49 protein-coding genes (1 of these 49 cut by a window edge) are annotated in these 57,671 nt (G+C 56.6%); 37 read left to right on the forward strand and 12 right to left on the reverse strand.

Translation table 11 applies throughout. The annotated features are described in order from the left end of the window. Positions 1–11 precede the first annotated feature (11 nt). Positions 12–566, reverse strand: a complete 555-nt coding sequence (locus HOP44_RS13975; protein WP_343044698.1) for a GbsR/MarR family transcriptional regulator — start codon at positions 564–566, stop codon at positions 12–14. Positions 567–782: 216 nt separating this feature from the next. Here HOP44_RS13975 and HOP44_RS13980 point away from each other — a divergent pair, with 216 nt between their 5' ends. The 14 genes from HOP44_RS13980 (at position 783) to HOP44_RS14045 (ending at position 14,503) form a co-directional block, all read left to right on the forward strand. Continuing rightward, positions 783–1,649 carry a carbohydrate ABC transporter permease gene (locus HOP44_RS13980; protein WP_425501881.1) on the forward strand — a complete coding sequence of 289 codons (867 nt, stop codon included), beginning with the start codon at positions 783–785 and terminating at the stop codon, positions 1,647–1,649. Between the two features lie 116 nt (positions 1,650–1,765). Further along, entirely contained in the window at positions 1,766–2,569 is an 804-nt protein-coding gene (locus HOP44_RS13985; RefSeq protein ID WP_172196710.1) for a carbohydrate ABC transporter permease, read from the forward strand. Between the two features lie 53 nt (positions 2,570–2,622). After that, positions 2,623–3,978, forward strand: coding sequence for an ABC transporter substrate-binding protein (locus HOP44_RS13990; RefSeq protein WP_172254361.1), 1,356 nt, complete (start codon positions 2,623–2,625; stop codon positions 3,976–3,978). 181 nt (positions 3,979–4,159) lie between these two features. Beyond that, positions 4,160–4,978 carry an HAD family hydrolase gene (locus HOP44_RS13995; RefSeq protein ID WP_246369823.1) on the forward strand — a complete coding sequence of 273 codons (819 nt, stop codon included), beginning with the start codon at positions 4,160–4,162 and terminating at the stop codon, positions 4,976–4,978. Further along, entirely contained in the window at positions 4,975–5,310 is a 336-nt protein-coding gene (locus HOP44_RS14000) for a DMT family transporter (protein WP_172254363.1), read from the forward strand. Before HOP44_RS13995 ends, HOP44_RS14000 begins: the two co-directional genes overlap by 4 nt. Before the next feature lie 70 nt (positions 5,311–5,380). Next, positions 5,381–6,694, forward strand: coding sequence for a metallophosphoesterase family protein (locus HOP44_RS14005; protein WP_343059893.1), 1,314 nt, complete (start codon positions 5,381–5,383; stop codon positions 6,692–6,694). 140 nt (positions 6,695–6,834) lie between these two features. After that, positions 6,835–7,182 carry a hypothetical protein gene (locus HOP44_RS14010; RefSeq protein ID WP_172254365.1) on the forward strand — a complete coding sequence of 116 codons (348 nt, stop codon included), beginning with the start codon at positions 6,835–6,837 and terminating at the stop codon, positions 7,180–7,182. 161 nt (positions 7,183–7,343) lie between these two features. Then, on the forward strand, positions 7,344–7,826 hold the full coding sequence (locus tag HOP44_RS14015) for an NUDIX domain-containing protein (protein WP_172254367.1): 483 nt from the start codon (positions 7,344–7,346) through the stop codon (positions 7,824–7,826). 161 nt (positions 7,827–7,987) lie between these two features. Next, entirely contained in the window at positions 7,988–8,728 is a 741-nt protein-coding gene (locus tag HOP44_RS14020; protein WP_172254369.1) for a class I SAM-dependent methyltransferase, read from the forward strand. Positions 8,729–8,784: 56 nt separating this feature from the next. Continuing rightward, positions 8,785–10,029 (forward strand): ATP-binding response regulator, encoded by a 1,245-nt coding sequence (locus HOP44_RS14025; RefSeq protein ID WP_172254371.1) that lies wholly within the window; start codon positions 8,785–8,787, stop codon positions 10,027–10,029. Positions 10,030–10,049: 20 nt separating this feature from the next. Next, on the forward strand, positions 10,050–11,042 hold the full coding sequence (locus tag HOP44_RS14030; protein ID WP_172254373.1) for an MBL fold metallo-hydrolase: 993 nt from the start codon (positions 10,050–10,052) through the stop codon (positions 11,040–11,042). A gap of 378 nt (positions 11,043–11,420) precedes the next feature. Beyond that, a complete protein-coding gene (locus HOP44_RS14035) occupies positions 11,421–13,151 on the forward strand; it encodes a copper amine oxidase N-terminal domain-containing protein (protein ID WP_172254375.1) in 1,731 nt (576 codons plus the stop codon). A 229-nt stretch (positions 13,152–13,380) separates the two neighbouring features. Next, positions 13,381–13,533: a hypothetical protein gene (locus HOP44_RS14040; protein WP_172254377.1), complete on the forward strand. Its 153-nt coding sequence runs from the start codon at positions 13,381–13,383 to the stop codon at positions 13,531–13,533. A 199-nt stretch (positions 13,534–13,732) separates the two neighbouring features. Next, positions 13,733–14,503, forward strand: coding sequence for an enhanced serine sensitivity protein SseB C-terminal domain-containing protein (locus HOP44_RS14045; RefSeq protein ID WP_172254379.1), 771 nt, complete (start codon positions 13,733–13,735; stop codon positions 14,501–14,503). Between the two features lie 109 nt (positions 14,504–14,612). Here HOP44_RS14045 and HOP44_RS14050 read toward each other — a convergent pair whose 3' ends face one another. Next, complete coding sequence (locus HOP44_RS14050) at positions 14,613–15,170, reverse strand: phosphatidylglycerophosphatase A family protein (protein WP_172254770.1); 558 nt, start codon at positions 15,168–15,170, stop codon at positions 14,613–14,615. A gap of 252 nt (positions 15,171–15,422) precedes the next feature. On the opposite strand from HOP44_RS14050, the gene rph reads away from it, so the two are divergent. Beyond that, on the forward strand, positions 15,423–16,181 hold the full coding sequence (rph, locus tag HOP44_RS14055) for a ribonuclease PH (protein ID WP_172254381.1): 759 nt from the start codon (positions 15,423–15,425) through the stop codon (positions 16,179–16,181). Then, entirely contained in the window at positions 16,178–16,819 is a 642-nt protein-coding gene (locus HOP44_RS14060; RefSeq protein WP_172254383.1) for an XTP/dITP diphosphatase, read from the forward strand. The genes rph and HOP44_RS14060 overlap by 4 nt, the downstream gene beginning before the upstream one ends. A gap of 112 nt (positions 16,820–16,931) precedes the next feature. On the opposite strand, the gene HOP44_RS14065 is transcribed toward HOP44_RS14060, so the two are convergent. After that, positions 16,932–18,776, reverse strand: coding sequence for a flagellar assembly protein A (locus HOP44_RS14065; RefSeq protein ID WP_172254385.1), 1,845 nt, complete (start codon positions 18,774–18,776; stop codon positions 16,932–16,934). Positions 18,777–19,009: 233 nt separating this feature from the next. On the opposite strand from HOP44_RS14065, the gene HOP44_RS14070 reads away from it, so the two are divergent. Continuing rightward, entirely contained in the window at positions 19,010–20,155 is a 1,146-nt protein-coding gene (locus HOP44_RS14070) for a WD40 repeat domain-containing protein (RefSeq protein ID WP_172254387.1), read from the forward strand. Continuing rightward, complete coding sequence (locus HOP44_RS14075; RefSeq protein ID WP_172254389.1) at positions 20,152–21,258, forward strand: M23 family metallopeptidase; 1,107 nt, start codon at positions 20,152–20,154, stop codon at positions 21,256–21,258. Before HOP44_RS14070 ends, HOP44_RS14075 begins: the two co-directional genes overlap by 4 nt. Positions 21,259–21,452: 194 nt before the next feature. On the opposite strand, the gene HOP44_RS14080 is transcribed toward HOP44_RS14075, so the two are convergent. The 4 genes from HOP44_RS14080 to HOP44_RS14095 form a co-directional block, all read right to left on the reverse strand. Next, entirely contained in the window at positions 21,453–23,018 is a 1,566-nt protein-coding gene (locus HOP44_RS14080) for a methyl-accepting chemotaxis protein (RefSeq protein ID WP_172254391.1), read from the reverse strand. A 147-nt stretch (positions 23,019–23,165) separates the two neighbouring features. Next, positions 23,166–24,296, reverse strand: coding sequence for a YsnF/AvaK domain-containing protein (locus tag HOP44_RS14085; RefSeq protein ID WP_172254393.1), 1,131 nt, complete (start codon positions 24,294–24,296; stop codon positions 23,166–23,168). Between the two features lie 165 nt (positions 24,297–24,461). Next, positions 24,462–25,550, reverse strand: coding sequence for a YsnF/AvaK domain-containing protein (locus HOP44_RS14090; protein WP_172254395.1), 1,089 nt, complete (start codon positions 25,548–25,550; stop codon positions 24,462–24,464). A 314-nt stretch (positions 25,551–25,864) separates the two neighbouring features. Continuing rightward, positions 25,865–26,959 (reverse strand): AI-2E family transporter, encoded by a 1,095-nt coding sequence (locus HOP44_RS14095; protein ID WP_172254397.1) that lies wholly within the window; start codon positions 26,957–26,959, stop codon positions 25,865–25,867. Between the two features lie 275 nt (positions 26,960–27,234). Between HOP44_RS14095 and HOP44_RS14100 the strand changes: the two genes are divergently transcribed. From HOP44_RS14100 to HOP44_RS14150, 11 genes are all read left to right on the forward strand, one after another. Next, positions 27,235–28,071, forward strand: a complete 837-nt coding sequence (locus HOP44_RS14100; protein ID WP_172254399.1) for an amino acid ABC transporter substrate-binding protein — start codon at positions 27,235–27,237, stop codon at positions 28,069–28,071. Between the two features lie 222 nt (positions 28,072–28,293). Beyond that, positions 28,294–28,962, forward strand: a complete 669-nt coding sequence (locus HOP44_RS14105; protein WP_172254401.1) for an amino acid ABC transporter permease — start codon at positions 28,294–28,296, stop codon at positions 28,960–28,962. A 25-nt stretch (positions 28,963–28,987) separates the two neighbouring features. Beyond that, positions 28,988–29,740: an amino acid ABC transporter ATP-binding protein gene (locus HOP44_RS14110; RefSeq protein WP_172254403.1), complete on the forward strand. Its 753-nt coding sequence runs from the start codon at positions 28,988–28,990 to the stop codon at positions 29,738–29,740. A gap of 183 nt (positions 29,741–29,923) precedes the next feature. Then, positions 29,924–31,657 carry a methyl-accepting chemotaxis protein gene (locus HOP44_RS14115; RefSeq protein WP_172254405.1) on the forward strand — a complete coding sequence of 578 codons (1,734 nt, stop codon included), beginning with the start codon at positions 29,924–29,926 and terminating at the stop codon, positions 31,655–31,657. 181 nt (positions 31,658–31,838) lie between these two features. Next, positions 31,839–33,614, forward strand: a complete 1,776-nt coding sequence (locus HOP44_RS14120; protein WP_172254407.1) for a sensor histidine kinase — start codon at positions 31,839–31,841, stop codon at positions 33,612–33,614. A 28-nt stretch (positions 33,615–33,642) separates the two neighbouring features. Further along, positions 33,643–35,301, forward strand: a complete 1,659-nt coding sequence (locus tag HOP44_RS14125; protein WP_172254409.1) for a response regulator transcription factor — start codon at positions 33,643–33,645, stop codon at positions 35,299–35,301. Positions 35,302–35,565: 264 nt separating this feature from the next. Further along, positions 35,566–37,254, forward strand: a complete 1,689-nt coding sequence (locus tag HOP44_RS14130) for a type 2 periplasmic-binding domain-containing protein (protein ID WP_172254418.1) — start codon at positions 35,566–35,568, stop codon at positions 37,252–37,254. A gap of 187 nt (positions 37,255–37,441) precedes the next feature. After that, complete coding sequence (locus HOP44_RS14135; RefSeq protein ID WP_172254420.1) at positions 37,442–38,332, forward strand: ABC transporter permease; 891 nt, start codon at positions 37,442–37,444, stop codon at positions 38,330–38,332. Positions 38,333–38,383: 51 nt separating this feature from the next. Continuing rightward, positions 38,384–39,262, forward strand: coding sequence for a carbohydrate ABC transporter permease (locus HOP44_RS14140; RefSeq protein WP_172254422.1), 879 nt, complete (start codon positions 38,384–38,386; stop codon positions 39,260–39,262). Between the two features lie 628 nt (positions 39,263–39,890). Next, positions 39,891–41,918: a beta-galactosidase gene (locus HOP44_RS14145; protein WP_172254772.1), complete on the forward strand. Its 2,028-nt coding sequence runs from the start codon at positions 39,891–39,893 to the stop codon at positions 41,916–41,918. A 239-nt stretch (positions 41,919–42,157) separates the two neighbouring features. Beyond that, the gene (locus HOP44_RS14150; protein ID WP_172254424.1) at positions 42,158–43,084 is read left to right on the forward strand and encodes an NADP-dependent oxidoreductase; all 927 of its coding nucleotides are present in this window, start codon (positions 42,158–42,160) and stop codon (positions 43,082–43,084) included. A gap of 155 nt (positions 43,085–43,239) precedes the next feature. Here the strand turns inward: HOP44_RS14150 and HOP44_RS14155 are convergent, their stop codons facing one another. Next, entirely contained in the window at positions 43,240–44,331 is a 1,092-nt protein-coding gene (locus HOP44_RS14155; RefSeq protein WP_172254426.1) for a VanZ family protein, read from the reverse strand. 140 nt (positions 44,332–44,471) lie between these two features. On the opposite strand from HOP44_RS14155, the gene HOP44_RS14160 reads away from it, so the two are divergent. After that, complete coding sequence (locus HOP44_RS14160) at positions 44,472–45,353, forward strand: CHAD domain-containing protein (RefSeq protein WP_172254428.1); 882 nt, start codon at positions 44,472–44,474, stop codon at positions 45,351–45,353. 160 nt (positions 45,354–45,513) lie between these two features. Here HOP44_RS14160 and HOP44_RS14165 read toward each other — a convergent pair whose 3' ends face one another. The 4 genes from HOP44_RS14165 to HOP44_RS14180 all read right to left on the reverse strand — a co-directional run bounded on the left by HOP44_RS14165 (position 45,514) and on the right by HOP44_RS14180 (position 50,709). Continuing rightward, a complete protein-coding gene (locus HOP44_RS14165; protein ID WP_172254430.1) occupies positions 45,514–46,224 on the reverse strand; it encodes an S-layer homology domain-containing protein in 711 nt (236 codons plus the stop codon). Positions 46,225–46,481: 257 nt separating this feature from the next. Beyond that, positions 46,482–47,900, reverse strand: a complete 1,419-nt coding sequence (locus HOP44_RS14170; protein WP_172254432.1) for an aldehyde dehydrogenase — start codon at positions 47,898–47,900, stop codon at positions 46,482–46,484. A gap of 339 nt (positions 47,901–48,239) precedes the next feature. Beyond that, on the reverse strand, positions 48,240–49,304 hold the full coding sequence (locus HOP44_RS14175) for a hemolysin family protein (RefSeq protein WP_172254434.1): 1,065 nt from the start codon (positions 49,302–49,304) through the stop codon (positions 48,240–48,242). Positions 49,305–49,404: 100 nt separating this feature from the next. Further along, complete coding sequence (locus tag HOP44_RS14180; protein WP_172254436.1) at positions 49,405–50,709, reverse strand: hemolysin family protein; 1,305 nt, start codon at positions 50,707–50,709, stop codon at positions 49,405–49,407. 336 nt (positions 50,710–51,045) lie between these two features. On the opposite strand from HOP44_RS14180, the gene HOP44_RS14185 reads away from it, so the two are divergent. From HOP44_RS14185 to HOP44_RS14215, 7 genes are all read left to right on the forward strand, one after another. Then, positions 51,046–51,996, forward strand: coding sequence for a sulfurtransferase (locus tag HOP44_RS14185; RefSeq protein ID WP_172254438.1), 951 nt, complete (start codon positions 51,046–51,048; stop codon positions 51,994–51,996). A 240-nt stretch (positions 51,997–52,236) separates the two neighbouring features. Continuing rightward, entirely contained in the window at positions 52,237–53,106 is an 870-nt protein-coding gene (locus HOP44_RS14190) for a GNAT family N-acetyltransferase (RefSeq protein ID WP_172254440.1), read from the forward strand. Positions 53,107–53,246: 140 nt separating this feature from the next. After that, a complete protein-coding gene (locus HOP44_RS14195; RefSeq protein WP_172254442.1) occupies positions 53,247–53,966 on the forward strand; it encodes an SDR family NAD(P)-dependent oxidoreductase in 720 nt (239 codons plus the stop codon). 370 nt (positions 53,967–54,336) lie between these two features. Next, positions 54,337–55,338 carry a LacI family DNA-binding transcriptional regulator gene (locus tag HOP44_RS14200; RefSeq protein ID WP_172254444.1) on the forward strand — a complete coding sequence of 334 codons (1,002 nt, stop codon included), beginning with the start codon at positions 54,337–54,339 and terminating at the stop codon, positions 55,336–55,338. 90 nt (positions 55,339–55,428) lie between these two features. Continuing rightward, entirely contained in the window at positions 55,429–56,331 is a 903-nt protein-coding gene (gene rbsK / locus HOP44_RS14205) for a ribokinase (protein ID WP_172254446.1), read from the forward strand. Beyond that, positions 56,328–56,735 (forward strand): D-ribose pyranase, encoded by a 408-nt coding sequence (gene rbsD, locus HOP44_RS14210; protein WP_172254455.1) that lies wholly within the window; start codon positions 56,328–56,330, stop codon positions 56,733–56,735. Before rbsK ends, rbsD begins: the two co-directional genes overlap by 4 nt. An 11-nt stretch (positions 56,736–56,746) precedes the next feature. Then, positions 56,747–57,671: the 5' portion of a sugar ABC transporter ATP-binding protein gene (locus tag HOP44_RS14215; RefSeq protein WP_172254457.1), read on the forward strand. It continues 557 nt past the right edge of the window; 925 of the gene's 1,482 nt are visible here — the first part of the coding sequence; it begins with the start codon at positions 56,747–56,749; the stop codon falls past the right edge of the window.

Raw genomic sequence — 57,671 nt, forward strand, 5'->3', positions numbered from 1 at the left:
GCCTGCTGCGTTCACTCTTTTTCTTCGAAAAAATCTCCACCCTGCATCCGATCGACGAATCCCTGCAGCCAGATGTAATACTGCTCCGCATGCTGAAGCTTGTGCAGGTCGCGCAGCGCCTGCTCGCGTTCGTCCGCCTGCGTCTGCCGCGAGAGGACGATCTCCGACAGGTCGGGCGAGACTTCGCGGATGCTGGACAGCATCACGTCGATCTCCCGCTGGAGCTTGGCGCCGAAGAAATTCCGGAACGTGCGGAAAAAGTCGGTCTCGGCGACGTATTGGTCTTTGCGATCTTTTTTCTCGTCAAGTTTGTAAATCATCCGGGACTCCGTCAAGGCACGTACGGCGTAGCTCATATTGCTTTTGCTCATATTCATGAAGTCTTTCATTTCTTCCAGCGTCATCGGCCGGTCCTCGAAGTACATGATGCCGTAGAGCTGCCCGAATGAATGGTTCACCCCGTACAGATCCATTGTCGAAGCGATCGACTCGATGATCTTCTCCCGCAGTTCCCGCCGCTCGGGCGTTACGGAAGAGCCGGACGTTCCGGCGGATTCTTTTTCCACGATGTCACCCCTGAATCGAGATTCGGACGTTTTTTCTCACATACCCCACATATTTTACACGATTCCCTGCAGATTTAACACCGGGATAATCCCCGTTTTTCAAATCGAATGTACAATCATGTTTGTACGATAGAGAAAAACGTCATAAAAAAGGCTTGCGGAAAACGGTGATCAAAAAAAATTGAACATAGAGGAGTTGTGGATTTGCGTCTGAAAATGTTCAGGGAAGGCGAGGCGGTGCTGTTCACCCTGCCTGCACTCGTTCCGCTGCTGATCTTCTGGCTGGGACCGCTTGGCTACATTCTGTACTTAAGCTTCACGGAGTGGGACTTCATGAGTCCCGAGAAACTGTTTGTCGGCTTGGACAACTATTCGTATCTGCTGACGCACCCCGAATTCTACCAAGCTCTTCGGGTGACGCTGATGTTCGGACTCGGCACGGTCGTTCCGATCATCGTGGGCGGGCTTGCGCTTGCGCTGCTGATGAACAGCAAGCTCAGAGCGACCGGCCTTTTCCGGGCCATGATGTTCTCGCCGTGGGTCACGCCGACGGTCGCGGTCTCGATCGCCTGGTCGTGGATCTTCGAACCCGACGTGGGGCTCGCCAACCTGGTGCTGGGCTGGATCGGATTCTCGCCGGTCGGCTGGCTGCAGGATCCGAATTGGGCGCTCGCCGCCGTCATGATCGTCACGATCTGGAAGTCGATCGGCTGGTCGATGGTGTTCTACCTGGTCGCGCTGCGTAATCTGCCGTCCGATCTGCTGGAAGCCGCTTCGATCGACGGAGCCGGCACGTGGGACAAGTTCCGGGCGATCACGCTGCCGCTGATCTCCCCGACGACGCTGTTCCTGTCGATCATCCTGACGATCCAGTCGCTGCAGGCGTACGACCAGATCAATGTCATGACGCAGGGCGGACCGGCCGGATCGACGCGCACGCTGCTGTATATGTATTACCAGTCGGCTTTTGAGACGTTTAACGTCGGCGAAGCTTCCGCGATCGCCGTCATCATCATTCTGATCTGCGTCCTGCTGTCGGGGCTGTCGTTCCTGCTCAGCCGGCGCCTGGTGCACTATTCATGAACATGACCGAAGCAAGAAAAGCGAGCAAGAAAAGCGAACTTCGCCGGGGAGCGGGCCAAGAAGGCAGCCGCCGGTTCGTACCGGCCGGGGAACGCTTCGGCATCGTCGTACGCTACATGCTGCTGGCGGTCATCAGTCTGGCGATGGCCTTCCCTTTCTACTGGATGGTGACGAGCGGACTCAAGACGAACGACGAGATCTGGCGGTTCCCGCCGACCTTCTGGCCGGAGTCGATCAACTGGGGCAATTACATAGAAGCATGGAATTCGGCACCGTTCGCCCGCTACATGTTCAACAGTATTTTCGTGGCGATCTCGATCTGCGCCTTGCAGGTTATCAACGCCAGCATGATGGCTTACGCGCTGACCCATATGAAATTCCGGCTGAAAGGCACATTCACCGCAATCGTGCTCGTCGGCTATATGATTCCCAGCACGGCCGTCTATCTGCCAAGCTATCTGATTCTGAACGAACTGCATCTGCTGGACAGCTACGCGGGTCTGATCCTGTCCAACTGCGTGAGCGTGTTCGCGATCTTCCTGCTGCGGCAGGCGTTTCTCCAGGTCTCGCACGAGCTCGTCGAAGCGGGGCAGCTGGACGGAGCTTCGCACTTCCGGATTCTGTGGACGATCATGGCTCCGCTGATCCGTTCGTCGTTCGCCGTCATGATCCTGATTACGTTCATCGACCAGTACAACAATTATTTCTGGCCGATGCTGATTACGAAAGACCCGGATCTGAGACTGGTCTCCGCGGGTCTGCGCAGCTTCTTCGTCGAAGGCGGCGCTTATGGATTGGCCTGGCCGCAGATCATGGCCGCAAGCGCTTTTACCATCGCTCCGCTCTTGATCCTGTTCCTGTTTGCCCAGAAGACGATCATGCAGAGTGTCAATATGTCGGCAGGCGTCAACAAGAGCTGAATCCAAGCTTACCCCGAACAGGGACATCCCACATCCAATTGGAGGCAAAAAGAATGAAACAACGTCCGAACACAAGCAAATGGAACTGGAAAGGCGGCATGTCGATGCTGCTCGCGGCAAGCTTTACGCTGCTGTCCGCCTGCGGCTCGCAGGCCGGGGAGACGCCGAGTGCGGCCGCAAGCGGCACGCCTGCCGCAGCGGAATCGGGCAAGCCGGTCGAGATCGAATTCTGGTACGGACTGGGCGGTAATCTGGGCGACAACATGAAAGCGAAGATCGACGCGTTCAACGCTTCGCAGGATGAAGTCATCGTCAAAGGGATTGCCCAGGCGGACTATACGGAGACGGAGCAGAAGCTGCAGGCGGCCATCGCGTCGAACAACGTTCCGGCGGCGGTCCTCAGCGCAAACGCGGATTGGGCTCGCAAAGGCTATTACGCTTCGCTGGACGAACTGATCGCGGCCGAACCGGATTTCAACAGCGAAGATTTTGTTCAGACGTTCCTTGAAGGAGGAAAAGTGGACGGCAAGCAGTATTTCCTGCCGATGTACGGCTCGACGCAGATTATGTACTACCGTCAGGATATGTTCAAAGAGCACGGGATCGATCCGGCATCGCTCACGACGTGGGAAGCGCTCGGCGAAGCGGCGGCCAAGATGACGAAGAAAGAAGGCGGCAAGACGACTGTCTACGGTTGGGAGCCGATGTGGGGCGAAGCCAACATGACCGATGCCGTATTGAGCCGGGGCGGCAGCATCTTAAGCGAAGACGGCAAGACCGTGACGATCGACTCGCCGGAATGGATCGCGACCTGGGAACAGTTCCGCAAATGGATCCACGAAGACAAGATCATGCGTATCCACTCCGGCGGACAAGGCTGGGAATACTGGTACAAGACGATCGACGATGTGATGAAAGGCCAGGCGGCCGGTTACACAGGCTCAAGCGGCGATCAGGGCGACCTCGACTTCAAGGTTGTGGCCGCGATGGAGCAGCCGGGCTGGGAAGGCATGGGCGCCGGCAAGCCGGTCGCCGGTGCAAGCCAGGCCGGGATTCCGGCCAAAGCGACTCCGGAGCAGCAGCAGGCGGCTTTTAAATGGTTCATGTACTTCATGAAGGCGGAAAATACGGCCGATTGGTCGATGAAGACCGGATATATCGCCGTGCGTCAATCCGCGCTCGAAGATCCGAAATTCAAAGCGTTCAGTGCCGAGAACCCGCAGATCAGCGTTCCGCTGCAGCAGGCGTCGCATGCTTCGATGCCGTTCCAGGATCCGACGGGCGGCAAGATCGGCGATGCGCTCAAAGTCGCGGCGGATCAGGTGCAGATCAACAACGTGCCGGCCGAGCAGGCACTGAAGGAAGCGCAGGCCAAAGCGCAGAGCGAGCTGGATCGCGTCGCGAAATAGCAGTTGAAGCAATAAAGCAAGGTAAGGATGAAGCTTTAGGTCCAAAAAGATACGCCGAGCAAGCCAAGTCCAAACGATCGGCCGCAGGAAGCGCGCATTCTGCGCGGTTCCTGCGGTTTTCTTTTGGACGGACCGAACCGGCATTCGATCAAAGACGGCGGGAGAAATAGGGGGCAAGATGATGAGCGACACGAAGAACGGGGACGGCGTGCAGGGGAAACCGGATATGCACGACGCTTCACACACGCACGAGATCGATTTTGGGAACGCGGGCGCCATTTTGTTCGACAAGGACGGGACGCTGCTCGATTTTACGGCTATGTGGGGATTTTGGACGGATCGGGCGCTGGACGAATTTCGAACCCTGCTGGCCGAACGGGGATTGAGGATCGAGGCGCAGCAGCTTTCGCGGATCTGGGGAACGCAGCATGACGAAGAAGGCCGGACGACCGACTATGACCGGCGAGGGCCGCTTGCGATGGGTACGGTGGACGAGATGCACGCCGTACTGGCCTGGCACGGCTACCGGGCGGGATTGTCCTGGGCGGAAGCGAAGATCCTTGTGCGCCGCAGCGTGGAGCTGGCCGACGCCGCGATGGAAGCGGTCCGCCCCGCGAAGCTGCTGCCCGGCGTACGCGAATTTCTGGAGCGCTGCCGGGAGAGCGGCGTTCCGATGGGCGTCGTGACGGCCGACGAGACGGCCAGCGCGCTGCGCCATCTGGAATGGCTGGGGATTACGGATTATTTCCGCGTCGTGATCGGTACGGATCAGGCGCAGCGCGGCAAGCCTTTTCCCGACTTGTGTCTGCTGGCCTGCGAACGTCTCGGCGTGCCGCCCGAACGCGTCATCGTGATCGGCGACACGGACGGCGATATGGAGATGGCCCGCGCGGCAGGGGCGGCGCTGAAGATCGGGATCGGCGAAGCCGCAGCGCTGAAGCTGGCCGATCGGACGGTGCCTTCCTTCGAGCGTCTGCTCGAAAGCGCGGTGCCGCGATGAGCCCGAACGTCTCGCTCGGCTGGACGCTGCTGGCGTGCGCGATCGCGCTGGAGCTGAGCGGAACGCTGCTGATGAGAATATCGGACGGATTCACCCGGCTGTGGCCGTCGGTATTCATGTTCGTCTGCTACGGGGCCAGCTTTACGCTGCTCAATTTCTCGGTCAAACATATTCCGCTCGGCGTTGCGTACGCGATCTGGTCGGGCGTCGGGATTACCTTGATCGGTGTGGCGGGCCATTACTTTTTCGGCGAGCGCCTTAAAGCGACTTCGCTCGTCTGGATGGGCTGTATCCTTGTCGGCATCGTCGGCTTGAAATGCAGCGAATCCTAAATCGGAGGATCCGGAAGAAGACTTTGACAAGTTCGAATCCAACAAATATCGGAATATGGAGGGATGGACAGTGAAGCAGGAAACGGGAAGAACGGCGGAGAGCGCCGGGGGCGATATGCAAAATGGGGACGGCATGAAGATCGGGACGGGAATGCCGAAAGAGACGCAAGTCAAAGCGACTGGAAAAACGGAGACGGCGGCGAATACGGCTGAACAGCCGCTTGCCTCGTTTCAGGTCATTACGGATACGCATGTCCGGGACGATGCCGACCATATTCACAATCGCCACTTTGAAGCGGCGCTGGCGGATATCGCGTCTTACTGCGAAGGCAGCCTGGGCATTATGCATGCCGGCGATGTAACGGACCGCGGCCTTGCGCCGGAATACCGGGAGTTTGGCCGGATCTGGAACGGCCGTCCGGATGGACTGCCGCCGATGTATATCACGCTCGGCAACCATGATATCGGCGCGATACTGTGGGGGGAAGGCGACAAGCCGATCGATCTGAGCGCGCTCTCCGGAGCCGAGATCGAGGATGTGCTGGACGGGAATTTCCCGGCCGGCACGGTCGGGCCATCGGCCGAAGCGGAAGACGAGTTCCAAGCGGCGGCGGTAAGCGCGGACAAAATCGCCGAGCCGCCCGTCAATGCGATCGAAGCTTTGGCCGAAGCGGCAGCCGCCGCAGGCCTGGATCTGGGCGGCATGCAAGCAAGATTGGCGCTCTCGGACGAAGAAGAAGCGAACGGAGGACCCGCGGGCGGGGTATGGAAGCGTCGGATGCGCCGTTTTGCCGAAGGAACGGGAGCCGCAGCGCCGTATCACGATCATTGGATCGGCGGGTATCATTTTATTTTTCTGGGCAGCGAAGTGCCGCATCCCAAAGACTGCGATCTGTCTTCGGCGCAGCTCGCCTGGTTGACCGAGCGCCTGGCCGAAGAAGCATCGCCGGACCGGCCGGTGTTCGTCTTCCTGCATCAGCCGCTCAGGGATACCGTAGCCGGTTCCATGGAAAGTCAGGGCTGGTACGGGGTCAATCAGGACGCCGAATTGAAAAAGGTGCTGGCGGCATGCCCGCAGGCGATTCTGTTTACCGGACATACGCATTGGCAGCTCGAAGCGCAGCGTACGATGTACGACGGACAAGGCCGCATGCCAAGCATGTTCAATGCTTCGTCGGTCGCGTATCTCTGGACGGACGCAGACGAACACCTGAGCGGCAGCGAAGGCCTGCAGGTCGATATTTATCGAGGCCGGGTGGTGGTGCGCGGACGGGATTTCGTCAAGCGTGCCTGGATCGAGGCCGCCGAATATACGGTGCGGTATCCGCTGGACAGGGAGAAGGAAGCTGCGGCGGCGATCGGGCAGAATCCGATGCTTCATTAAAGAAGAAGAGCCAAGAGAGAAGAAAGGCCGCGCACCCATCGGAATTTATCCGCGGGGTGCTTTTTTTCTGTGGGACCCAACCTTCTATCGATAAACTCCGTTTGTTCTATTATAGAAGCGGAGAGGAGCGATTTGGACATATGCAAAAATTGATAACCCTGCTGATTGGAGGTTTCCTGCTGCTGGGCGGGACTCTGCTGTACGTCGGCATCCATCTTGCGGCGGCAGTGAGTCGGTCTGGAGTGACTTCATGGTCGGGCGGTTCATTCGGCCGGTATATGACGGCTGTAGAGTTGAGCGGCGGTCTCCCGGGATTCTGGCTGGCCGTGCTGCTGGGCGGGACAGGACTCTTGATGCTGGGCAAACAGGTCTTCGGACTGCTGGCCGGTTGGTTTAAAAGCGAGGATGAAGAACTTAGCCGATACAGGGCCGAAGTTGACGCGAAGCGTGAAGAAGAGGAATTTCCACAAGAACCTAGAAAAGAATAGAACCCGAATCTCGCGATTTGGTTCGGCGTCCGGAAGTCTGCGTAATCAGCGTCTCTACACCCAGGCCGGTTACGTCAAGGTCGGCGAGAACCGTCCGGATCCTTCGTCCGAATTCGCCTTGTTCGATTACGTCAAACTTCCGCTGCTGACGGAAATCCGGGATGCCGATCTTGCGGCAGGCCGCCCGGGCCGTACTGCTGGACGATTCCGGGCGTATGGCGCTGATGCATGTCGCGCGGGGCGGTTATCATAAACTGCCCGGAGGAGGAATCGAAGACGGCGAAGACGTATTTGCCGCACTTCGGCGCGAGATGCGGGAAGAAGCGGGGGCCGAGATCCGGATCACGGGCGAGATCGGCATGACGGCCGAATATCTCGGGGATTACCGCATGAAGCCGTTCTCTTATGCTTATTCGGCGCTTATTGTCGGGACTCTCGGCGTATCCGCGTTCACCGAGCAGGAACGCGCGGACGGCTTCGTACCGGAATGGGTACGGCCGGAAGAGGGGATCGATGCTGCGGCATTGGCTCTCGGAGCCTGGCGGGTCGCTTCCGGTCAATCGCCTGTCCGCTGCGTGACCGAAGGCGAGCGGCGCCAGTACGACTGCGGCGGGCGTCTGGAGATCAATATCGCTTATCCGTGAAAATCGGGCGGAAGCCCGACCCGATACAGGAAGGAGACGAATTTCCGGCGGACGGAAATCGTTTTCTTCTTTTTCGTGTAAGTAACAAGGGGAGGCGCGGCGGAGAACGGAATCCGTTGCCGCTTCGCGCCGAATCTATCCGATTCAGGGAGGACAACACGATGAGCGCATGGTACGAAGAAAGTTTCGGCGAAGATTATTTGCGGGTCTATCATTACCGGGACGAACAGGGGGCGGCTCATGAAGTGCACGAGATGATCTCGTGGCTGCGGCTCGATCCCGGAGCGAAAGTGCTGGATTTGTGCTGCGGGATGGGCCGGCATTCGCTGTCTCTGGCCGAGAAAGGATACGACGTCACCGGAATGGATCTGTCGGAAGTGCTGCTGGATGAAGCGAAAAAAGAGCCGGGGGCGAACCGGATTCGCTGGGTGCAGGGCGATATGCGCGAACTGCCTTTTGCAGACGGAGAGTTTGATGCGGTCGTCAACCTGTTTACGTCGTTCGGATACTTCGAGCAGGACGACGAGCATGTCCGCGTCCTGCAAGAGATCCGGCGCGTGCTTCGTCCGGAGGGGCGCTTCATCATCGACTTTATGAATCCGCCGTATGTGGAAAGCCATCTGAAGCCGTACACGGAGCGCGAAGACGGCGGTCTCAAGATCGAAGAACGGCGGAAGATCGAAGACGGATTCGTCAAAAAGCATATCACGATCCTGCCGGAACAGGCAGAAAACGGGCAGCGCCGCGAATACGACGAACGGGTCAAACTGTATACGCTGGATGACTTTACGACTCTGCTCGCCGAAGCGAAGCTGGAAGTGGACGAAGTCCGGGGAAGTTACGACGAGAAGCATTACGAAAAAGACTCGCCGCGAATGATTTTTGTCGGGAAAAGGTTCTAAGCAGGCAAGCGAAGGGTATATAGCACTATTATGCTTACCTGAAGAGGTGCTTAAGAATGTCAAGAGAAGAAGACCTTATACGCAAAATAGAAGAGTTGGAACAAGAGTGCAGCCGGAGTCGGACAGAGCTTCATCGGCTGCAGCTGCTGCTGCACGAAGAGAAAAAGTTACGGGAAGAAGCGCAGCAGGAATCGAAAAACAAAGCGAATTTCGTCGCCGTTCTCAGTCACGAGATCCGTAATCCGCTTAACGGGATCATTGCGATGAGTGATCTGCTGAAAGATACCGAGCTGAACGAAGAGCAGCGGAATTATATGGAAATCATCCAGAGCAGTAACGAATCGTTGTTGGAACTTGTCAACAGTATTCTGGATATAAGTCGTCTTGAAGCAGGAAAAATGACAGTATCCCATAATCCTTTCGATCTGATCAATACGGTTGAAGATTTGATTTATATGCTTGCCCCGCAAGCTTTTAGCAAAAATGTCGAAGTCATTCTGGGCGTCGAATCGGAAATTCCGCTGTTCGTGGTCGGGGATGTACTGAAAGTCAGACAGATCTTTCTGAATTTGATGCAAAATGCGATCAAGTTCACGCACACGGGAGAAGTCGTGTTCGAGCTCAAACGCGTTCCTTCAATGGAAGAGAACGAAGTCGCAGTCAGCTTTTCGATTCGGGATACCGGGATTGGGATGTCGGAGAAACAGTTGAAGCATATCTTTGATGTCTACACGCAAGTGCACGAGTCCGCGCATCACGTTTATGAAGGAGCCGGGCTTGGCATGACTATCACGAAGAACCTGATCGAACTGCTGGGCGGCAGAATCGAGGTATCCAGCGAGATCGGCAAAGGAACGGTCATCGAAATTCTGATGTCGTTTGAACGCTATACCGATCTGCCTTCGATTCCGTTCGAAGACGACGTGCTTGAAGGGATGCGCTTCCTGGTGGTCGATCGCCAGACGACCAGCCGGAATACGATCGTAGATATGCTGCAAGGTTGGGGGGCGCACGCGGAATCTTCGCCGGAGATGGATGGCAGTCTAGTGGAGCGCGTAGGTATGGGCGACTTCGACGTCGTATTCATAGATGGAAGTACGCTTAGACGGGGTGAAGTCTTCAGGGAACTCCATCAAATTCCGGATCTGAATTTGTTCCTGCTGGCCTGGCTGGGCGAGAAGATCGAAGACGGCGAACGCGACTACTTCCGCTCGATCGTGCCTAAGCCGATTCGCAAACTGCATATGCTGAATGCGATTTTGGCCATGGAGAAAAATGACCGGTCTTCGGGCCGCGAGTAGGAAAGGGAGCACCGATAAGGATGAGCCAATCACGAGTAACGAGTTACGACGAACTGATCCGAGTACGCATGGCGATGTCTTTTCCGCTGCGCTGGGTCAACAGCTATCTGCTGCAGGGCGAAGACGGCTGGACGATCGTCGACCCCGGTCCCCGCTCGGCCGAGAACGAGGCGGCCTGGGACGCGGCGCTCGGCGAATTGAATATCCGTCCGCAGGAGATCGCTTCGATCGTGGTGACCCACCATCATCCCGATCATTACGGCCAGGCCGGATGGCTGCAGCAGCGAAGCGGCGCCCAGGTGTGGATGTCGAAAGCGGCAGGTGAAGCGGCCTGGCGGAATTGGGGCAGTACGCCGGATGAAGACGAAGCTCCGGGATTCGTCGAGGCTTCGCTCGCCCTGTACCGTCTTCACGGGATGTCTGCCGACCGTCTGGCGCAGCTGCCGGAGCACTTGTCGGGGTTTCGGGCGCAGGTTGAGCCCCAGCCCGAAATTACCGTCATCGAAGCCGGGCTGCCGATCCGTTTCGGCGGCCGTCTCTGGCATCCGATTGAGACAGGCGGTCATGCCGACGGGCATTTGTCTTTTTATGAAGAAAAGACGGGGCTGATCCTGTGCGGGGATGCGGTGCTGCCGCGGATCTCCCCGAATATCTCGTATACCCCGGGAGGAGACGAACATCCGCTTCGTTCTTATCTGGACGGGCTTCGAAAGTTGGGAGAACTTCGGGTGGGCCAAGCTTTCCCCGGCCACCGCGATCCGTTCGGGAAGTTCGAAGAACGAACCCGGCAGCTGCTGGATCATCACGAAGGGCGGCTGGACCGGATGCTGGAGCTGCTGCACGGCGAACCGCAGACGGCCTACGGAATCTGCACGGCAGTCTTCGGCGGCTCGCTGGGCATTCATCAGCTGCGTTTTGCGCTGTCGGAGACGATTGCGCATCTGGTCGAGTTGGAAGACCGCGGACAAGCCAAACGCTTCGGCCAGGAAGAAGTTCGTTTCGGGCTGATTTGAACGGTTCGAGCCGGTCTGCTTCTTGGGAAGTTCCGGAAGATGAAGCTCCACTCCAAAAAAGCTTTCGTTCCCCTCGGGGGTCGAGAGCTTTTTTTGGTTGAAGCCTGACTTTCATAAGAAGGGGGCTTTTTCGCGTGCCGAAAGGCGTTGAAAATAATACTTAAAATATTGGATTTCGATTGGTTAGTTCTTTTGATCGGACCTGCCGATCATGGATAAGAAAGCAGGTTCGAAAAAACAATTTGGAAAATTTAAAATTTGTGTGATCCAAATTCATGAAGCCTGCGTTTCATGACATGTAAGCAGCACAAACACATAAGGAAACAACGGGAATCAGGAAATAACAAAAATTCAGATAAACAAATGGAGGAATGGACAATGTTTAAAATGTTCAATAACAAAAATCTTAATTCGAAGAAATTTGACGCTAAGAAATTGGTTATGCCGGTACTCGGATTGGCACTGATCGTACCAACGGTAGCGGGAGCGGCTCCGGCCCAAGCTTCCACAACGGCAACAACGAACATTGCGGCGGTAGCCGCGCAGATGACAGCCATGAAGGCTTCGACTACAACGCCTGCGGTTGAACTCAGATCGGCATTGGATCGTCTCCTTTCCGAACATTATCAACTGGCCGTGGATTCGATGATCAAAGCCTACGAAGGTTCGCCTGATGCAGCCGCTTCTTTCGCCGCACTGAACCAGAACGCAAGCGACATGCTGCCGGCGATCGAATCGCTGTACGGCAAAGAAGGTGCAGCCGAATTCGGACGCATCTTCAGCGCCCACAACAAAGCGACCGACGACCTGGTCAAAGCGCAAAAAGCCGGCAACATGGCTGGCGTACAGTCGGCCGAAGCCAACATCGAGAAATTCATCAAAGAATTCTCGGCCTTCCTCGGAACGGCAACCGGCGGCAAGCTGCCGCAGGCGACAGCGGAGAAAGTCCTTCGTCTCCATGAAGGTCAAGTTCAGGACGCCTTCGACAAATATGTAGCCGGTGACTTCTCGGGAGCCTACGCTTCTTACCGTACAGGCCTGAACACGATGTTTACGATCAGCGAAGCGCTGTCGACGGCAATCGTGACCCAGATGCCGGAGAAATTCCAGAATACGAAATCCGATACGCCTGCCGGCGATCTGAGATCCGCTCTGAACTATCTGTTCGCGGAACACTTCGCACTGGCTACCCTGCAAATGCAGGAGCAGTATGACGGCATGAGCGCCAGCAGCAGCGCGCTTGTAACGGCTGAAGCCGGCAACACCAAAGACTTCAAAGCGGCAATCGCTTCGGTCTACGGCAATGCGGGAGCGGACCAGTTCGAGAAACTGTGGACAACCGACCACATTAACGTACAGGCGCAGTACGTAGCGGCCGTGAAGAGCGGAGACCAAGCGGCCATTACGGCAGCCAAAGCCCAAATCACGAAATTCACCAAAGAAATGGCGGCGTTCTTGAGCGCGGCAACCGAAAACCGTATTCCGGAAGCCGGAGCTATGGCCGGACTGACTGCGCATGAAGACCAAGTGCAGCAGGTTCTGGATCAATACGCAGCCAAAGATTACACCGGTTCGTACAAAACGGAGCGCGAAGGTTATGCCCTGATGTTCGATGTGGGCAAACTGCTGAGCGGCGCGATCGTGGACCAATTCAACCCTAAATTCCAGGAACCGGCTATGACACCGGCACCTACGACTCCCGCGACTCCTGCACCGATGCCGGGCAAGATGATGACGGTCAAAATGCAGATCGGAAGCCCGAACCTGACGCTGAACGGCAAAACGACCAAGATGGATACAATGCCGCGCGTTTGGGATAACACCACTTATGTACCGCTGCGCTTCCTGAGCGAAGGAATCGGCGCCCAAGTAAAATGGAATAAAAAAGCGAACGAAGTGACGGTGATGGCCGGCAAAGACACGCTGAAATTCTGGTTGGGCAAAGACTTCATGGAAGTCAACGGCAAAAGACAGGCGATCGGCCACGAAGTCTTCGCGGACGAGAACGGCAGAACCGTTGTACCGCTTCGTTTCATCACGGGCCTGCTGGGCTGGGACTTCAACGTCAACAGCAGCAACTGGATGATTACGCTGACGAAATCGATGTAAGCTTCGCCGTTTCGTCTGGACAAGAAATTTTTCGCTAAACGCTCAAAACAGCCGCGGGGCTCGCTTAGTCGAGGAGCCCCGCGGCTTTATGCGCATTTAAAGTTTCAAAAAGCCGTTTTTTCTTTTTGACGACAATCGGATCCTCTTGTACGCTAACGGTAGAAAAACTTCATAAACGGCGAAGAAGCGGAAGTCTTCCGCGGATTCCCAAAACAGGAGGAGGATCCTTATGTTTGAGAGAAAATCCGACCTTTATGAAGAATGGTACGATTACGACGATTATTATGACGATATGCTGAGAGGGTATATCGATCCGGCGGACGACGATTTCGAAGAAGTCCGTATTCGTGAAGACGAAGAAGCGGAAATCAAGTCGATGTAAGTATGAAGACAGAAGATAAGGATAAATTTTCAAGAGGATTCCCGAAAAGGGATCCTCTTTTTTTGATTTTATCCCTAAACAGGTATACAATATCCATAGAAATGTTTTAAAACCTTTTTTTACCGAAATTGCGTGACTCGAGGTTTAGACGGCGATCCGGTTGCACGGCACTGACCGGATTAGGAAGAGGAGAGAAGCCATGAGATTCAAACCTCAGAACGAACTGGAAAAAGCCTTGTCCGCCGCTGTGGAAGATCCGTCGCGGAGAATAGAGTTCTATGAGGAGCTTCAGCATTCGGAGCTGTATACGCTGCATATGGACGGGGAAGTGAAAACGGAGAACGGGAGGCTTCCCGAGCATACGGCTATTCGACTGCCGAGTCTGGAAGTGGAGGGCAGCATGTATCTGCCCGTATTCAGTTCGCTGCCGATGCTGCAGCAGTTTATCGATTGCGAAATGCAGTATATATCGATGAATGCGATGGATCTGTTCAGACTGGTGCGAGGCTCCGATGTCTGGCTGAACCCGGGCGGAGAATTCGCCAAAGCGTTTTCTGCCGTCGAAATCGAATCGATTCTAGACGGAAGTCTGCTGGGTCCTCCTTCAAGCTATACCCTTGATCCGGAGACTGCGATCATGCTGGGAAGTCCGGACTCCGAGCCGAATGATCTGCTGAAAGAACTGACCGAAGTATTTCTCGGACTGCCCAATGTGAAGTTGGCGTACCATGCGCATCACTTCAATCCCAAGACCGGCGAGCCGCCGCATACGCTGATTGCCGTGCAAGCGGACGGGGACTGGAACGAAGTCGTCCGGGCCGCCGGCAGTCGGGCTTCCGCGTCCCGGGTGTCCGATCCGATTGTGGATTTTCTTCGTCTTGACGGCAAAAGCGGACTCGATGCCTATTTCGAAGCGGACGGCGAACCGTTTTACCGCAAACGCAGTCGCAGCAAGCTGTTCGTCCGCTGACACCGCCAGGCCGCTTGTTTTCAAGCGCGCCGAACGGGAGTGATCCTTCGTGGATCACTCCCGTTCGGCGCGCTTTTGCGTGAATCCGGTCTGGAGCTCGCGGACTTGTTCAATCGTCTCCCGGTTCTTTGGGCAGCTCGATCTCGACTTCGCGCTCGCTCTGTTTGTTGTGGGCGATCCGGCTGCTGGCGGCCGCAGCGATCGCACCGACGATATCGTCGAGAAACGTATGGACAGGGCCGAGGCTTTTGTCGTTCAGCCGCTCGAGCGCGCCCGGTTTCAGCTTGTCGACATAACCGAAATTGGTGAGGCCGATGCTGCCGTAGACATTGACGATCGACAGCGCCAGGATTTCATCCACGCCGTACAAACCTTCGTCGTTTTGGATCATTTCCTGCAGCGGAGACAGCAGCTTGCCCTCTTCGGCCAGCACATCCAGTTGGATGCCGGTCAGAACGGCATTTTGGACTTCGCGTTTTTCGAGTACTTTTTCCACGTTATGCACGCATTCTTCCATCGTCAGCTCGGGGTAATATTTTTTTTGCAAAAAAAGAACCAGTTCCGCGATTTCTTCGACGGTAACGCCGCGCTTCGTCAGCCAGCTGCGGGTCGCTTCGGCTACTTTGCGGCTGTTGAGCGAGTATTTCTGGCTTTCGGGCATCCCCATTTTTTCTTCTTTGGGTGTCGGCTTTTCGGGAGTTTGCATGACAGTCACCTCGGATTTCTCGGAGTAAAGTGAATTCCGGCGCGGATTCGCACTCGATCGACGAATCTGTGCCATCTATCTAACATGTGTACATATTCGCCGCCGCTGAAACAAAATCCCGCCGCAAGGCCGAAGACATGTGCGCGGAGCGGCCGAGTTTGTTAAAATGAAAACAACGAAGCGTCGAACAGACGGATACGGGAGGCCAACGAAGTGAGCAGGAACGACAGAAAGCCGGACGAGATTCGTCCGGTCACCTTGGAGATCGGCACGAACAAATACGCCGAAGGCTCGGTTACGATTCAGGTTGGGGATACGAAAGTGATCTGCAACGCCACGATTGAAGAGAAAGTCCCGCCATTTATGAAAGGGCAGGGACGGGGCTGGGTAACGGCCGAATATTCCATGCTGCCCCGGGCGACGCATACGCGCAATATCCGCGAAGCGGCCAAAGGCAAACTTGGCGGCCGCACGATGGAGATCCAGCGTCTGATTGCCCGGGCGCTGCGTTCGGTCGTCGATCTGCAGGCGCTCGGCGAACGGACGATCATCGTCGATTGCGACGTGATTCAAGCGGACGGCGGTACACGGACGACTTCGATCACCGGAGCTTTTGTGGCCATGTGCCTTGCGGTCAACAAATTGGAAGCCCAGGGTAAGCTCAAACGTTATCCGATTACGGATTTCCTGGCTTCCGTAAGCGTCGGGGTGGTTGGAGAAGAAGCGCTGCTTGATCTGCGTTACGAAGAAGATTCCGCTGCAAAAGTGGATATGAACGTAGTGATGACAGGTTCCGGAGAATTCGTCGAGCTGCAGGGAACCGGCGAAGAGCGGCCGTTCAGCCGCACCGAGTTGAACCGGATGCTGGAACTCGGCGAGACGGGCGTCCGGCAGATGATCGCGATACAGACCGAAATCTTGGGCGCAAACGCGCTGAAGATCGGCAATCACGAAATCGGAGGGTTGGCATGAACGGAGCAGCGGACGGTTTGAACGAAAAACGGGGAATTGTCGTCGTCGCGACCCGCAATATGGGCAAAGTACGCGAATTCAGACATGCACTGGAGCCGCTTGGCAAAGAAGTACGCAGCCTGCACGAGTATCCGGAAGCTCCGGAAGTCGAAGAAGACGGCAGCACCTTTGCGGAGAATGCTTTCAAAAAGGCCAAAGAAATCGGCGATTTCCTGAAGCTGCCCGTGTTGGCCGACGATTCCGGCTTGTGCGTCGAGCTGCTGAATGGGGAACCCGGTATTTATTCGGCACGCTACGCCGGCGAACACGGCAACGACGCGGCTAACAACGCGAAGCTGATGGACGAGCTGATGCGTCTGCGCCAGGGAGACGATACGGAGCAGCCGCTGCTGAGCCCGGCCCGGTTCGTCTGCGCGCTGGTGCTGTACGATCCGGCGACAGGCCGCAGCCTGGAAGCCGAAGGCGAAGTCGAAGGCTGGATCACTTCGGAAACGGCGGGTGCCGGAGGCTTCGGCTACGATCCGCTGTTCTTCGTGCCGCAGTACGAGCGGACGATGGCGGAGCTGAACGTCGAAGAGAAACAGCGGATCAGCCACCGCGGAGAAGCTCTGAAGCGGCTGCTGGACAAGCTGAACTGAAAAAGCGCGGAAACGAAAAGTCTTTTCGTTTCCGCGCTTTTTGGTTGGTAGGAGGCAGGCACGATCGAGATCCCGTGATTGTCGGCCTGTCCTATGCGAAGCAGGCAGACGCTCAGCCCGTAACGGCGGCCGCGTCCGGTTCGGGGACTCCGAACGTATAATCCTGGACCAGGTTCCAGATTTCGCGGTGCAGCGTGCCGATAGAGATTTTCCCTTCGAACATCCGGTGAACGCAGATACTTTTGCCGGCCCGAAGCATACACGGGGCGCCGCCCGCGCTGCCGACAATACGCGCATGGATGCGTTCTTCGGCTTCAAGCGAAGAGCCGCGGCAGACCGAGGCCGGATGCCCGAAAAGAATCGAACCCGTCGCATACAAATCGCTCTGCATTACGCCTTCGCGGTGAATCGTAATGTCTCCGTTCGACTTGACGGTACTGGTCTGGCAGCGCGACAATTCAACCCCCGATTCGCCCTGCTGCATATCGGTCATAAAGGAATGTTCCCGTTCAAGACCGGCCTGCAGGCGAAGCAGGGTGTCTTCGTCCAGCGATTCGATCATTTGGGCGGGAGAGAGCATCAGATTCAGGTCGTCGGCAAACGCATTGGAAGCTCCGCCGGTACTGCGCTGGACCGTAACAAGCACTTGAAGCAGTTCCCGGATATGCGGCTGGATGTCTTTGAATTTGGTCTTCATCAGCAGAAGGGCAATCTGGCCGAAACGGGCGGATTGTCCGCGTTTGCCGACCTCGGCGTACAAGGCGAGCGAAGCCGACAGCAGCATGCCCGTCTCGTCTCTCAACTGCCGGGACAGGTGGTACAGCCGGTTGAAAGACAGACCGAAACTTCCGGAATACAACCGGCTGCCGATCGTGCTGCCCTGCACGATAATCCGGCCGGCCGCAGTGATGGTCGAATGATAGACGCCGCCCGATACGTAAACGTTACCGAGCGATTCGACGATCATATTGTCTGTCACATTGCCATGGATGGCGACGTCGCCCGAAAATACGATATGTCCGGTCTTCAAGTTGACGTCTCCCGGAACGACGTAAGCGTCGGAGATATCCAGATAGCGGACCGCTCCTTCCGTAATGCAGGGACGGCCGGCCTTCAGCGCGGCGAACGTGCCGTCTTCCCGCGCTTCGACATGCTGCCGGGCTTGAACATCGATTTCACGCACGGGCGGAGGATCGATCTTTTCCCCGTACACATCGTAACCGGGCGTGCCCGGTTCGGAAGGGAAAAGCCGCGCAAGCAGATCGCCGCTTTGTACGGACGGGATACGCAGATGGCTTCGATAATCGAGCGCCCCCCCGGCTTCCTCGAAAGCATTTTCGATTTTCTCGTCGAAAAGAAGGTGCAGCCGGGCATCCAGGCCCGGCTGCGGTTCCTGACCTGTCGCAAAAACGAAAGGCTGTCCGTCCGCTTGTTGAAGCGCTTGCACAACAGCCGGGACATCGAGATTCTTGCGGATGCCAAGCGAGCCGACTTCGGCCATCGCTTCGGCAATCTCCAGCCTGCATACCGGCGTATTCCGGTCGGGCTGCGCTTTGGGCGACAGTACGCGGAGGGGACCCTCGTCTTCGAGTCTCCAGGCATAACGCACTTCGGCGAATATGCGAATAACCGCCTGCATCCGGTCGGGCGAGACCTGAATTCGGTACAGGGGTTCGTCCGGCATTTCCCATTCGATCCGGTCGCTGGAACGGACGGCCGAAGCGGAGAGCAGCTCGCTGCCATTCAGCCAGAACCGGAGCGGGGCAGCCGGGACCAGCACGGGAGGATCTCCTTCTCCGACCGGATCGGCCACATGGAGACGGCCTTCCCGGATTTCAATACTTCCGTCTACCGCGGCGGGCAGCGAAGCCGGAATGGCGGGTTCGCCGACGGTGACGGCAGGGTCGTGGGTGCCGAATGCAGATGCGGCTTCGGGCGCGGGGTGAGCTTCCGACATGCGAGCAGGCCTCCTTTTGGAAGATAATGTATAGCGGCGGAAAGCGGTTTCAACCGGGATTTCCTGTTATTCGGGCAGCATGGGGATAAGTCTTTGTTACCACTAGGATAATACCTTCGGACCTATTTTTCAACAACGATTTCCATATTGTCCGTTTTATTGCACAGGGTGTTTTTTTCGGGTACATTAGGGCGCATCGGAGGATAAACCGAGACAAGGATGGAGGATGAAACATGGGAAAAAGACGGAAAGCCGCCGCGGCGGGCCTGTTGATACTGGCGGCGGTGTCGGGGAGTGCGCTGGCCGAATCGGATGTCTGGTCGCAGGCGGCCAAAGAACCGGGGCGCCTTGCGGCGCTGCAGGAAACCAAGCTTCAGCTGCCGGGAAATGCGGATAAGCGCAAAGCGGCGGCTTCGATCGATCCGGCGTCGGGACGTTCCGCGGTTCGTGCCGGTGTCCGGGCTGCGGAAGGATCGACCGGAACATTTACGGCAAAACTGAATGCGGACGGGCTGAACGAGGCGCTGACTTTCCGGTATACACAATCGGCCGGCCGCCGGGTTCCGCTGCCTTCCCCGGATCTGGGCTATGAGCTGCACCGGCTGCCGGACGGACAGGCGCTGGTGGAATATGCCTCTTCCCTTTACAAGCTCAATCCCGATACAAAGACGCTGGCGCCTTTTCTCAAAGCGCAAACGGGAGGCTACCGCCAAGGAGCCGGCATTTCGTCGAAGATGATCGTGTGGGGAAAACGTGCTTCGATCAGTCCCGACGGGAACCTTCTGCTGTACTGGACGACCCGCAGCGCGGCGGTGTCCGGGCGTGAAGATGGAGAGAATTGGGTGAAAGATCTGCGCACCGGCGAGGAAAAAAAGGTCTATGGAGCCGGATACACGCTGCTCGGCTGGGATAAGAAAAATCGCTTCTATCTTGATTTGGGCGACGAAGGCGTCGTGCAGGTTGACAGTGCAGGCGGTTCTTCGGCCAGACTGGTCAAGGGCAGCTCCGTCTCCGCCGTCTCCGGAACCCATCTGCTGTCGCAAACGGCGGACGGCTCGCTGAACCTGCGCGACCTGTCGACCGGGCGGGTGAGAACATTCCGCGGAAGCGGATTGAGCCATCTTCGCGCCGCTTCGGCTTCTTATGAAGGCCGCTACTTCGCCGTGATCAATGCGCCCGATCGTTCGAGCCGCGTATCGACCTTGATGCTGATCGATGCCAAGACGCTGGGCAGCCGGACGATTGCGGAGCCGGCCGGCAGCTCCATTCTCGGCATCTCCTGGGCGGACAGCGGACACCTGCTTGTTCAGGTACGGAACCGAACGACCCGGGCGGAATCGACGTATACTCTCGAAGCGGAAAGGGAGGCGAAGCAATGAATCGGGAACGTTTGGATAAAAAGGCAGCCGATGCCGGTCAGACTATGGAGAAAAGGAAACGGGTCCTCCGCGGCCGCCGGGCAATGCTCGCGGTCTGTGCGCTGCTTGCCTGCGGTGCGGTATCCACGGTCTCGGCGGCCGATTACGGAGCGAGGTTTCTTCAGCAGTACGGGGTCAAAGTCTCGACGGCATCCGCAATGACGCCCGCGCGCAGCGATGCCAACGGCCTGATGGAGAGCTATGCTCCGGTCGAGAGCAAGACCAATCAGCCGCGTCATGTGGTGAGCGGCACCAATCCGCATAACGGAGCGGACCTGGCGATGGCGTCCGGGGAACGCGTCTATGCGGTTCTGCCGGGCAAAGTGACGGAGATCAAGTCCGACCTGTCGGCCCAGCTCGGCAGCGTGATCGTCGATCACGATACCGACGGAGACGGAATACCCGACGGGGTCTATATTCAATATGTGCATATCGATCCGGCCGGTGCCGGAAGCACGGGTCTGCGCGTTGGCGATTACGTGACCGAGACAACCGTCATCGGCACGGTCGACCGGGCGAAACGCTATAACCCGCATCTGCATATCCAGCAGGTCAGCCAAAGCCGGAGCGGTGCATCAAGCAGCCGGACGCTGCCGCTGTACACGCTGTACCGGCATACTTCGTCCGAGACATGGAATGCCGGTTCCGATCTCGATTATCTGTCCGCCGATTGGCAGAGCGGCAATCTGCTGTATCTGACCGCCTATGCCGCAACCGACAATCCGCGTACCCAGCGTTACGACCGGAATGCTCCCGCCGAGATCCAGCTTCATTACAAGATCGGTCCGGGCGGGAAATGGAAGATGTCGCCTGTCCGTTTCAGTCTGTACGAGGCACAAACGATGCGCTACCGGATCGACCTCCGCCAAGCGACAGGTGCCCGAAAAGGGCAGGACGTCTACGTGTATGCCGCCGCAATCCGGGCTTCGGACCCGACGTTTCCCCCGTCGGCTGCCTACCGTCACGGACTGTGGCCGCAGTTCTACAAGCAGCCGGACCGGGTGCTGTATGCCGTTTCTTCCGCTAGGGCGGATCAAGTCGCACGCAGGTTTACGATCCGCTAGAAGTTAAGCCGTCGGAATGGGGCGGTTTGGCCCGCACACAAAAGCCTTTCCGGCAGAATCCGCCGGAAAGGCTTTTGTGTGCGTTTGGAATAAGCGGACGCTGCGGACGAAATCCGAAAGCAAGTCCGGAAAGCACGGCGGACAGCCTCCGGTTGGCCCGGCCGGAAAGTCTGCTTACCCGCCGCTTGTCCGGATCAACCGGCGATCTGTGATTCGTCTCGTGCCGCGGAGTCCGGCGAAGAACGGCGTTTTTTCTGCCGCGGTTTCGGCGCCGTCTCGGAAAGGCCGGATGCTTCTTCGCTTCTGGCCTCAGTTAACTTCTGCAGGTCGCCGATCAGTTTCTCCAAGTGGGAGAAACTTCCGCTCATTTGGTTCGTGATGTATTTTTGCTCGCCCATACCGGCCAGGATTTCTTCCATGACGGCGTTCGTTTGATGGGTGACGGTAGAGATCACAGCTGCTTGTCCGGATACTTCCGACGAAGAGGCTCTCATCTTGCCGGAGCGCAGTTCCACTTCTCCGGCCTGATCCAGCAGTTTATGGGTATTCTCGTTGATCTCCGTTAACGCTTCTTCGGAACGCCGCGCGGCAGAGAGGCCGTTCTCCGCCGCTTCGCGGCCGCGGTTGACCTGTCTCATCAGACGCTCGGTTCCGCTTTGCAGTTCGCCGAGGATGCCGCCGATCTGTTCGGCCGATTCGCGCGAATTCTCGGCCAGCTTGCGGACTTCGTCGGAGACGACGGCAAATCCCCGGCCGGCTTCTCCCGCACGCGCCGCTTCGATCGCGGCGTTAAGCGCAAGCAGATTGGTCTGGCTGGCGATTTCGGAGATGGTGGTCAGAATCTGGGCGATCTGGCGATTCTGTTCGCGGAACAGTTCCATATCGTGGGCGGTATCGCTCATGACGGAATAGACCTGGTCGATCTGCGCACGCAGTTCGGCCATCCGGCCGGCACCGTCCTGGGTGACGTTGGCGGTATGTTCGGACAGCGTGCGCATGACAGTGGAATTCTGCACCACGCCTTCGATCTCCAGATCGCTGGCGGACATTTTGTCGGAAATCTCCGAGACGCTGCCGGCCTGGCTCTCCGCTCCCTGCGCCACCTGCGAGAAAGCGTTCGTGATCTCGCCGGTAATCAGTTCGTTCAGGGTCAGATTCTCTTTCGACTTGCGGGCAAACCGGCTCAGTTCGTCGACTGCGTCCCGGATCTGGAGGAAAGCGGCATCCAGTTTCCCGGTATCGGCCCGGCTTTGCTCCCGCTGCTTGGCCAGATCGGCGAAGAGCTTCTCGTTCAGCATGCCGATCGCTACGGCCATGCCTGCAATAATGACAAACAGCACGACCGTGAAGATCAGCGAGACCATCCGTCCTTCGGGAACGAAGACCTCCGCTCCGCGTATCCAAGAAACAAGCAGGGTGACTGCGGTCAGAGCCGAATAGAGCAGCACATAGCGATAACGCGGGTAGAGCAGCAGCAAAACGGCCGGCACCAGAGCCGCAAGTACGTTAATGGTATCCATCAGGACGACGGTATAACAGACGAAAAAGAACAGAGCCGCCGCATACGGCAGGGCTCGCTGCGCTTTTCTGGCCAGCGTCAACCAGGTGAACAAGGCCGCAAATGCGCCCATGGCAACAGCCGCAAGCTGGGTAGGCAGAGAGAGGTTCAAGCTGACGGCGCCCAAAATCAAAGAAACGGACCACAATACCCACATGACCATTTTGTTTCGCTGATACATGACAGAATCGAGATGACTCAAAAGCTCACTTCCCCCGTTGATATGATGGATGATGCAGGGCATAAGACCCATCTTTTATATCGGCAAAAAACCCCTAACGATGTAGGGGCTCAAGCGGAAAAATAAGTCGTTTTTGCGATAAATGGGACTTTTGGTTCGCCGATTCGCTTAAGGACGATTGCGTTCGCTCCGCGGAGGAAGAGGCGGCGGATCCTGCGGCAGGGAAGAGAGGGGATCGGACGAACGCAAGTCTTCCGCTTCCTCCGCCGGGCTTGCTTTGACCGAAGGGTGTCCGGTGTGTTCGACCCGCGCTTCTTCATGCTGGACGGTTTCTTCGATATGGAGATTTTCCTGTGTGTTCTGTTTGTAGACGTCGACTTCTTCCGTAATAACGTTATGCTTGTTCACTTCGATCCGCTCTTCGCTGACCGGAATACGGATCGTTTCATTCCGTCCAATCGGACCTTCCGCCGTTTCGCCTTCAACAGCCCGGCGTTCGATCACCACTTCTTCATGGGTAACCGGAACACGAATCAATTTTTCTTCATGGACGATCTCTTTGCGGACTTCGACTTCACCCGTGCGAACCTGCTTTTTGTCGAGCTCGAGCTGCTCCGCCCGAAGCTGCAGGGTGGACTCTGCGGCCGACACGCCGCCTCGCGAACCGCGGCGCAGATCTTCTTCCGCTTCGTCGTTTGTCCGGTAAACGGCAGAAGGATCTTGCGGAACCGGCGTTTCCCTGCGTGGTTCCGTTTCGTGCGGGGCTGTGACCGTCAGATTGTCGGTATCGCCCGCCGCGCCCAGTTGGGTATGGTTAAGCGCGTAATGATTGCGGAAGATCTGCTCGACTTCCGTTTTGCGCTCGCTGTCCGTGTCGACAAGAACCAGCATGCGGCCTCCGCCGATATGTTCATGGTAGGCTTTGGCGTCTTCCTCGGGGATACCGAGTCCGATCAGGCCTCCGACCAGGCCGCCTCCCGTCGCTCCGACCGCGATTCCGGCCAACGCGGTTGCGATCGGTCCGGCTGCCAGCAGCGGGCCGATCCCGGGAATGGCCAATGCGCCGAGTCCGGCGAGAAGCCCGCCGACTCCGCCCAGGATTCCTCCTGCCGTAGCGCCTCCCGCGGCGCCTTCCGGAGCTTTGGTGCCGGTCTGTTTGCCGATTGCGGCAGCGTCCTGATGGTCTTTGGAAATGACGGAGATATCGTCTGTATCGTAACCGGACCGTTTCAGGGCTTCGATTGCTTCGGATGCTTCATGCTGCGTAAGAAATATGCCTGCTACTTTTTGAGTCGCCATCGAGGGGACCCTCCTGTTCTGAATGGAATATCGAACGAACTCTTCCGGCTGTCCAAATACGCGAATAAGCCCAAGCTGTTTGTTCAGCCGGGCTTATTCGCGTTCGGATGGAGGAAGGGGATCGGCCGCCCGGCCGTTTCCTCCGTGGATCTTCCGAGATCTTGTTTACGGTCTGCGCGTCGTGGCGTTTTCTCTGCGTGCATCCATGCCTTCACGGACTTCGACCTGTCCGTTCTTGTCGACGCGGGCTTCTTCACGGCGCAGCGTATCGCGTACCTGCTCCGTTTCCTGCACATCGCGTTTATGAACTTCGACTTCTCCGGTCACCACATTGCGCTTGTTGACTTCGACCTGCTCTTCGGTGAGGGGAACCCGGATCGTTTCGTCTCTGCCGATCGGCTCATCGGTCGGAATATCGTTGACCGAGCGGCGCTCGATGATGACTTCTTCGTGGCTCACCGGCACGTCGATCGCTTTGTGCTCTTCGATGATTTCTTTGTGCACTTCGACTTCGCCGCTGCGCACCGTGTTTTTCGTGACATCAAGCTGCTCTTCGTGCAGACGAAGTTTGCGGGCTTCATCGCGATCGTCCAGATCGGCCGACTCCGCGTATCCGCGTTCGCCGATTGGCGTTCCGTCCATCCGGTTGGCATCGAGGTTCGTTGCCCCCATAGCCGGAGTATCGCGATAGAGCGTATCGTTGGACGACGTATCGTTCATCCGGTTGGCGTCGATAGAGCGGGTATCTTCCATCTGCTCATCATAACGCCGGTTGGTGGAGTTGTTGTCCCGGAAGATACGGGTAACTTCGCTGCGATTGGCTTCTTCCGTATCGACGATTACGAGCAGGCCGCCCTGATCCACGGCTGTATCGTATTCTTTGGCTTCGTTCTCGGGAATGCCGAGTCCGATCAAACCGCCGACCAGACCGCCGCCTGCCGCGCCGACAGCTGCACCGGCAAGAGCCGTTGCCAGAGGACCGGCTGCCAGAAGCGGGCCGATGCCCGGAATGGCCAATGCGCCGAGACCTGCGAGCAGGCCGCCGATGCCGCCCAGCACGCCGCCTGTAGCCGCTCCGCCTGCCGCGCCTTCCGGAGCCATCGTGCCGGTTTCGTCTTCAAGCTTGCGCATGTCTTTTTTGTCGCGTGTTACGACAGAGATGTCGTTCGTGCTGAATCCCGCTCTTTTCAGGTCTTCGATTGCATGGGAAGCTTCTCTTTCCGAATGGAACACGCCTACGATTTTGTTAGTCATGGTGGTACCTCCTCGTTGTTGTGGAACTTTGATTTAGGGTGTGTTTTTTATTCGTCGATACTGCTGTTCCAAGGCTTCGATGTTTCCTGCCACGTTCCATATTTAAACCCCCCGAAGAAATCTAAACCGCTTCGTTCAGAAATTTTTTATAAAGTCAATCGTTTTTTTAATTATGTTTCAAATTTGAAAAAAGGGATGCGCACTGTACCGGCGAAAGCACGCAGGGGCTTAAGCAAACGGGCGGGCAAACACCAAAAAACCGGGTTTCCAGAAGGAAACCCGGTTGGCGGGCAAAAGCGGTTTGGCAGCGGAACTCAATCCAGCGTATGTTTGATTTTGCTCTTGATATACATTTGGTAGGCATGGCGGATCGCAATCTTGACGACCATATAGATCGGAATACAGATCAGCATGCCCAGAATGCCCATGACATCGCCGCCGACCAGCAGCAGGACGATAACGGTCAGCGGATGCATATCCAGCTGTTTGCCGAATACCAACGGTTCCAGCAGATTGTTCTGGATCAGCTGGGCCACCACCACGATGACGATCGACCAGATCGCCATGCTCGGCGATTCGATCAGACCGACGATTCCGACCGGCACTCCGGCGAGAAACGCTCCGATGAACGGAATGAAATTCAGGAAGAACGAGATCAGAACGAGCAGCAGCGAGTACGGCAGGCCGATGATGAGGAACCCGATATACAGCAGAACGCACAGCATCAAGTTTACGATAACCCGTCCGGCGATAAAGCTGTTCAGCGCGTCATCCATCTCGCCGAGCATCACTCTGCCGTCTTCCTTGTTGTTCGCCGGGAACAATCTCATCAGGAACGGAGGCAGTTTATGGTCGTCGCGAAGCAGGAAATACAGCAGAATCGGGAAAGTTGCAATAACGAGCACAAAGCTGGACAGGAACGAGAACATCCCCGTAATATTGTCGGTCAGCCAGGTTAACGAAGTGTCAAGCACACCCGACAAGCGGTCCAGCAGTTCCTGGTTCTGGCCGGCGTCACTCGGAAGAAAACGGCTGAATGTCGGATTGTTCTGCAGCTGCTGGAGCTGATAAACGGCATCCTGGGCAAGCTGTGGAGCGTTGGTCACGAAACTTTCCACCTGATCGCGCAGGGTAGGCCATACCCAGAACGAAGCGCCTACGATCAGCAGGATGAAAACGACAAAGATCAGCATGACCGACCAGGAGCGTTTCAGTTTCTTGCGTTCGAGGAAGCGCACGAGCGGACGCAGCGGATAATAGAAGAAAGCTGCGATCAGCAGCGGCACGACCAGCGAACTGACCAGCGATACGACCGGCGTAAAGATGAATTTGACCGTCGTTCCCAGGAGAATGATGAGCAGGATCAGGGCAACGCCCGCTCCTACAACGAAAAAGCGATTTTTAAACATGGATATCCTCCTAGTCAGATCTATATGTATATTTAAACGAAAGCCGCCTTGTTTACGCTCAAAGCGGAAATGGATATTTAAGGGCGCAAAAAAGGCGGAATTCGGATGTTTTTATTAAAGCCGATAAAATTAATTGGAATTATACGAAACCCCATTGACTTTCATTAGGTAAGGGTATAAAATTCAATCTTGCACGACCTAAACGCGGCCCAACGTATTTAAGCCGAACGGCTGCGTCAAACTACCCATTCAGATTCAAACGGAGGAATTTATTGATGAAAAAAGTGACTTTGCTCGGCCTGGTTGCCATCTTGATGGCCCTTATGCTTGCCGCCTGCGGAAGCGGCACTGCCGCCAACAATAATGCAGCTGCGCCCGATACGGGAACGACAGAGACGGCCAAGTCCGACAGCGCTCTGGACAAGATCAAAGCCGACGGCAAGATGGTGATCGGCACCGAAGGTACTTATGCCCCTTTCACTTACCACGATAAGAGCGGCGAATTGACCGGGTTCGACGTAGAAATCGCCCGCGAAGTGGCCAAACGCCTCGGTGTAGAAGCCGAATTCGTGGAAGCGCCGTGGGACAGCCTGCTTGCCGGGATCGATGCCGGACGCTTCAATGCCGTGTTCAACGAAGTATCGATCCGCGACGACCGCAAAGAGAAGTACGATTTCTCCGATCCGTACATTTCTTCCGGCGCGGTCCTGATCGTACGCGAAGACAACACGGACATCAAATCGCTGGCCGATCTCAAAGGCAAAAAGTCCGCCCAGTCGCTGACCAGCAACCTGGCCGATATCGCCAAGCAAAACGGCGCCGAAATCGTGCCGATCGAAGGATTCAACCAGGCGATCGATCTGCTGAACTCCAGCCGCGTCGACGCGACGATCAACGATAACCTGTCGTTCCTCGATCTGAAGAAACAAAAACCGGATATCGCGCTCAAAGTCGTGGCCGAAGCCGAAGACGCTTCGCAAAGCGGAGGCGTATTCGCCAAGAACCAGCCGGAACTGATCGAAGCGGTCAACAAAGCGCTGGCCGATATGCACGAAGACGGCACGTATGCCACGATCTCCGAGAAGTATTTCGGCGAAGACGTTTCGAAATAAGAAGGGAAGAGCAGGGCGCCGATCGGCGCCGCGTTCTTCTATCCGCACTACTGATACGGAAGAAGCCGTTCCCGGTTTCAACCGCATGGGGCTGTCTTCGGATTCGCGCAGGCGAATTCCGCGGAAGCCCCCTTCCTTTTGTTCGGAGCCGGGGATTGGGTGTAATGATCCGATAGACGGCTTTTTTTAATCGGTTTTGTCTGGAGAGGGGGATAAGGGAGCATGGATGAACGTAAAATTCAAATTTTGATCGATTCGCTGCTGCCGATGATCAAAGCCGGCCTTCAGTTTACGATCCCGCTGACGCTGATCTCGTTCGCGCTGGGACTGGTGCTGGCGATCCTCGTGGCTTTGGTACGGCTGTGGAAGATTCCGGTACTGAGCCAGATCGCGGGGATTTATGTATGGATCATCCGGGGAACGCCGCTGCTTGTGCAGCTGTTTATCATTTTTTACGGACTGCCGAGTATCGGGATCGAATTCGACCCGTTCCCGGCCGCGGTCATCGGTTTTACGCTGAATATGGGCGCCTACAATTCCGAGATCGTGCGCGCCGCAATCCAGTCGATCTCGAACGGGCAGTGGGAAGCGGCATCTTCGCTTGGCATGACGCGCGGACAGGCGCTGCGGCGCATTATTCTTCCGCAGGCCGCCAGAGTATCGGTACCGCCGCTGTCGAACTCGTTTATCAGCCTGGTCAAAGACACCTCTCTCGCTTACACGATTACGGTGATCGAGATGTTTCAGGTGTCGAAGCAGATTTCGGCGACTACGTATGAACCACTGCTTATTTACTGCGAAGTAGCCGTACTGTACCTGGTTCTCTGCACGGTGCTCAATGCGCTGCAGAACGTCATGGAGAAGCGGTTGGCCCGCTTCTCGGCTTCTTAATACGGCCGGAGAGGAGACAAGTCCCATGCTTGAAATACGCAATCTGCATAAATCGTTCGGAACGCTCGACGTGCTCAAGGGCGTCGATCTGTCGCTGGAAAAAGGCAAGGTGCTCGTCATCATCGGCCCGTCCGGTTCCGGCAAGACGACGCTGCTGCGCTGCCTGAACCTGCTGGAAATGCCAAGCGAAGGCTCGCTCAAACTCGGCGATTCGGCGCTCGAATTCGGTACCGGCCGCAAGCCGAGCAAGTCGCAGATTCTCAAGCTGCGCCAAAGCACCGGCATGGTGTTCCAGTCGTATAATTTGTTTCCGCACAAGACCGCGATCGAGAACGTGATGGAAGCGCAGATTATCGTGCAAAAGAAAGACAAAGCATCGGCGCGCAAACGTTCCGCCGAGCTGCTGGCCAAAGTCGGACTGAGCGGCAAAGAAGACTCGTACCCGCATCAGCTGTCGGGCGGGCAGCAGCAGCGCGTCGGGATCGCCCGGGCGCTTGCGACCGATCCGCAGGTGATGCTGTTCGACGAACCGACCTCCGCGCTTGATCCCGAGCTGGTCGGCGAGGTGCTGAAAGTCATGAAGCAGCTGGCCGCCGAAGGCATGACGATGGTCGTCGTTACCCACGAGATGAAGTTCGCCGCCGAAGCCGCCGATACGGTGGTGCTGATGGACGACGGCGTCGTCCTCGAACAGGGACGGCCGGATCAGGTGCTCCGCAACCCGTCCAGCGCCCGTGCGGCCCAGTTTTTGAATGTGCTGATCGAAAAAGAAGGATAAGATAGCGAGACTCTCCGGCCGCTTAACGGCGGTCTTCCCAACGCCGTCCGATCGAAATCGATCGGGCGGTTTTTTATTTCTTTTTTTATTTCCCGTGAACTATTCAAAAATAAGGTTTTTTCGTCGAAAAACAATCGTGGCCGCTTATAAAGGCTTATGAAAGGGAAAAGGCGGGGGAAATTGATGAAAAAGAAGTTCAGGCTTACGTTTTTCGCGAAAAATATGATTATGATTGCGCTGGGGATCGTATTGGTCGGCGGCCTGTTGACAGGCATCACAGTGAAATTGCAGCAGAATATGGCGCTCGACAGCCTGCGAAACCAGTATATCGGTGTCGCGGATTACGTACGGGAGCAGGTGAGCTCGGAGCTGATCGTCGAAGTGGCGGCCAATCCGACTACAGACAGCGAACCCGGCAAGCTGCTGACCGAACGCTTGAACCATGTGTCGGAACTGAACTCGAATGTAGCCCAAGCCTATGTCTTCAGCGCCCAAATAGAGAATGGATCCCAGGAAATCGTCGGCGCTCCGGACCACCTGATCGAAGCCGGCATGACGCCGGGTACCTTGTACGAAAATCCGGAAGAGATGAAAAAAGCGATGGCGCATGTCGTGGAACAGAACGCTCCTTTCAGCACCGATGTTTATACGGATGCCTACGGAAATTGGGTCAGCCTGCTGCAGCCGGTAACCGATTCTTCGGGACAGGTTATCGCGGTTATGGGGCTGGATATCAGCGCCGCGGATATCGCCAAGAACACTTCCGAAATTCTGCGTACCTCCCTGCTGGTCATGGTGCTGTGCATCCTGCTGGTTCTGACGATCCAGTTCGTCATGATGCGCCGGATGATGAGACCGATTCGGGACTTGTTCGGAGCGATCGAACAGATGAACGAAGGCGATCTGAACGTCCAGCTGCCTACCGACCGCAAAGACGATTTCGGCGATCTGAACCGCAAATTCTCCGAAATGTCGATCGAACTCAAGACGATCATTGCCGGTGTACAAAACCGTGCGCAGCAGGCGGCCGAATCGTCTTCCGTTCTCAAAAGCGAAGTCGAGCAAAACGTACGGATCCAGAACGGCGTGATGGAGAGTGCCGAACGCATGAGCGTCGGTGCAAGAACGCAGGAAAGCTCGGCGGAAGAAACGTCGAGAGTGATGGAAGAGATGTCCCGGGCGATCCAGGAGATTGCCCAGACCGCCTATCAGGTATCCGAAGCGGCTTCCGATATGAAAGCCGAAGCCGGTTCGGGCGGCAAGTCGATCGTTCGCGTCGGCGAGCAGATGTCGGCGATCAGCGTATCGGTCGGACGTTCGGCTTCCCGGATTCGCCAGCTGCAGGAGCGCTCGCGCGAGATCGAAGGGATTACCGGGCTGATCTCCGGTATCGCTTCGCAGACGAACCTGCTGGCGCTTAACGCCGCGATCGAAGCGGCCAGAGCCGGCGAGCACGGTCGAGGGTTCGCCGTCGTGGCGGAAGAAGTGCGCAAGCTCGCCGATCAATCGGCAGCTTCGGCCAGTCAAATCTCCGGGATCCTCAGTCTGATGATCAAGGAAACGGACGAAGCGGTTGTCTTGATGGAAGAAGGCATGCACGAAGTCGAGACCGGCATGGAACTGTCGCAGCATACCGGCGAAGCGTTCCACCGGATTGAAACGGCGATTGACGGCGTTTCGACCCAGACGGAAGATATGTCGGCCGTAACGCAGCAAATGTCCGCAAGTTCGGAAGAAGTCGCGGCATCCGTCACCGAATTGGCCGGAATCGCGAAAGAATCCGCGGGCAGCGCCATGGAAGTGACGCAGGCTTCGCAGCTGCAGCGCGAATCGCTTGGCAGCGTCTCCGATTCTTCGGAAGAATTGAATACGATGGCGGTCGAACTCAGCGAGCTGATCGCCAAGTTCAAGATTTAAGGGTCCGATCTGTCGCACAGGGAAGCCGTTCGTGCGAACGGCTTCCTTTTTCGTTGTCAAAATACCCGAAATCTTGCGATAATGCTCTTGCCGGCCGCGTTGTTACCGCTTACAATTAGTGAGCTTGCCATGCGGATACTGCGCGGCCATGCCGCATTTTACCGAGAGGAAGGGAAGTCCCATGCCCCGCGCCAACCTATTCACCAAAATGATCCTGATCCTGATCCTGATGTGGATTCCGGTCGCGCTGCTGTACGGGTACTCCAACAAGACGACGACCGATGTGCTGAGGCAGGAACTCGGCGAATCGAACCGGAACCAGCTGGCCTTTTTCCAGAGTCAGGTCAATACCAATATCGAGATGCTCGCTTCGTGGCCGAATCTGCTTATTCATGATCCGGACATCGAAAGCTTTCGCAAGCTGTATACGAACGGGGGTTACTTCAATCTCGACGAAATAAATCTGGTCAAGCGGATCCAGAACAAGCTGAGTATCCAGGAAAGTTCGTCGAATTGGAAAAGCCGCCTGCACCTGTATTCGCCTTCCCTTCGCCGGGTCGTGTCCGAAAACGATGCCCGCGCTTACGATCCGGCAGAGCTGCAGGCGCAGATCAAGCCGGGCTGGCAGGTGAATCGGGCCAAAGACGGCAGCGAAGACATCTTCCGCTTCTCCTGGTTTACGGTTGCGCCCTATGGGATCGACAATCCGGCGCTCAAGGCGGAAACGATTGTGGAACTCGAATTCGACAGCCGCAATATCCAGAATATGCTCGACAAATTCAAGACCGACGGTCGGCACGATCCTTTTTATTACCGGGAAGATATGGGCGTGATCTACAATCGGAGTTCGGAACACGAGCTGACCGGGCAGCTGCTGAAAAAATTGAAGCGGTCGCCGCTGCCGGAAAGCGACAATCTCACGGTGGATATCGACGGCGATTCCTATATGGTCAGCATCGCGCTCTCCAAAGAGACCGGCTGGTACCTGATCGATTATATGCCGATGGCGGATATGCTGGAGCCGATCCGCAAGTCGAATCTGCTGTTCTATTCGGCGATTCTGACCCTGCTCGTGATGGGTTCGGTGGCGGCCTATCTGCTCTATGTGCAGGTACAGATTCCGATACGCCAGCTGATCCGGGGCTTTCAAAAGCTCGAGCAGGAAGATTACGCGGTCCGGATCAAGCCGAAAGGGCGAAACGAGTTCAGCTTCCTGTCGGATCGTTTCAATCGGATGGTCGACAAAATCCAGAACCTGTTCGAGCATGTGTATCTGGAACAGCTGCACGTTAAAGAAGCCCGGTTGAAACAGCTGCAGTCGCAGATCAATCCGCATTTCTTCTATAATTGTTTGTCATTTGTCACCAGTATGGCGAAGCTTGGACGGATGGACGCGGTCGTGGCCATGTCCCACAGCCTGTCCAGGTATTATCGCTACACCACGCGGCAGGAACGGGAGCTGGTTCCGCTGCGCGAAGAGGTCGAGTTCGTCCAGCATTATCTGGAAATCCAGAAAATGCGCATGAGCCGGCTCGATTATACGGTGGATCTGCCGAGCGCCCTGCTGGATCTGTATGTGCCGCCGCTCATGCTGCAGCCGCTGGTGGAGAATGCCGTTATTCACGGAATCGAACCGCATGCCGAAGCCGGCATGATCCGGATCTCGGGTCTGCTCGATGCCGCCGGCAGCGTGGTTCTCCGCGTCGAAGATAACGGCGGAGGGCTGGAAGAAAGCGAGCGCGCGAAATTGGACCGGCGGCTTGCCGAGCCCATGAGCGAAGAAACCGGCTGCGGATTATGGAATGTGAATCAGCGCCTGCAGCTGCGGGGCGGCCGGGAAGCCGGCGTCCGCACCGAAGAGTCAGAACTCGGCGGATTGACCGTGCTGCTGAAATGGAACGAGAACGCGGTGAAGGAATCGGACGGAGAAGAGACACTGCGCAGACGCTCCGTCTAAGTCTGATAGAGAGAAAGGGGCTGCCGGAATGATCGAAGTACTGCTTGTCGACGACGAAACTTATGTAACGGAAAGTCTGGAGCTGACCATTCCGTGGGAAGAGATCGGCGTGAGCACCGTGCGCCGCGCCGCTTCCGGTGCGGAGGCTCTGCGGATCATGGAAGAAGAAGCGGTCGATCTGGTCGTAACCGATATCCGGATGCCGGGCATGGACGGTCTGCAGCTGGTCGAAGAAATCGGCCGGCGCTGGCCGCGCGTGCGCTGTATGCTGCTCACCGGCCACAGCGATTTCGATTATGCCAAAAAAGCGCTTCAGCTTCGCGCCAGCGACTATATCCTGAAGCCGGTGGACGACGCGGAATTCGTGGCGTCCGTTTCCGAAGCGATCGATTCGCTGCGGGAAGAATGGGACGAATTCGACAAGGTCCACCGGCTGCTCTACAGCCGCAAATCGGATTACAAAGTGCTGCGCGAGAATCTGCTGCACGAACTGCTGCTGGGCCGGGAACTTGGCGGCCGCGCACTGGAGGAGCAGCTGGATGCCTACGAGCTGCCGCTTCGGCCCGGACGGCCGACGCTGATGCTGCTCGCGCGCCTGGAAGGACGGTTCGCGTCGATGGACGCGCCTTCGCTGGAGCTGATGGATTTCGCGGCGGGAAATATCGCCGAGGAAGTACTGCGCGGCCAGCCGCTCTGGTACGGCAGCGGGCCGCACGGCTGCCTGGTGCTGCTGCTTCAGCCGAGCGAAGCCGACGGCGGACTGGCGCTGGAAGAGACCGCCTGCGGACTGGATCGCCGGCTCGACAAACTGGGCGAACATGTCCGGCTGTATCTGAAAGGCGAGATCTCGCTGGCGGTCTCGACCGTGTTCGAACTGGGCGGCGGCGGACCGGCGGCCGCTTACCGCCGGACGCTCGGCGCTTTGTATGCCGCGGGTATGGGCGGGCGGACCGTATATGCCGACCTGCGCGCCGCGGAAGCGGGCGAAGCGGTCTCGGATTCCGCCGGATTGGCGGCGGGAGAAGGGCGGGGCAGCGTGGCCGAAGCGATGTACGCGCCGCCGACTCTGCTGCACCTGCTCGAGTCGCATCAATGGGAAGAAGCCGGAGCGAAAATGGCCGGCGTCTTCGATGCCGCGGAGCGGGCCGGATTGGCGGGTCCGCCGATGTATGAGATCTATTTGTGGATGACCAATGCGTTCTTGTTCATCTCGCACCGGGAAGGTCAGCCGGTCGGCGAACTCGGCGGCGAGGAAGGGTTCGATCCTGTGCTGGCACGCGGATTGGTCCAGCATCCCCAGCGCCTGCGCAGTTGGGGAGTACGTCTGCTCGACGGTCTGGCCGAGCAGATGTCGCAGAGCGGCGGCGAAGGACGGAGCAAGATCGCGAGCCGGGTCCGCCAGTTGGTCGGCGCCGGCCTGGACGGGGACTTGTCCGTCAAGACCCTGGCCGACCAGGTCTATCTGCACCCGGTCTACCTGTCCAAGATCTACAAAGCCGAAACCGGAGAAGCTTTGGGCGATTACATTATCCGCATGCGGATGGAACGCGCCGCCCATTTATTAAAGAATTCCCCCAAGAAGATCTACGAGATCACCGGCGAACTGGGTTATCAGAACCCCCAGTATTTCAGTAAGATGTTTAAGAAACAATACGGCATGACCCCCAATGAATTTAGGGATAGCTGAAACGGACAAGGAAAGACGGCGCGCAGCGCCTTCGACCGCCGTCCAACCGTTTCAGCGCCAGGCCTTAAGGGGTCCAGCCTTCACCCCCTGAATTCCCCCTCGGCGGAAGCGCAGACGGATCCCTCCGTCCGCGCTTCCGCTTTTTGCTTTTTTCAGCCGCATTGCTTTCCAAAGGTGCAGGAATGTTTCAAACGCGACATAGGCCGTGTCCGCAGCCCGTCCTATAATAAAGAAGCAAGGCAGATGACACGAGGGGGAAACAACATGAAAGCGATATCCGGCAAAAGATGGCTGCCGCTGCTCGCGGCCGGCGCAATGCTGGCAACGACGCTCGCAGGCTGCTCCGGCGGAGGCAAAACGGAAGAAAGCGCGGCAGGTTCGGCGCCAAACGTTGAGAACGCATACAAAGAGAAATATGATCCGCCGGTTACGATTTCGACCGCATGGGGCGTCGATCCGGCATTGACTTTCAAAAACGGCGAAACGATCGAAAATAGCGTAGCGACCAAATGGGCCAAAGAACAATTCGGCATCGAGATCAAGTCGCTCTGGTCGGTCACCGATACCAACGGCGCTTTTGGCACCAAACTCCGTCTGGCCATGTCTTCGGGACAGGATATGCCCGATCTGCTGACTATCGGTACCGCCGACAACCAGATCGCGCAGGATCTGATCGACTCCGGCATGTACGAAGAAGTCGGTCCGCTGTTCGACAAATATGCCTCCGATACCTGGAAAGAAGCGATGAATCAGGATCCCAACGTCTGGAACGCCTATACGCGGAATGGCAAGAAAATGGGGATCCCGGTACTCGATTACGCCTACAACCACGATTATTTGCTCTGGATCCGTCAGGACTGGCTGGACAAGCTGAACTTGAAAGCTCCGAAGACGATCGACGAGATGGAAAAAGTCATGGACGCGTTCAAGAACCGGAATCCGGACGGACTGTCGCCGGATCAGGTCGTTCCGCTGAGTATCGGCTTCAAGACCTCGATGAATACCTGGATGGGCGATCCGTCCTGGATCTTCGGCGCTTACGGCACGCTGCCGCAGCAGTGGAACCTGGGCGAAGACGGCAAACTGGCATACGGATCGACCGACCCCGCCACGAAGGAAGGCCTGCAGAAGCTGAGCGGCTGGTTGGCCAAAGGCTATATTCCGCAGGAAGCGGCGCTGTGGGACGAGAACAAAACCGCGGAGCCGGCAGTTGCAGGCACGGCGGGCATGATCCCGGGACCTTACTGGATGAGCGGATGGCCGCTCAAAGACACCGTGCAAAATGCGCCGAACGCGGTATGGACCCCGATCGAAATTCCGGTCGGACCGGAAGGCAAAACGATGAGACACGGGACGCAGTTCACGAACGGCGTCACGCTGATCAAAAAAGGCATGGAGCATCCCGAAGCCTTCTTCACTTACCAGAACTATCTGTTCGACAACTATGCGAATCCCGAGCCGGGCAGCCCTTACGACAACGGCCTGTTCGCGGGATACGATTATCAGCTTGACGCCAACGGCAAGCAGCTTCCGATCGAAGAAATCGACGGCGGTTACGTGAACGTCGTACGCTACCTGCTCGTTCGCGACGGCGCCCGTATTCCGGATGCGCAGATGAAAGCCCTGCAGAGTCTGGCCGAAGGCAACGAACCGAAGACCAAGCTGGAAAAAGACGTTGCGGTCAACTACGGTCCCGAAACGCCGGCAGCGGCACAGGTTCTGCTGAAGCAGGACGATATCTCTTACAAGAACATGTTTACCGGTCCGACGACCGAAACGATGAAGAGCAAAATGGATTACCTCAACAAGATGGAAAACCAGACGTTCAACGAAATCATTTACGGCAAAAAACCGGCCGATGCGTTCGACGAGTTCGTCAGCACATGGAAAGCCGGAGGCGGCGATCAGATCACCCAGGAAGTGAATGCCTGGTACGATGAGGTCAAACCGTAATTCGCAGCCCGCAGCCCGCAGCTGCCGCTCCGCTTCGCCTAACCTGGCGGATAGCGGGGCGGCAGGCGGGAAGCTGAGGTCAAGATCGAAGCGCTCTGCGGCAAATGCGGAGATTGAAGGCGGCAGGGAGCTTTCCCTGCGGCCTTTGCTTTCCCGTGCCCTTTTTTAGTCGAAGGAGGAATCCCGTTTGAAAACGTTAAAAAAAACCTGGCCGCTCCACTTGATGCTTCTGCCGGCGATGATCTTTCTGATCGTATTCAGTTTCATTCCGATGGGCGGCATCGTGATGGCGTTCCAGGATTACAAACCCTGGCTTGGCATCGGCGGCTCCGAGTGGGTAGGATTGGACAATTTCCGCTATCTGTTCGAACGGGAAGACAGCGTCCAGGTCATCTGGAATACGCTCATTATTGCCATACTGAAACTGGTCTTTAACCTAGTTGTTCCGTTCGTTTTTGCCATTTTGCTGAATGAAGTCCGCAAAACGGCGCTGCAGCGCGGGATTCAGACTCTTGTCTATCTGCCGCACTTTCTGTCTTGGGTCATCCTCGGCGGCATCCTGATCGACCTGCTCGCCACCGGCGGCCTGGTCAACCGGACTCTCGGATTCTTCGGATTCGGGCCTTACTTCTTCCTGGGCGACAACGATTTGTTCCGCTTCACGGTGGTCCTGTCGGATATCTGGAAAGAGTTCGGTTACAGCACGATTATCTTCCTGGCGGCGCTTGCCGGTATCGATCCTTCCCAGTATGAAGCGGCCGAGATCGACGGCGCAACGCGCTTGAAGCAGACGCTGCATATTACGATTCCGTCGCTGATTCCTATTCTGATGGTGGTCGGCACACTCGCACTCGGCAACGTACTCAACGCCGGTTTCGACCAGATCTTCAACCTGTACAACCCGCTCGTGTATGAAAAAGGCGACATCATCGATACTTTCGTGTACCGGACAGCGATCCTCAACGGGGAAATGGGCTTCGGAACGGCAGTCGGATTGTTCAAATCGATGATCAGCATGGTTCTGATCCTGATCTCGTATCGTCTCGCCTACAAATGGGCCGGGTATCGCATTTTCTAATTCGGACGCCGCGCAGCCGCGCGGTCCGTATCCGGGGAAAGAGGGAATTCCATGTATCATAAAACGAAAGGCTACCGCATCTTCAGCGTCTTGAATACCTGCTTTCTGATCTTTCTCGCCGTGTTGTGCATCATTCCGCTGATTCACGTTCTGGCCGTCTCGTTCAGTGCCAAAGCGGCCGCGGATGCCAATCTCGTCGGTCTCTGGCCGGTCGGTTTCTCGCTGGAAGCCTACAAAAAAACAGCCGCCAATCCGCTGTTCCTGCATTCGCTCTGGGTATCCGTCCTGCGTACGGTTGTCGGTACCGCGGTGACGCTGCTGATTACGTTCCTCGCCGCATACGCCCTGTCCAAAGAAAACAGCGTATTCAAAGGACGCGACGTCTACTCCTGGCTGTTCGTGTTCAGTATGATCTTCAACGGCGGCCTGGTTCCTTTTTATATCGTGATTCAAAAGTTGGGCCTGATCAATTCGTTCTGGGTGCTGGTCCTGCCGGGTGCGGTAAATACGTTCCTGGTCATCCTGATGCTGAATTTCTTCCGGGGGATTCCGAAAGAACTGGAAGAAGCGTCGCTGATCGACGGAGCCGGCCATTTCCGCACATTGTTCAGCATCTTCCTGCCAATCTCCCTGCCTTCGATCGCGACCGTGGCGCTGTTCAGCATGGTGTTTCATTGGAACTCCTGGTTCGACGGACTGCTGTATCTCAACAATGCCAAAGACTTCCCGCTCGCCACGTTCCTTCAGACGGTTATCATTCAGCAGGATATGAGTTCCATGAGCATGAATCCGAAGGAAATGGAATTGATCTCGCAGACAACCGTCAAAGCGGCCCAGATCTTTATCGGCAGCGCGCCGATCCTGATCGTCTATCCGTTCCTGCAAAAATACTTCGTCAAAGGCATGACCGTCGGCTCGGTGAAAGGCTGATCCGACCGTCATCCCGGAATCCGGCTGCTTTTGCAAAAAACGGCGGTGGGTGTGCGTACTTGGGCGCTGCGGGGTGAAAGGTCTGCGATCGCTGTCTCACCCTGATTTTCCGATTTTATTACACACATAGCGGTGAAAATCAGGGTTCAAAGGCGATCTTTGACTCTTTCACCCCTTCGCTCGGTACGCACGCTGCCGAGTTTTACCAAAGAAAGCGCGAATGCCGCATAACTCGTTCAGCCGTTCCCTTCGACTCCGAGAAGGGGAGAGGACCGGCTGTTGTTCGCCAAGCCGGACAAACCCCGATAGAGGAAATCGTTCCGGCAGCGCGAAACTTAATGGATAAAGATCTTGCCCTTCTCCACCCATCTCCATGGCGGTCGGCAAGCGGAGGACAAAGGGAGGTGCAGAAGCGGAGCGTTCGCCTTTGAAATTCGATTCTCACCCTACAGCTTGTTTTGTACAATCAAGGAGAATCGAATTTCAACAGCGATCGAAACCCCCTTTGTCCGCAGTGCGTTCCAACCGCCACATCCCCCAACCGCCATCCCCCCTTTTTTCATATATCAGAAGGAGAGTGACCCAAGTGACCTACGTTTACCCGCCTGTGAGCGACAAAGTTCCGCATATGCTGCACGGAGCCGATTACAATCCGGAGCAGTGGCTCCGTTACCCCGAAGTGCTGGAAGAAGATATCCGCCTGATGAAGTTGGCCAAATGCAATGTCATGTCCGTCGGCATTTTCTCGTGGGCCATGCTGGAGCCGGAAGAAGGCGTGTTCACGTTCGAATGGCTCGATCAGGTGCTGGACCGCTTCGCGGCAAACGGCATCTACGCGCTGCTCGCGACGCCGAGCGCCGCACGGCCGGCTTGGATGGCGCAGAAGTATCCGGAAGTGCTGCGCACCGAAGAGAACCGCGTCCGCAATCTGTTCGGATTCCGGCATAATCATTGTCCGACTTCGCCGGTCTACCGCGAGAAGACGTCGATCATCAACCGCAAGCTGGCCGAGCGTTATTCGCAGCATCCGGCCGTCATCGGTTGGCATATTTCCAACGAGTTCGGCGGCGACTGCCACTGCGGGCTGTGCCAAGCCGAGTTCCGCGCATTCGTCCAGGAGAAGTACGGTACGCTCGACGAGCTGAATCATGCCTGGTGGACAACGTTCTGGAGCCACACCGTAACGGATTGGTCGCAGGTCGAATCGCCGGCTCCGCACGGCGAGAAGCAGGTGCATGCGATGAACCTCGATTGGCGCCGGTTCGTCACGCAGCGCACGGTCGATTTCGTCAAGCACGAAACGGTGCCGCTGCGGGAGATCAATCCCGATCTTCCGGTCACGACCAACTTCATGGAATTTTACGAAGGATTGGACTACTGGAAATTCGCGGACGCCCTCGATTTCCTGTCCTGGGACAGCTACCCGACCTGGCACGATGCCGATACGGAATCGAAGCAGGCCGCGAAGATTGCCATGATGCACGATATCGTCCGGTCGATCAAGGGCGGCCGACCTTTCCTGCTGATGGAGAGCACGCCGAGCCTGACCAATTGGCAGGACGTCAGCAAACTGAAGCGTCCGGGCGTTCACCTGCTCTCTTCGCTGCAGGCTGTTGCACACGGTTCGGACAGCGTCCAGTATTTCCAATGGCGCAAGAGCCGCGGTTCGAGCGAGAAGCTGCACGGCGCGGTCGTCGATCACGTAGGGAACGAACATACCCGGGTATTCGGGGATGTGACGGACGTCGGATCCGTGCTCGAAGGCATGGACCGGGTTGTCGGGACGTCGGTACCGGCCGAGACGGCGGTCATCTTCGATTGGGAGAACCGCTGGGCCGTCAACGACTCGCAGGGTCCGCGCAATATGGGCGTGAAGTACGAGCAGACCGTGCAGAGCCATCACGAAGCGCTGTGGAAGCTCGGCGTGCCGACGGATGTCATCAGCATGGATGCCGATTTTGCCAAGTACAAATTAATTGTGGCTCCCATGCTGTACATGGTGCGCGAAGGCGTAGGCGAGCGTCTGGAGAAGTTCGTCGAAAACGGCGGAACGCTCGTTGTCACCTACTGGTCGGGCATCGTGAACGAGACCGACCTGTGCTTCCTCGGCGGATTCCCGGGACCTCTGCGCAGCGTGCTGGGCATCTGGTCGGAAGAGCTGGAAGGGCTGCATGACCGCGACCGGAACGGTCTGCGTCTGAACGGCCGCGGCGAACTCGGACTGTCCGGCGAATACGGGATTTCCGAGATGTGCGATCTGATCCATCTGGAGAACGCGGAAAGTCTGGCGGAATACGTGTCCGATTTCTATGCGGGACGTCCCGCGCTGACCGTCAACCGCTTCGGCAGCGGCGAAGCCTATTATATGGCAGCCCGCACCGGCGGTTCGTTCCACGACGATTTCTATTCCGCGCTGGTGCGGCGTGCCGGAATCGAACGGACGCTTGATGTCGCCCTGCCATCCGGCACGTCGGCACATCTGCGTACGGATGGAGAGAACGACTTCGTGTTTGTCCAGAACTATACGCCGGAAGCCGTGATTTTCCCGCTGGATCGCCGGGTCTACCGCGATCTCCACAGCGGCGGGCAGGTTGGAGCGGAACTGGAACTCGCTCCGTACGATATCCGCGTGTTGGAACGCCGGAGAAACGGATAGAAGCCAGAAGCCCATATCGATAGGCTGCAGCCGAGATTTGATTTAGACCCGGCGACTCGGCTTTGTACCCGGTTCCCGCGAACGCCGTTTACAACTTGACATTGCCGAAACAAGCCCGTTCGACCCCTTTTTCCCTATCGGAAGAAGGGTTTTTCACGTTTTACAGGGTTTTAACAAAAGAAAGGGGTAATAGCAGGGGAAGCAGAGCCAACCCTGCTACAGAAAGGTGAGGATGAAATTTGAAAGCAATCGTGATTAACGAGTTTGGCGGACCGGATAAGCTGCGTGAGCAGAATGTACCCGAACCGAAGATCGATGCGAACCAGATCCTGATCAAGCTGTATGCGACATCGGTGAACCCCGTGGATACCAAGATCCGGGAAGGGGCGCTCGGCGCGGCTGCCGGCGAGTTTCCGCTGATTCTGGGCGGCGACGTGGCCGGTATTGTCAAGGAAGTGGGAGACAATGTAAGCCGCTTCAAGCCGCGCGATCCCGTATTTGCCCGGCCGAGAGTGTTCGGAACCTATGCCCAATATGTGGCGGTAGACGCGGACATTGTCGTCAAAAAACCGGAAAATCTGAGTTACGAAGAAGCGGCAGCGATTCCTCTTGCGGGAATGACGGCCTGGCAGGCGCTGGTGGATCACGGCAAAGTCAAAGCGGGCGACAAGGTGCTGATTCATGCGGGAGCCGGCGGCGTCGGTACGATGGCAATCCAGATTGCCAAATACCTGGGGGCCGAAGTGGCTTCGACGGCCAGCGGCAAGAACGAAGAGCTGCTGAAGTCGCTAGGAGTGGACCATTTTATCGATTATAAAAAAGAAGACTTCTCCGAGGTACTCTCGGATTACGATATGGTACTCGATACGATGGGCGGCGATATTCAGCACAAAAGCTTCAAGGTGCTGAAAGCGGGCGGCCATCTGGTCTCGATCCTTGAAAAGCCCGACGAGAATCTGGCCAAAGATCTCGGCATCCATACGGCCCACTTTATGATGGAGCCCAAAGGCGAACAGCTCGAGAAACTGGCCGATCTGATCAAACAGGGCAAGCTGAAGCCGGTGATCGACTCGACGCATTGGCTGAGCGAAGAAGGGCTGCGCAATGCACACGCCAAAAGCGAAAGCCACCATGCGATCGGCAAAATCGTAATTCGCGAGAAATAAAGCAGTCCGACCGAAAAAAACGCTCGTTTGCCGATCGGCGTGAAATATTCGGCCAAAAGGAAGCCTCCCGGCATACGGGAGGCTTTTTCATAAGATTCGGAATCTGAAAAGGGCATCGAACCGTCTTTTCGCATCCGCTCGACGCGAATCGACCGCTAATTTTTTTTATCCGCGATCCGCTGCTTCGTTCCGCTAAGTTTTTCGTAAAAAAGCGGTCTGCCGGGTTTGAATACGCAGAGAAAAAGATGGATGGCGAAGCCGGCGTTCAGGATCAATACGACCAGCGCCAGCACTCCCGCGGCAATGCCGCTTCCCGCCGAAGCCGGGAGCAGCTGAAGGCTGCCGAGGGCGCCGTACAATAGACCCTGCCGCATGGCAAGTTCACGAAGGGAAGGCGTATCGCCTGCCGACCCGACGATACGGATGCGCACCAGCCATTTGCCCGGCGTGAAGCCTTTGGTCCATAACGGCAGCAGGATGAAGTAAGCGCCGGTCACGAGCCAGTAGGCAAACAGCCCCGGCGGCTCCCGTTCTCCCGTCAGCATGTTCAACGGAATGTTCCATATGAAATAGTCAATGAAGAAAGCCAGCATCCGGCGGGAATACGAGACCCTTTTCCCAAGCAGGTCCACGCCGTCGTCCAATCGCTCCATGTTCGGCAGGCGACGGCTTACCCACTCCGCGGCCAGCACCCCAAGCATGCCGCCGGCCGTGTTGGCGATCAGGTCGTCGACGTCGAAAAACCGGTACGGATAATCGAAAATTCCGAACACGCCGGTCAACTGCGTAATCTCGAAAAAGGCGGACAGCAGAAACGAGGCGAGCAGGCAAAGAAGCGCGGAAGCCCGAAAATAGTAGCGCACGAACAAGCCGAACGGAATCGTGAGCAGCACGTTGAAAGCTACCTGGAGAAAAGCGAATTCGGTAAATATGCGTATGTAAGTCAAAGGTTGGCCGGGAACGACCGCCGATTCGCGCAGGATGTCCGAAACGAACCGAAACGGAATCGGCTGTACGGTCGATCCGCCGGGCGATTCGTTATGCACGGAATCCGGAAAAGGCAGGAGGACCAAAAAATAAGCGCACATCAAATACAACAAAAACAAATAAAGCACAAAGCCGCGCCATTTGTTGATATACCCGTGACGCCGGAATTGCACGATCAGAAAAGGCAGCGTAAACAGCGCTGCAGCAAGCGGAAACCAAAGCACGGCGGAGTTGATCGAATCCAAATAAGGCTGCAGCATCGATATTCCTCGCTTTCTCTTATCCATATAACCGAAAGACGGCCGGAAATATCAGCTCGACGAGACTTTTTTCGGGTAATGGTAGGTACAGACAGCGATGGAGCATATAGAGGGAGCCCACAGAAAAGGAGTCGAATCGAATGAGCAACGAACAAGATCAATACGTATTGACGATTCAGGAAGATATGCCGGAGCTGCTCGAACAGTGGCGGGAAGCGCTGGACGAGTTGTATGCGGAATTCCGCAAGCGCAGCCGGGCCGCTTTGAAAGACTATGACGTGGAAGACGTGCATCAAGCCAGGGTGAGCGCGCGCAAGCTGCTGACGCTGCTGCCGGTGCTCGATCCCGACGACGAGACGGGATTGTACCGCCCGATCAAGCAGGCGCAAAAGCGCTTCGGCCGGGTGCGGGACGCGGACGTGCTGATCGGCGAGTTCAAACAGCTGCGAAAAGAATCCCGGGAAGCCGGACGCGAAGAAGAAGCCGGATTGTTCAAACGCATGGCCAAGCTGGAAAAGGAAGAGCGGCGCGGCCGGCGTAAAAAACTGAGCGCCAAGCTGCCGAAGATCGTGAACGGGAAGCTGGATCGCCGGTGGAAAGCATTCCTGCAGGACAGCCTGCCGGAGTTGGTCGGACGTGCCGACGTTGGCGCCAGCATGCGCGAGCTGAAAGACGATTACCGCAAACGGCGGCATGTTTATCAGGTGACATCGGATCGGGAAGGCAAATACAGCGAACCGGCGCTGGAAGCGCTGCATCAAGTGCGGATCGCGGCCAAGCGCTGCCGATATACGGCGGAAGCGGCGGCGTTCGCGCTTGGCGACAAACAGGCCGAAGAGGCCGAACGTTTCAAAAACGTGCAAAAAAGGCTCGGCGAAGTCAACGACCGGCACGTGCGCATCCAGATCGCCGAAGATTACGGCCCGGAAGCGCTTGGTGCGGACGAGGAGAACTGGAAAGCTTTCCGGGAACGGCTCGGCGGGCAGTTGAAGGAAGCGCTGGGCGAAGTGGGCGACTTGTAACAGACGCCGACGGCAGCGCCGCCGCGAATAAGAAATGGCCGAAAAGCGGCTCCCTTCAAAGGAGCCGCTTTTCGGGCGCGAAGAATACCGTCCTTCAATCGCGCAGTCTGCTTGATTCCGGTTCGAAGAAAGCGTTCCGAACGCCGGCCGATTCCGACCTTTATTCGGCAGGTTGATCCGAATCTGCCGGCATGTCCGGCGCGGAATCGGGAGCTTCCGGCAGATTCTTCAGGAATTCGAGGGAGTCGTACAGCATGACGGCGGCTTCGGCGCGGGTGATTTCGGACTTCGGATGAAAATCGCCTTGGGGATCGAGCTTCACCAGGCCGCGAGCGAGCGCCCGCTGGATCGAACCCTGGTACTCGACCGTCAGCTCGTCTTCGTCGCCGATCGCTTTGGGAATAAGCTTGATCTTCGGCAGATTATGAGTCTTCTCGATCGCCTGCATCAGATAATGGGTGTAGGTTTCTTTGGTCATCGGGGCGGAAGGATCGACGGATTCCGGGATCTCGATTCCGTTGAAGTGCGCATTGATAAACGCTTCCGCATACCAGGCGTCGTCTTGGATAGACGGGAACAAATCGCTCGCCATCGGCACTTTGCCGGCTTCGAACGAGACGGCCGCCAGACTGAGCCGCAGGCCGCCGGCGATGAACTGCACGCCCTGCGCCTGATTCAGGATACCCTGCGGATTGAATGACGAAGGACTCACTCCTTTGACGAGCTGTTGGTTCTTGAGCGATTCGATCTTCGACTTGCCGGTGACGCCGTTCAGGTCGCCGAATCCGGCACCCGCCGCGAACAGTTGGCCGCCAAGCGACAAGGACAGTACGGACACTGCCAATACGGAGCTTACGCTTTTCTTATTCATGGATGATTCCTCCTCGGGTTGGCGGACGGGCGCAGGATCGGCTGGGAATATTCCGCTTCGTTTGTCGTTCTTACTGCCCTAGACGCTGCCGGGAGACAAAATGTTGCAGCGGGGGTATCGGAATCGGAGCCAATCCGGCTAAGGCGGCAAACTGTACGTGCCCATACGCCAAAAAGCCGTTTCCCGGCGGAATGCTTCCGCGGGAAACGGCTTTGGCGGGTACCGGAGCCGCTTTGCGGCGGACCGGTATGCAGATCTTATTTGAGCAGTTTTTTCACCATATTGAGCTGTTCATCGCCGTAAGGAGGGAAGAACATCGTCGATCCGCTTTCGGCGGAAGGTCTTTTCAGGATACCTTTCTGGTGCGAGAACGTCTTCAGGGTGTGCATGCCGTGATAGGCACCCATGCCCGATGCTCCTGTTCCGCCGAACGGCAGATGCGGGTTCGAGACATGCAGCAGCGTGTCGTTGATACATCCGCCGCCGAACGGAACTTTCTCCAGTACGCGGTTCTGGACTTCTTCGTCGGTCGTGAACAGATAGAGCGACAGTGGCCGCGGATGGGAGTTTACCTGGCGGATGGCGTCATTCAGGTCGGTGTAAGTCAGCACCGGCAGAATCGGTCCGAACAATTCTTCCTGCATGCTCGCGGCATCCCAGGAATCGATATCCAGCAGCGTCGGCTCGATAAACTTCGTTTCGCGGTCGCCGTTTCCGCCGAAGACGATCTTGTCCTTGTCTTTCTCGAGGATTTCGGTCAGACGGTCGAAGTGGCGATGGTTGACGATCCGGCCGAAGTCCGGGCTGCTCCACATGTCTTCGCCGAGGAACTCGCGGATCGCGTTCTTAAGCGCAATCAGAAGCTGGATCTTCTTGCTCTCGTGGACGAGTACATAATCCGGCGCAATGCAGGTCTGGCCGGCATTCACGAGCTTGCCCCAGATAATCCGCTTGGCCGCCATGCGCAGATCGGCTTGTTTGTCGACGATCGCCGGGCTTTTGCCGCCCAGTTCCAGGGTTACCGGAATCAGCTGTTTGGCCGCCGCTTGGGCGACGATCCGGCCCACTTCCGTGCTGCCCGTGAAGAAGATATAGTCGAACGGCGAGTTGATCAGCGCGTTGACCGTATCTTTGCCGCCTTCGACGACCCGGACATAATGGTCTTCGAACACGTCGGCAAGCAGCTGCTTCACGACGCGCGAGACGTTCGGCGTGCTGTCGGACATCTTCACGACCGCGCAGTTGCCGGCCGCGATCGCGCCGACCAGCGGTTCCATGACCAGCTGGAACGGATAGTTGAACGGACCGATAATCAGCACGGTTCCGTAAGGTTCGTTGATCACGAAGCTGCTTGCGCCGGCCAGCGTAATCGGTGTCGGTACGCGCTGCGGCTTGGACCAGCGGTAGAGCTCTTTGCTGATCTCCGTAATGGTGTTCAAGACAAAACCGATCTCGGTCGTGTAGGCTTCAAAAGCCGGTTTGCCCAGATCCTCCTGCAGCGCTTCGAGCAGTGCGGGTTCGTAACGCTGGATGGCGGCTTTGAGTTTCTCCAGACGCCGAATGCGGAATTTGTAGCTCCGTGTTCGGTCGGTATCGTAGAAGGCGCGATGCTCTTCCAGCATCTGCGCGACTTCTTCGGAATTCCATTCTTTTGCAATCGTATCCTGTTCGATCATAGGGTCGACCTCCTCGGGGGGTGGAATGCGTGAACCGGAAAATACCATTTAAGATTCTGTAAAAATCATAGAGCTTGGGAAGGGTCAAAGTCAAACCTGCCGGGTGCGCCGTGCTTGCCGCTGCTGCCGGCGTGGTCGCGGCAGCAGCCGTCCGGCACAAAACGACCTCAATAACTCTATTACCCACATTAGAGGGGGAGCGGCACAAAAATCGAATAAAAAGAAACGATTTCATCCGGATTCGAAAAGAAAAACATAAAAAAGCTCCGTTCTGCCGCAAAGGGCAGCCGGAGCCGTTTCGAACGGGGCGTCAGGTGGACGCATCCGCCCGCACCGCGATCAGAGAGGAGCAAGCGGCAGTCTGACGCCGTCCGCTTCGTCGCGAATATCGCCGACGATCTCTTCCAGAATGTCTTCCATGGTGACCAGACCGATCGTCCGCCCGGAAGCGTCCGTCACGGAAGCCATATGCACGCGGCTCTGCTGCATGGCAAGCATGACTTCGCGCAGGGTGGCCGTCTCGGTAAACTGGGGAAGCGCATGGATAAACCCTTCGATCCGTCCGTCTCTGCCCGCCGCAATGGCGGTCAGCACTTCCTTGCTGTGCACGAAACCGATAAACGTATCCGGGTTGCCGTTCGTAACCGGATAACGCGTATACTCGTGCTCGCTCAATTTTTCGACCAGTTCGCTCTGCGGCACTTCTTTGGGGATCTTGACGATCTTGTGCTCGGGAATCATGATCTCGCGAAGCGTACGATCGTCAAAAGCAAAGATGTTGCGCAGATATCCCTGCTCCGTCTTGTTGATCTCGCCGCTCTCGTAGCTCTGTTCGACCAGCCATCTCAGTTCTTCTTCCGAGTGAACCGATTCGTGTCCGGCCGGCTTGACGCCGAACAACCGGAGCAGCAGGGCGGCGGAACCGTTGAGCAGACGAATGAAAGGAGCCGTCATTCGGCCGAAACGGTACAGCGAAGGAGCGAGCATCAAGGTCATCTTCTCGGCAAACTGGATGGCCAGCGTCTTGGGAGCCAATTCGCCGATGACCACATGCAGGAAAGTGACAAGTGCCAGGGCGATTCCGTAGGAAAGCACGGTTGCGACCGTTTCCGGCACATCGAAATGATTGAAGACCGGGTGCAGCATCTTCTCGACCGTCGGTTCCCCGAGCGCGCCGAGCACCAGTGCGGTAATCGTGATGCCGAGCTGACAGGCGGACAAGTAATAGTCCAAGTCCTGCGCGACTTTTTTGGCCATGACGGCTTTTTTGTTGCCGTCCGCGACCAGTTGGTCAAGTCTCGACATCCGGACTTTCAGTATGGCAAATTCCGCGCCGACAAAAAAAGCGGTAAGACCGATAAACACGGCGACCAGAAAAAGGTTTAATGCAATTGATCCGTCCAATAAATTCCCTCGAAAAAGAGGGATTCACCTCCAGCGTAATTGGGATTTGGATATTCGGTTAGATTGAATCAGGGGACTTCGACGACCGATCGGGCCCGGGTTACTGCTCGGTGTAGCTGAGCTGCACCCGTTTGATCTGCAGATCGTCTTTTTCCGTAATGGTCCAGACATGGTCGTTCTCCGGCAGCGTTTCGCCTTCGAGAGCCGCGGTTCCCATCCGGTGCTGAATCCAGCCCCCGATGGTATCGGTATCGCTGCGCTCTTCGAAGGTGATGCCGAAACGCTTCTCCAGCTCGTCGAGCAGCACCAGTCCGCTGACCGCGTATTGGCGTTCGCCCGTCTGCCGGATTTCGGCGATCTCGTCCGCATCGAATTCGTCGCGGATATCGCCGACCAATTCCTCCAGCACGTCTTCCATGGTCACGACGCCGGCGGTACCGCCGTACTCGTCGACCACAAGCGCCATATGCATGCGTTCCAGCTGCATTTTGAGCATCGCTTCCTGGATCGGCGTCGCTTCCGATACGATCGGAATGCGGCGGATAAACTCTTCCAGTCTGCGCGCGCGTCCGACGATGATGTGAGGGAGCATCTTTTTCGCGTTGACGACCCCGATGATCCGGTCTTTGCTGCCTTCTTCGGTGACCGGATAGCGGGTATAGTAGTTCTCGTCGAGCACCTTGATCAATTCCGCATATTCCATATCCTTGTCGATCGTGACCAGCTGCGTACGCGGCACCATGATGTCGCGCGCTACGCGCTCGTCGAACGAAAAGACGTTTTCCATGTAAGACAGCTTCGTTTCATTGATTTCGCCGCCTTCGTAACTCTGCGCCATGATGATCTTCAATTCGTCTTCGGAATACACTTCGTCGTGTCCCGCGGGCTTGACCCCGAACAGGCGAAGCAGCACGCGCGCCGCGCCGTTGAGCGCCCAGATGAACGGATACATGACGCGTCCGAACCAATAGAGCGGGGAGGCCAGCAGCAGCGTCATCTTTTCCGCATACTGGATCGCCAGCGTCTTCGGAGCCATCTCGCCGACAACCACGTGCAGAAACGTCACCAGGAAAAAGGCAATGGCGTACGAAGCGACCGACGAAGCGGATGCCGAGACATTGAGCCAGTCGAAGACCGGATACAGCAGCAGCTCGACGGCCGGTTTGCCGATCGCGCCGAGTCCCAGCGCCGTGACGGTAATGCCGAGCTGGCAGGCGGACAGATAATAGTCCAGGTCGCCGGCGACCTTTTTGGCGATTACGGCTTTCTTGCTGCCTTCCGTAATCAGCTGGTCAAGCCGGGAGATCCGTACCTTGACGACCGCGAACTCCGAAGCGACGAAGAAGGCGGTAAGCGCGAGCAGTACGGCCAGAATCAATAAATTGACGATTGTCATTAGGTCCAATAAGTTCCCTCGTACGAGGGGTTCACCTCCAATGAAATTTTAACGATTGCGACAGTTCCGCCTCTCCAACGGGATTTCCGGTTGAAAGAGACAGGTCCAAGAAACGGTGGTTAACGTAAAATGATCGTTCAGCGCCTTCCCAAGTCTGCTGCCTCCCTCCTGAATGTATTACTTGTTACTATACCATAACCTTTAGTAACCATACAGGTCCGCGTTCGAGTTTTATGACTAAATCAAAAACAGACAAAATTTCCCGGAAGCGATTCGTTGGATTTCCCGCGGCGAAGGTGCTATTCTGAGAAAAAACTTACGCTGCGGAGAGGAGATCGAATCAACATGCAAAGTATCGTATCGAACAAATGGCTGCTCGCAAGGTTGTACGAACCCGGGCAGACGATCGTGGACTGCCGCTTTACCCTGGGACAGCCCGAAGCAGGCCGCGAAGCTTACGCCCAGGAGCATATCCCGGGAGCGATCCATCTGGATCTGAAGCAGGATCTGTCCGCGCCGGCCGGCGATCACGGAGGCCGTCATCCGCTGCCGGATCCGGAAGCGTTCGCGGCGAAACTGGCCAAGCTCGGGATCGGCAACGATACGCGCGTTGTCGCGTACGACGATGAAGGCGGCATGAACGCGGCCCGGCTGTGGTGGATGCTGCGCTGGATCGGACACGAGAACGTCGCTGTGCTGGATGGCGGATTCTCGAATTGGAAACAGGCGGGCTTCCCGGTGGACGACAAGCAGGCGGTCCGCGTGCCTTCGACCTTCACGGCGAACGTACAGCCTCATCTGCTGACCGACGTGGACGAAGTGCAGCGCATCGTCGGCACGCTCAAAGCCGAACAGATCGTGGAGAGCGTACACGAAGAAATGGCCGCCCAGCGCGGCGAAGTGCCGGTGCAGGATATCGAGATTCCGGCCGCTGCCAATCCCAAAGTCTTTTTCACCCCGGTGCTGATCGATTCCCGCGCTCACGACCGCTACCTCGGCCAGAACGAGACGATGGATCAGGTCGGCGGCCATATTCCCGGAGCGATCAATTTCTTCTGGAAAGACCTGTTCAACGAAGACGGATCGTACAAGGGTACGGAGGAGCTTGAGAAGCACTTCGAGGCGATCGACAAAGAAGCCGAGATCGTCGTGTACTGCGGCTCCGGCGTGAGCGCGACTCCGAACATCCTGGCGTTGGAGCAGGCGGGCTTCAAGAGCGTGCGGCTGTACGCGGGAAGCTGGAGCGACTGGATTTCGTATGACGATAATCCGGTGGCGACGGGGGAAGAGGTCTAAGATTTCAAGACCATAAAAAGAAGCGATTCCAAGCCGTGATCAAGGCCTGGAATCGCTTCTTTTTCATTATCCGTCCTCTCTCAGTCTCTATTCCTTTTTCATGATTATTGCTTCGCAGCAAGAACGGTTCATTGGCGACTTCAGATTTGATTTACGATCAGATCGATAGGGACAGAGCTCGGCGAGTCAGTCGTGCTTGGTTGAACGGCCCTGAATGACTGAAGAAAGAGAGGACATTCTATGACGATATATCGATTGGAACGAGCGGATCGAGACGAATTCGCTCTGAATCAGGTGATCTATTCGGCTGCGGATATCGAGATGTGGTACGACTGGAAGGCGCGTTTAGACGATACGAAGTTTACGGAAGAGTGTTATTGGCTTATGCAAGAAGATAAACGGTTCGGCGGAATTATTCAGCTTGGAGATACATTGATGTACCCGTTTCTGATTCCGCCAGCCGCAGACCGGAAGGTGTTCTGGACGGCGCTGATCAGCAGCTTAGGCATAGAAGTTCGGCAGATCAACGGTGTGCTGCAAAAGGATGTCGATATTCTGCTCTGCCTTGGATTCGAAGCTCAAACGATTCGTCAAGTGATGTGCAGTCCGACCGGATGCCAAGACGCTCCCGAGCTGGCGCAAGGGTTGACACTGTATGAATTGAACGACTCGACAGACCTGAATCCGATCAAAAATCTGATGCGGCGGGCCTATGAAGGAGGCATTGATTATGAATCGTTCGGCACGCCCAGTGAAGACGAACTGTTGGAAAATATTCGATACGTGCTCGATGTGTATCGGCATCGGAACCTGTCCATCCATGTGACAGAAGATCTCAGCGAAGAAGCAATCGGCGTTTGTCTGGCGGGAGTGGGCGAGCAAATGCCGCTTGGATTCGCAGAGATCGCGGAGATCGGTGTCGCGCCTTCGCATCAGGGCTTGGGGATCGCGGAATTTATGCTGCGTTATGTCAAAAAGCAGGCCGGTTCCTGCTCGGATGTCGTTAAATTATGCGTTACGGTTGGCAATCCTGCGGCGAATTTGTATCAAAAAATGGGTTTTCAGGGCGCCCCGTCGTTTACGAATATGAGCCGAACGGCGATGAAGTAAGCGTACGAAGTTCAAAAGCCCGCTTTCCCGTTTTAATGAAATCTTCATTACAATTTCGAGCGAGTATTATATGCTGACGAGTGAGCAGACATTGATGAACGGCACAAGCACACCAAAAAGCAAATAAAGGAGAATCGATCATGAAAAGTCATCTCATCTTCGGAGCCAGCCAAGGACTCGGAGATGCTTTTGCAAGAGGATTGCCCAAGGCGGGGGATAAAATATGGTTGGTATCGCGGAGCCGTCCGTCCAGCCTCGAGCTGCAAGACGGCGTCGAACGAATCTGGATTCCGGCCGACCTGTCCGAAACGGGAGCCGCCCCTATCATTTTTGAGCACGTTCAACAGGAGCAGCTGGACGTGGTTGTTTACAATGTAGGCATTTGGGAAAAAGAAGGTTTCGAGGATCACTACACCTTCGATCGAGACGCACCCGAGCACATCAGCCGCATGATTCAGACCAATATTACTTCCGCGATCGTGTGCCTGCAGGGCCTTCTGCCGAATCTGCGTCGGTCCGATTCCGGCAGGATCATCCTGATCGGCTCGACAGCGGGATTGAGCAGCGCGAACAATACCCAAGTGACCTTCGTAGCTTCAAAATTCGCAATCCGCGGCATCGGTGAAGCGCTGCGCGAACATTTGCGTCAGGATCGGATCGCTGTCACCTGCATCAATCCGGGCGAGTTGGCTGCCGAGATTCCGTATGCAGAGGGACGGGAGCGCGCATTGGAGGCTTATGGGGGGACACGTATTCCTTTGCAGGACGTGGTCGATTTGACAAACTGCCTGATCGGTTTATCCCCGGCTGCCTGCGTCAAAGAGATTCATCTTCCGGCCATGACCGACACGAACGCCTGATTTTTATATGAAAAACGACTCGCTTCATGCGCAGTCGTCTCCGGCACCCACGCAAATACGATCCGCTCGCAGGACCGAGCTGTACGCGGGAAGCTGGAGCGATTGGATCTCGTATGGGGATAATCCGATCGCGACGGCACGTACGGCATATCGGTGTTGGAACGGAATTGCACCCAACGTGCAAATAAGTTCGATGAGAAGAGAATCACGCTTCAGCCTGCTGCCCGCACATTGGCCGTCCAACTAATCGATCAAGGCTTAGCCGACGAATCGGTTAACCTTTTATTCGCTTTCGTTTCTAAAAGTCTTGAAAGCGGTTTAAACTTATGATATTTTATGTGTAACCGGTTACTCATTCGAGGTGAAAAGCATGGTCACGATAAAAGATGTCGCAAAACACGCAGGCGTATCGGTAGCTACCGTATCGCGGGTGCTCAACGAAACCGGCTATGTGCACGAAGATACGCGCCGCATGGTGGAAAAGGCGATTCAAGAACTGAATTACACGCCCAACGAGGTGGCCCGTTCCCTGTACAAGCGCAAATCGAAATTGATCGGATTGCTGCTGCCGGATATTACGAACCCGTATTTCCCGCAGCTGGCCCGGGGCGTGGAAGACCGGATGCAGGAAAGCGGATTCCGTCTGATCTTCGGCAACAGCGACGAAAGCGAGCAGAAAGAGCGCGATTATATCCAGACGTTCGTGCAAAATAACGCGGTCGGCATCATAGCGTCCACCAATTTTCCGGGCATGGACTTTTATCGCCGTTTAAAAATACCGGTCGTCTTTTTGGATCGGATCTCCAGCGACCGCCCTGCGGTCTATGCGGACGGACGCGAAGGCGGCCGGATCGCCGCACAGGAGATCATCGGGCGGGGCAGCCGCCGAATCGCCGTACTGCAAGGCCCGGCGCATATCCGTCCGGCGCAGGATCGCTTTCAGGGGGCCGTCGAAGTGCTTCAAGACACGGGAGTCGCCTACGAAGTGATTCGGACCGCGTCGTTCGCGCTGAAGGAGGCGGAGGAGAAAGCGAAAGAGCTGTTCGCTTCGTTTCCCGATACGGACGGGGTAATCGCCAGCAACGATATGGCGGCGATCGCCGTACTGCACGAAGCGCTCCGGTTAGGGAAAAAGGTACCGGAAGAGGTGCAGATTATCGGCTTTGACGATATTCCGCTGATCGGACTATTGTCCCCGCCGCTGTCGACGATCCGCCAACCCGCTTACGATATGGGCTACAAAGCGGCAGAGTTGATGATCCGATTGATCGAAGGGCAAACGGTGGAGCTGCGGAATATCCAGATGCCCGTCGAGTTTGTCGAACGGGGCAGTACGCGAAAAAAGCCGGAGAACGAATACGTTGACCGCTGACTTCCAGAGTCGATACGGTTAACGTACAGGCGGTTTTATCCCTTTAATCCTAGGCTTATCTAAAAAAACAGAAAAAAGGCGGGAATAAGCATGAGCGCATATATGAAAAAACAGCCGCGCGTCGTCGTGGTCGGAAGCTGTTCGATGGATCTGGTCGTAACGTCTTCCAGACGGCCGGGGGCCGGGGAGACGGTGCTTGGAGAAAGCTTCAAGACCGTGCCGGGCGGAAAAGGAGCCAACCAGGCGGTAGCCGCGGCCCGGCTGGGCGCGGACGTCTCCATGATCGGACGGGTCGGCGACGATTCGCTGGGGCAGACCATTTTGGACAACCTGAAGCAAAACGGTGTTTGTGTAACTAATGTGGAACCGGTTACACATTGCGAAAGTGGAACGGCGCATATCATTTTGGCGGAAGGCGATAACAGCATCATCTTCGTCGAAGCGGCCAACCGCCAGGTCACGCCCGAATACGTGGAAAAAGCGCGCACGGTGATCGAACAGGCCGACATCGTATTGATTCAGCAGGAGATTCCGGCCGAGACCGTACTGCTGGTCAGCCGCATTTGCAAGCAGTCCGGCGTTCCTTTGCTGCTGAATCCCGCGCCCGCCCGTCCGGTGGAAGCGGAAGTGATCGAAAACTGCGCGTATTTGACTCCGAACGAGCACGAAGCGAGTCTATTGTTCGACGGAGCGGAGCTCGGCGAAAGTTTGCGTAAGTATCCGAATCGCCTGATCGTAACGGAAGGAAGCCGCGGCGCCCGTTATTTCGACGGACAAGAGGAAGCGGTCGTGCCTTCTTATCCGGTCGAAGCCGTCGATACGACGGGGGCGGGCGATACGTTCAATGCGGCATTCGCGGTCGCTTTGGCCGAAGGAAAAAGCATCGCGGACAGCTTGCGGTTCGCCAACCGCGCGGCTTCGTTGTCCGTTACCCGCTTCGGCGCGCAGGGCGGCATGCCGAAGCGCGAAGAAGTGGAGGAGGCGCTGGCATGAAAAAACACGGCATACTGAACAGCCATATATCCAAAGTCTTGTCTGATCTGGGGCATACCGATTACATCGTCATCGCCGACCTCGGCCTTCCGGTGCCGCCCGGCGTGCCCAAGATCGACTTGGCGTTGACCTACGGCGTTCCCGGTTTCGAGCAGGTGGTCGAAATTGTGGCCGCCGATATGGAGATCGAGCAAGTCACGATCGCGGAAGAAATGATCGGGCAAAACGAAGCGGCTTACGCTTTCATGCACCGGACTTTCGAAGCGGCGCCGATCGAATCATGCAGCCATGAAACGTTCAAAAAGCTGACCGCGGGAGCCAAAGCCATTATCCGTACCGGCGAAGCCAAGCCTTATGCCAACTGTATTTTATACGCCGGCGTTTGTTTCGGCAACGAAGAATAGGAGGAAGCGGCATGCATATCGAAATGCGGGGCATTCATAAAGCTTTCGGCACGAACCAGGTATTGAAAGGCGTCGATTTCGAACTTGGGGAAGGCGAAGTTCATGCGCTGATGGGCGAGAACGGCGCGGGCAAGTCCACATTGATGAATATCTTGGTCGGGCTGCACGCGCTGGACGAAGGCCGTATCGCGGTCGACGGAAAAGAAACGTATTTCGCGAATCCCGGCGAAGCCGAAAAGCGCGGCATCACGTTTATCCACCAAGAACTGAATATTTGGCCGGAAATGACCGTGCTCGAGAATCTGTTTATCGGCCGGGAACTTAACCTGCCGTACGGACTGCTGGATACGCGGAAAATGAAACGCCTTGCCCGTGAACAGCTTCGGCGCTTGTCCGTCGATCTGCCGCTGAACAAGGAAGCCGGTGCTTGTTCGGTCGGACAGCAGCAGATGATCGAAATCGCCAAAGCGTTGATGACGGAGGCCAAAGTCATCATCATGGACGAGCCGACGGCGGCATTGACCGAACGCGAAATCGTCAAGCTGTTCGAAATCATTCGTTCGCTGAAAGCCGAAGGCGTGTCCGTCGTATACATTTCGCACCGAATGGAAGAGATCTTCGCGATCTGCGACCGGATCACCGTGATGCGCGACGGCATTACGGTGGATACGAAAGAGATCCCGGCGACGAACTTCGACGAAGTCGTGCGCAAGATGGTCGGACGCGAACTGACCGAGCGTTATCCGAAGCGGAATCCGAAGCCCGGCGACGTCATATTGGAAGTAAAAAACGCGACGCGGCGCGGATTGTTCGAAAATGTCAGCTTCAACGTCCGGGCCGGGGAAGTCGTCGGCTTTTCGGGTCTGATGGGCGCGGGGCGCACGGAAATCATGCGGGCGATCTTCGGTCTGGACAAGCTCGACGGCGGAGAGATCG

The sequence above is a fragment of the Saccharibacillus deserti genome, from assembly GCF_013618475.1.
GTDB lineage: Bacteria > Bacillota > Bacilli > Paenibacillales > Paenibacillaceae > Saccharibacillus > Saccharibacillus deserti.

Bases quoted from the DNA above. Each gene is read 5' to 3' on its own strand.
- HOP44_RS14020 (WP_172254369.1), top strand. From the start codon at position 7,988: ATGAGCGCATGGTACGAAGAAAGTTTCGGCGAAGATTATTTGCGGGTC.
- HOP44_RS14085 (WP_172254393.1), bottom strand. From the start codon at position 24,296: ATGGCGACTCAAAAAGTAGCAGGCATATTTCTTACGCAGCATGAAGCA.
- HOP44_RS14105 (WP_172254401.1), top strand. From the start codon at position 28,294: ATGGATGAACGTAAAATTCAAATTTTGATCGATTCGCTGCTGCCGATG.
- HOP44_RS14045 (WP_172254379.1), top strand. From the start codon at position 13,733: ATGAGATTCAAACCTCAGAACGAACTGGAAAAAGCCTTGTCCGCCGCT.
- HOP44_RS14190 (WP_172254440.1), top strand. From the start codon at position 52,237: ATGACGATATATCGATTGGAACGAGCGGATCGAGACGAATTCGCTCTG.
- HOP44_RS14170 (WP_172254432.1), bottom strand. From the start codon at position 47,900: ATGATCGAACAGGATACGATTGCAAAAGAATGGAATTCCGAAGAAGTC.
- HOP44_RS14090 (WP_172254395.1), bottom strand. From the start codon at position 25,550: ATGACTAACAAAATCGTAGGCGTGTTCCATTCGGAAAGAGAAGCTTCC.
- HOP44_RS14165 (WP_172254430.1), bottom strand. From the start codon at position 46,224: ATGAATAAGAAAAGCGTAAGCTCCGTATTGGCAGTGTCCGTACTGTCC.
- HOP44_RS14160 (WP_172254428.1), top strand. From the start codon at position 44,472: ATGAGCAACGAACAAGATCAATACGTATTGACGATTCAGGAAGATATG.
- HOP44_RS13980 (WP_425501881.1), top strand. From the start codon at position 783: ATGTTCAGGGAAGGCGAGGCGGTGCTGTTCACCCTGCCTGCACTCGTT.
- HOP44_RS14040 (WP_172254377.1), top strand. From the start codon at position 13,381: ATGTTTGAGAGAAAATCCGACCTTTATGAAGAATGGTACGATTACGAC.
- HOP44_RS13990 (WP_172254361.1), top strand. From the start codon at position 2,623: ATGAAACAACGTCCGAACACAAGCAAATGGAACTGGAAAGGCGGCATG.
- HOP44_RS14130 (WP_172254418.1), top strand. From the start codon at position 35,566: ATGAAAGCGATATCCGGCAAAAGATGGCTGCCGCTGCTCGCGGCCGGC.
- HOP44_RS14125 (WP_172254409.1), top strand. From the start codon at position 33,643: ATGATCGAAGTACTGCTTGTCGACGACGAAACTTATGTAACGGAAAGT.
- HOP44_RS14025 (WP_172254371.1), top strand. From the start codon at position 8,785: ATGTCAAGAGAAGAAGACCTTATACGCAAAATAGAAGAGTTGGAACAA.
- HOP44_RS14110 (WP_172254403.1), top strand. From the start codon at position 28,988: ATGCTTGAAATACGCAATCTGCATAAATCGTTCGGAACGCTCGACGTG.
- HOP44_RS14185 (WP_172254438.1), top strand. From the start codon at position 51,046: ATGCAAAGTATCGTATCGAACAAATGGCTGCTCGCAAGGTTGTACGAA.
- HOP44_RS14070 (WP_172254387.1), top strand. From the start codon at position 19,010: ATGGGAAAAAGACGGAAAGCCGCCGCGGCGGGCCTGTTGATACTGGCG.
- HOP44_RS14065 (WP_172254385.1), bottom strand. From the start codon at position 18,776: ATGTCGGAAGCTCACCCCGCGCCCGAAGCCGCATCTGCATTCGGCACC.
- HOP44_RS14145 (WP_172254772.1), top strand. From the start codon at position 39,891: ATGCTGCACGGAGCCGATTACAATCCGGAGCAGTGGCTCCGTTACCCC.
- HOP44_RS13985 (WP_172196710.1), top strand. From the start codon at position 1,766: ATGCTGCTGGCGGTCATCAGTCTGGCGATGGCCTTCCCTTTCTACTGG.
- HOP44_RS14095 (WP_172254397.1), bottom strand. From the start codon at position 26,959: ATGTTTAAAAATCGCTTTTTCGTTGTAGGAGCGGGCGTTGCCCTGATC.
- HOP44_RS14140 (WP_172254422.1), top strand. From the start codon at position 38,384: ATGTATCATAAAACGAAAGGCTACCGCATCTTCAGCGTCTTGAATACC.
- rbsK (WP_172254446.1), top strand. From the start codon at position 55,429: ATGAGCGCATATATGAAAAAACAGCCGCGCGTCGTCGTGGTCGGAAGC.
- HOP44_RS14030 (WP_172254373.1), top strand. From the start codon at position 10,050: ATGAGCCAATCACGAGTAACGAGTTACGACGAACTGATCCGAGTACGC.
- HOP44_RS14195 (WP_172254442.1), top strand. From the start codon at position 53,247: ATGAAAAGTCATCTCATCTTCGGAGCCAGCCAAGGACTCGGAGATGCT.
- HOP44_RS14010 (WP_172254365.1), top strand. From the start codon at position 6,835: ATGCAAAAATTGATAACCCTGCTGATTGGAGGTTTCCTGCTGCTGGGC.
- rbsD (WP_172254455.1), top strand. From the start codon at position 56,328: ATGAAAAAACACGGCATACTGAACAGCCATATATCCAAAGTCTTGTCT.
- HOP44_RS14075 (WP_172254389.1), top strand. From the start codon at position 20,152: ATGAATCGGGAACGTTTGGATAAAAAGGCAGCCGATGCCGGTCAGACT.
- HOP44_RS14000 (WP_172254363.1), top strand. From the start codon at position 4,975: ATGAGCCCGAACGTCTCGCTCGGCTGGACGCTGCTGGCGTGCGCGATC.
- HOP44_RS13995 (WP_246369823.1), top strand. From the start codon at position 4,160: ATGAGCGACACGAAGAACGGGGACGGCGTGCAGGGGAAACCGGATATG.
- HOP44_RS14050 (WP_172254770.1), bottom strand. From the start codon at position 15,170: ATGGGGATGCCCGAAAGCCAGAAATACTCGCTCAACAGCCGCAAAGTA.
- HOP44_RS14115 (WP_172254405.1), top strand. From the start codon at position 29,924: ATGAAAAAGAAGTTCAGGCTTACGTTTTTCGCGAAAAATATGATTATG.
- HOP44_RS14120 (WP_172254407.1), top strand. From the start codon at position 31,839: ATGCCCCGCGCCAACCTATTCACCAAAATGATCCTGATCCTGATCCTG.
- HOP44_RS14015 (WP_172254367.1), top strand. From the start codon at position 7,344: ATGCCGATCTTGCGGCAGGCCGCCCGGGCCGTACTGCTGGACGATTCC.
- HOP44_RS14200 (WP_172254444.1), top strand. From the start codon at position 54,337: ATGGTCACGATAAAAGATGTCGCAAAACACGCAGGCGTATCGGTAGCT.
- HOP44_RS14060 (WP_172254383.1), top strand. From the start codon at position 16,178: ATGAACGGAGCAGCGGACGGTTTGAACGAAAAACGGGGAATTGTCGTC.
- HOP44_RS14155 (WP_172254426.1), bottom strand. From the start codon at position 44,331: ATGCTGCAGCCTTATTTGGATTCGATCAACTCCGCCGTGCTTTGGTTT.
- HOP44_RS14100 (WP_172254399.1), top strand. From the start codon at position 27,235: ATGAAAAAAGTGACTTTGCTCGGCCTGGTTGCCATCTTGATGGCCCTT.
- HOP44_RS14035 (WP_172254375.1), top strand. From the start codon at position 11,421: ATGTTTAAAATGTTCAATAACAAAAATCTTAATTCGAAGAAATTTGAC.